The sequence below is a fragment of the Pseudomonas sp. GL-RE-29 genome (genome assembly GCF_019947275.1).
GTDB lineage: Bacteria > Pseudomonadota > Gammaproteobacteria > Pseudomonadales > Pseudomonadaceae > Aquipseudomonas > Aquipseudomonas fluorescens_A.
The window spans coordinates 1-54,178 of record NZ_JAGYGD010000033.1 but is presented as its reverse complement, the minus strand read 5'-3'; the positions used below and the strand labels follow the sequence as shown (position 1 = coordinate 54,178).

At 59.3% G+C, this 54,178-nt stretch carries 64 protein-coding genes (1 of these 64 cut by a window edge); 47 read left to right on the top strand and 17 right to left on the bottom strand.

Annotated features, from left to right (window positions below; genetic code table 11):
* The 29 genes from rplC to bfr form a co-directional block, all read left to right on the top strand.
* Positions 1-595: the 3' portion of a 50S ribosomal protein L3 gene (gene rplC / locus KGB21_RS23385; RefSeq protein WP_003186059.1), read on the top strand. Its footprint begins 41 nt before the window's first position; 595 of the gene's 636 nt are visible here — the last part of the coding sequence; its start codon lies beyond the left edge, outside the window; it ends in the stop codon at positions 593-595.
* Positions 596-607: 12 nt separating this feature from the next.
* Positions 608-1,210, top strand: coding sequence for a 50S ribosomal protein L4 (rplD, locus tag KGB21_RS23380; protein ID WP_003228735.1), 603 nt, complete (start codon positions 608-610; stop codon positions 1,208-1,210).
* Positions 1,207-1,506, top strand: a complete 300-nt coding sequence (gene rplW, locus KGB21_RS23375) for a 50S ribosomal protein L23 (protein WP_002555488.1) — start codon at positions 1,207-1,209, stop codon at positions 1,504-1,506. Before rplD ends, rplW begins: the two co-directional genes overlap by 4 nt.
* Before the next feature lie 14 nt (positions 1,507-1,520).
* Entirely contained in the window at positions 1,521-2,345 is an 825-nt protein-coding gene (gene rplB, locus KGB21_RS23370; RefSeq protein WP_008018194.1) for a 50S ribosomal protein L2, read from the top strand.
* 16 nt (positions 2,346-2,361) lie between these two features.
* Entirely contained in the window at positions 2,362-2,637 is a 276-nt protein-coding gene (rpsS, locus tag KGB21_RS23365) for a 30S ribosomal protein S19 (RefSeq protein ID WP_002555486.1), read from the top strand.
* Positions 2,638-2,648: 11 nt separating this feature from the next.
* Positions 2,649-2,981, top strand: a complete 333-nt coding sequence (gene rplV / locus KGB21_RS23360; RefSeq protein ID WP_003103908.1) for a 50S ribosomal protein L22 — start codon at positions 2,649-2,651, stop codon at positions 2,979-2,981.
* Positions 2,982-2,994: 13 nt separating this feature from the next.
* On the top strand, positions 2,995-3,681 hold the full coding sequence (rpsC, locus tag KGB21_RS23355) for a 30S ribosomal protein S3 (RefSeq protein ID WP_003176422.1): 687 nt from the start codon (positions 2,995-2,997) through the stop codon (positions 3,679-3,681).
* 12 nt (positions 3,682-3,693) lie between these two features.
* A complete protein-coding gene (gene rplP / locus KGB21_RS23350) occupies positions 3,694-4,107 on the top strand; it encodes a 50S ribosomal protein L16 (RefSeq protein WP_003228729.1) in 414 nt (137 codons plus the stop codon).
* A complete protein-coding gene (rpmC, locus tag KGB21_RS23345; RefSeq protein WP_002555481.1) occupies positions 4,107-4,298 on the top strand; it encodes a 50S ribosomal protein L29 in 192 nt (63 codons plus the stop codon). Before rplP ends, rpmC begins: the two co-directional genes overlap by 1 nt.
* Before the next feature lie 2 nt (positions 4,299-4,300).
* On the top strand, positions 4,301-4,567 hold the full coding sequence (rpsQ, locus tag KGB21_RS23340; RefSeq protein WP_003176419.1) for a 30S ribosomal protein S17: 267 nt from the start codon (positions 4,301-4,303) through the stop codon (positions 4,565-4,567).
* A gap of 23 nt (positions 4,568-4,590) precedes the next feature.
* Positions 4,591-4,959 carry a 50S ribosomal protein L14 gene (gene rplN, locus KGB21_RS23335; protein WP_002555479.1) on the top strand — a complete coding sequence of 123 codons (369 nt, stop codon included), beginning with the start codon at positions 4,591-4,593 and terminating at the stop codon, positions 4,957-4,959.
* Between the two features lie 11 nt (positions 4,960-4,970).
* Positions 4,971-5,285, top strand: a complete 315-nt coding sequence (gene rplX / locus KGB21_RS23330; RefSeq protein ID WP_003176416.1) for a 50S ribosomal protein L24 — start codon at positions 4,971-4,973, stop codon at positions 5,283-5,285.
* 22 nt (positions 5,286-5,307) lie between these two features.
* The gene (gene rplE / locus KGB21_RS23325) at positions 5,308-5,847 is read left to right on the top strand and encodes a 50S ribosomal protein L5 (protein WP_003210069.1); all 540 of its coding nucleotides are present in this window, start codon (positions 5,308-5,310) and stop codon (positions 5,845-5,847) included.
* A 13-nt stretch (positions 5,848-5,860) separates the two neighbouring features.
* Positions 5,861-6,166: a 30S ribosomal protein S14 gene (gene rpsN, locus KGB21_RS23320; protein WP_003176414.1), complete on the top strand. Its 306-nt coding sequence runs from the start codon at positions 5,861-5,863 to the stop codon at positions 6,164-6,166.
* A gap of 209 nt (positions 6,167-6,375) precedes the next feature.
* Positions 6,376-6,768, top strand: a complete 393-nt coding sequence (gene rpsH, locus KGB21_RS23315; protein WP_003228724.1) for a 30S ribosomal protein S8 — start codon at positions 6,376-6,378, stop codon at positions 6,766-6,768.
* A 12-nt stretch (positions 6,769-6,780) separates the two neighbouring features.
* Positions 6,781-7,314: a 50S ribosomal protein L6 gene (gene rplF, locus KGB21_RS23310; protein ID WP_003176412.1), complete on the top strand. Its 534-nt coding sequence runs from the start codon at positions 6,781-6,783 to the stop codon at positions 7,312-7,314.
* A gap of 10 nt (positions 7,315-7,324) precedes the next feature.
* Positions 7,325-7,675 carry a 50S ribosomal protein L18 gene (gene rplR / locus KGB21_RS23305; RefSeq protein WP_003186037.1) on the top strand — a complete coding sequence of 117 codons (351 nt, stop codon included), beginning with the start codon at positions 7,325-7,327 and terminating at the stop codon, positions 7,673-7,675.
* Positions 7,676-7,678: 3 nt separating this feature from the next.
* Positions 7,679-8,179: a 30S ribosomal protein S5 gene (rpsE, locus tag KGB21_RS23300; RefSeq protein ID WP_003186035.1), complete on the top strand. Its 501-nt coding sequence runs from the start codon at positions 7,679-7,681 to the stop codon at positions 8,177-8,179.
* A gap of 2 nt (positions 8,180-8,181) precedes the next feature.
* The gene (rpmD, locus tag KGB21_RS23295; protein WP_003176408.1) at positions 8,182-8,358 is read left to right on the top strand and encodes a 50S ribosomal protein L30; all 177 of its coding nucleotides are present in this window, start codon (positions 8,182-8,184) and stop codon (positions 8,356-8,358) included.
* A gap of 3 nt (positions 8,359-8,361) precedes the next feature.
* Positions 8,362-8,799 (top strand): 50S ribosomal protein L15, encoded by a 438-nt coding sequence (rplO, locus tag KGB21_RS23290; protein ID WP_003228720.1) that lies wholly within the window; start codon positions 8,362-8,364, stop codon positions 8,797-8,799.
* Entirely contained in the window at positions 8,800-10,128 is a 1,329-nt protein-coding gene (gene secY / locus KGB21_RS23285; protein WP_008065724.1) for a preprotein translocase subunit SecY, read from the top strand. It begins immediately after the preceding gene.
* Between the two features lie 24 nt (positions 10,129-10,152).
* Positions 10,153-10,269: a 50S ribosomal protein L36 gene (gene rpmJ, locus KGB21_RS23280; RefSeq protein ID WP_002555468.1), complete on the top strand. Its 117-nt coding sequence runs from the start codon at positions 10,153-10,155 to the stop codon at positions 10,267-10,269.
* Between the two features lie 130 nt (positions 10,270-10,399).
* The gene (gene rpsM / locus KGB21_RS23275; protein ID WP_009045849.1) at positions 10,400-10,756 is read left to right on the top strand and encodes a 30S ribosomal protein S13; all 357 of its coding nucleotides are present in this window, start codon (positions 10,400-10,402) and stop codon (positions 10,754-10,756) included.
* 30 nt (positions 10,757-10,786) lie between these two features.
* The gene (gene rpsK, locus KGB21_RS23270) at positions 10,787-11,176 is read left to right on the top strand and encodes a 30S ribosomal protein S11 (protein ID WP_002555466.1); all 390 of its coding nucleotides are present in this window, start codon (positions 10,787-10,789) and stop codon (positions 11,174-11,176) included.
* Positions 11,177-11,194: 18 nt separating this feature from the next.
* Positions 11,195-11,815 carry a 30S ribosomal protein S4 gene (gene rpsD, locus KGB21_RS23265; protein ID WP_003176404.1) on the top strand — a complete coding sequence of 207 codons (621 nt, stop codon included), beginning with the start codon at positions 11,195-11,197 and terminating at the stop codon, positions 11,813-11,815.
* 22 nt (positions 11,816-11,837) lie between these two features.
* Positions 11,838-12,839, top strand: a complete 1,002-nt coding sequence (locus tag KGB21_RS23260) for a DNA-directed RNA polymerase subunit alpha (protein ID WP_007924176.1) — start codon at positions 11,838-11,840, stop codon at positions 12,837-12,839.
* 42 nt (positions 12,840-12,881) lie between these two features.
* The gene (gene rplQ / locus KGB21_RS23255; protein ID WP_007970429.1) at positions 12,882-13,268 is read left to right on the top strand and encodes a 50S ribosomal protein L17; all 387 of its coding nucleotides are present in this window, start codon (positions 12,882-12,884) and stop codon (positions 13,266-13,268) included.
* Positions 13,269-13,465: 197 nt separating this feature from the next.
* Entirely contained in the window at positions 13,466-14,920 is a 1,455-nt protein-coding gene (locus KGB21_RS23250) for a catalase (protein ID WP_223506874.1), read from the top strand.
* 149 nt (positions 14,921-15,069) lie between these two features.
* Positions 15,070-15,534, top strand: coding sequence for a bacterioferritin (gene bfr / locus KGB21_RS23245; RefSeq protein WP_034148071.1), 465 nt, complete (start codon positions 15,070-15,072; stop codon positions 15,532-15,534).
* 128 nt (positions 15,535-15,662) lie between these two features.
* On the opposite strand, the gene uvrA is transcribed toward bfr, so the two are convergent.
* Positions 15,663-18,497 carry an excinuclease ABC subunit UvrA gene (uvrA, locus tag KGB21_RS23240; RefSeq protein WP_223506873.1) on the bottom strand — a complete coding sequence of 945 codons (2,835 nt, stop codon included), beginning with the start codon at positions 18,495-18,497 and terminating at the stop codon, positions 15,663-15,665.
* Between the two features lie 191 nt (positions 18,498-18,688).
* On the opposite strand from uvrA, the gene KGB21_RS23235 reads away from it, so the two are divergent.
* Together KGB21_RS23235 and KGB21_RS23230 are read left to right on the top strand one after the other, a co-directional pair.
* Positions 18,689-20,086, top strand: coding sequence for an MFS transporter (locus KGB21_RS23235; RefSeq protein ID WP_034148069.1), 1,398 nt, complete (start codon positions 18,689-18,691; stop codon positions 20,084-20,086).
* Positions 20,087-20,095: 9 nt separating this feature from the next.
* Complete coding sequence (locus tag KGB21_RS23230) at positions 20,096-20,608, top strand: single-stranded DNA-binding protein (protein WP_034148068.1); 513 nt, start codon at positions 20,096-20,098, stop codon at positions 20,606-20,608.
* 75 nt (positions 20,609-20,683) lie between these two features.
* On the opposite strand, the gene KGB21_RS23225 is transcribed toward KGB21_RS23230, so the two are convergent.
* Both KGB21_RS23225 and KGB21_RS23220 read right to left on the bottom strand, forming a co-directional pair.
* Positions 20,684-21,508, bottom strand: coding sequence for an alpha/beta fold hydrolase (locus KGB21_RS23225; protein WP_223506872.1), 825 nt, complete (start codon positions 21,506-21,508; stop codon positions 20,684-20,686).
* 37 nt (positions 21,509-21,545) lie between these two features.
* Complete coding sequence (locus KGB21_RS23220; protein WP_223506871.1) at positions 21,546-22,094, bottom strand: cysteine hydrolase family protein; 549 nt, start codon at positions 22,092-22,094, stop codon at positions 21,546-21,548.
* A gap of 101 nt (positions 22,095-22,195) precedes the next feature.
* Between KGB21_RS23220 and KGB21_RS23215 the strand changes: the two genes are divergently transcribed.
* The 3 genes from KGB21_RS23215 to KGB21_RS23205 all read left to right on the top strand — a co-directional run bounded on the left by KGB21_RS23215 (position 22,196) and on the right by KGB21_RS23205 (position 25,333).
* On the top strand, positions 22,196-23,188 hold the full coding sequence (locus tag KGB21_RS23215; protein WP_223506870.1) for a GlxA family transcriptional regulator: 993 nt from the start codon (positions 22,196-22,198) through the stop codon (positions 23,186-23,188).
* Positions 23,189-23,475: 287 nt separating this feature from the next.
* Positions 23,476-24,585 (top strand): DUF3182 family protein, encoded by a 1,110-nt coding sequence (locus KGB21_RS23210; protein WP_223506869.1) that lies wholly within the window; start codon positions 23,476-23,478, stop codon positions 24,583-24,585.
* Entirely contained in the window at positions 24,575-25,333 is a 759-nt protein-coding gene (locus KGB21_RS23205; RefSeq protein ID WP_034148064.1) for an alpha/beta hydrolase family protein, read from the top strand. Before KGB21_RS23210 ends, KGB21_RS23205 begins: the two co-directional genes overlap by 11 nt.
* Positions 25,334-25,471: 138 nt before the next feature.
* Here the strand turns inward: KGB21_RS23205 and KGB21_RS23200 are convergent, their stop codons facing one another.
* The 5 genes from KGB21_RS23200 to KGB21_RS23180 all read right to left on the bottom strand — a co-directional run bounded on the left by KGB21_RS23200 (position 25,472) and on the right by KGB21_RS23180 (position 30,835).
* Positions 25,472-26,458: a lysylphosphatidylglycerol synthase domain-containing protein gene (locus tag KGB21_RS23200; protein ID WP_223506868.1), complete on the bottom strand. Its 987-nt coding sequence runs from the start codon at positions 26,456-26,458 to the stop codon at positions 25,472-25,474.
* Positions 26,445-27,737 (bottom strand): cardiolipin synthase ClsB, encoded by a 1,293-nt coding sequence (gene clsB, locus KGB21_RS23195; protein WP_034148062.1) that lies wholly within the window; start codon positions 27,735-27,737, stop codon positions 26,445-26,447. Before clsB ends, KGB21_RS23200 begins: the two co-directional genes overlap by 14 nt.
* Positions 27,734-28,531, bottom strand: coding sequence for an endonuclease/exonuclease/phosphatase family protein (locus tag KGB21_RS23190; protein ID WP_223506867.1), 798 nt, complete (start codon positions 28,529-28,531; stop codon positions 27,734-27,736). The genes clsB and KGB21_RS23190 overlap by 4 nt, the downstream gene beginning before the upstream one ends.
* Positions 28,528-29,454 (bottom strand): DUF72 domain-containing protein, encoded by a 927-nt coding sequence (locus KGB21_RS23185; RefSeq protein ID WP_034148060.1) that lies wholly within the window; start codon positions 29,452-29,454, stop codon positions 28,528-28,530. Before KGB21_RS23185 ends, KGB21_RS23190 begins: the two co-directional genes overlap by 4 nt.
* Positions 29,455-29,632: 178 nt before the next feature.
* Positions 29,633-30,835 carry an MFS transporter gene (locus KGB21_RS23180; RefSeq protein WP_034148059.1) on the bottom strand — a complete coding sequence of 401 codons (1,203 nt, stop codon included), beginning with the start codon at positions 30,833-30,835 and terminating at the stop codon, positions 29,633-29,635.
* Between the two features lie 345 nt (positions 30,836-31,180).
* On the opposite strand from KGB21_RS23180, the gene KGB21_RS23175 reads away from it, so the two are divergent.
* Positions 31,181-33,313, top strand: coding sequence for a mechanosensitive ion channel family protein (locus KGB21_RS23175; protein ID WP_223506866.1), 2,133 nt, complete (start codon positions 31,181-31,183; stop codon positions 33,311-33,313).
* A 114-nt stretch (positions 33,314-33,427) separates the two neighbouring features.
* Here the strand turns inward: KGB21_RS23175 and KGB21_RS23170 are convergent, their stop codons facing one another.
* Positions 33,428-37,732: a DEAD/DEAH box helicase gene (locus KGB21_RS23170; protein ID WP_223506865.1), complete on the bottom strand. Its 4,305-nt coding sequence runs from the start codon at positions 37,730-37,732 to the stop codon at positions 33,428-33,430.
* A gap of 309 nt (positions 37,733-38,041) precedes the next feature.
* Here KGB21_RS23170 and KGB21_RS23165 point away from each other — a divergent pair, with 309 nt between their 5' ends.
* A complete protein-coding gene (locus KGB21_RS23165; protein WP_034148056.1) occupies positions 38,042-38,926 on the top strand; it encodes a sugar nucleotide-binding protein in 885 nt (294 codons plus the stop codon).
* Positions 38,919-39,848 carry an NAD-dependent epimerase/dehydratase family protein gene (locus KGB21_RS23160; RefSeq protein WP_223506864.1) on the top strand — a complete coding sequence of 310 codons (930 nt, stop codon included), beginning with the start codon at positions 38,919-38,921 and terminating at the stop codon, positions 39,846-39,848. The genes KGB21_RS23165 and KGB21_RS23160 overlap by 8 nt, the downstream gene beginning before the upstream one ends.
* Before the next feature lie 245 nt (positions 39,849-40,093).
* Here the strand turns inward: KGB21_RS23160 and KGB21_RS23155 are convergent, their stop codons facing one another.
* The 5 genes from KGB21_RS23155 to KGB21_RS23135 all read right to left on the bottom strand — a co-directional run bounded on the left by KGB21_RS23155 (position 40,094) and on the right by KGB21_RS23135 (position 44,241).
* Complete coding sequence (locus KGB21_RS23155) at positions 40,094-40,792, bottom strand: OmpW/AlkL family protein (protein WP_223506863.1); 699 nt, start codon at positions 40,790-40,792, stop codon at positions 40,094-40,096.
* A 219-nt stretch (positions 40,793-41,011) separates the two neighbouring features.
* The gene (locus KGB21_RS23150; protein WP_223506862.1) at positions 41,012-41,530 is read right to left on the bottom strand and encodes a DUF3299 domain-containing protein; all 519 of its coding nucleotides are present in this window, start codon (positions 41,528-41,530) and stop codon (positions 41,012-41,014) included.
* Positions 41,531-41,541: 11 nt separating this feature from the next.
* A complete protein-coding gene (locus KGB21_RS23145) occupies positions 41,542-42,807 on the bottom strand; it encodes an ABC transporter permease (RefSeq protein WP_223506861.1) in 1,266 nt (421 codons plus the stop codon).
* 1 nt (position 42,808) lies between these two features.
* Positions 42,809-43,519: an ABC transporter ATP-binding protein gene (locus KGB21_RS23140; RefSeq protein ID WP_223506860.1), complete on the bottom strand. Its 711-nt coding sequence runs from the start codon at positions 43,517-43,519 to the stop codon at positions 42,809-42,811.
* 131 nt (positions 43,520-43,650) lie between these two features.
* Positions 43,651-44,241, bottom strand: coding sequence for a DUF2796 domain-containing protein (locus KGB21_RS23135; protein ID WP_223506859.1), 591 nt, complete (start codon positions 44,239-44,241; stop codon positions 43,651-43,653).
* Positions 44,242-44,375: 134 nt separating this feature from the next.
* Here KGB21_RS23135 and KGB21_RS23130 point away from each other — a divergent pair, with 134 nt between their 5' ends.
* Positions 44,376-44,720: a hypothetical protein gene (locus KGB21_RS23130; RefSeq protein WP_223506858.1), complete on the top strand. Its 345-nt coding sequence runs from the start codon at positions 44,376-44,378 to the stop codon at positions 44,718-44,720.
* An 88-nt stretch (positions 44,721-44,808) separates the two neighbouring features.
* Here KGB21_RS23130 and trxA read toward each other — a convergent pair whose 3' ends face one another.
* The 3 genes from trxA to KGB21_RS23115 all read right to left on the bottom strand — a co-directional run bounded on the left by trxA (position 44,809) and on the right by KGB21_RS23115 (position 46,919).
* Positions 44,809-45,681: a thioredoxin gene (gene trxA / locus KGB21_RS23125; RefSeq protein WP_223506857.1), complete on the bottom strand. Its 873-nt coding sequence runs from the start codon at positions 45,679-45,681 to the stop codon at positions 44,809-44,811.
* A gap of 123 nt (positions 45,682-45,804) precedes the next feature.
* A complete protein-coding gene (locus KGB21_RS23120) occupies positions 45,805-46,458 on the bottom strand; it encodes a class I SAM-dependent methyltransferase (protein ID WP_223506856.1) in 654 nt (217 codons plus the stop codon).
* Positions 46,455-46,919 (bottom strand): YbaY family lipoprotein, encoded by a 465-nt coding sequence (locus KGB21_RS23115; RefSeq protein WP_034148048.1) that lies wholly within the window; start codon positions 46,917-46,919, stop codon positions 46,455-46,457. Before KGB21_RS23115 ends, KGB21_RS23120 begins: the two co-directional genes overlap by 4 nt.
* A gap of 118 nt (positions 46,920-47,037) precedes the next feature.
* Between KGB21_RS23115 and nrdR the strand changes: the two genes are divergently transcribed.
* The 9 genes from nrdR to KGB21_RS23070 all read left to right on the top strand — a co-directional run bounded on the left by nrdR (position 47,038) and on the right by KGB21_RS23070 (position 53,940).
* Positions 47,038-47,502, top strand: coding sequence for a transcriptional regulator NrdR (gene nrdR, locus KGB21_RS23110; protein WP_003228656.1), 465 nt, complete (start codon positions 47,038-47,040; stop codon positions 47,500-47,502).
* Positions 47,499-48,632, top strand: a complete 1,134-nt coding sequence (gene ribD / locus KGB21_RS23105) for a bifunctional diaminohydroxyphosphoribosylaminopyrimidine deaminase/5-amino-6-(5-phosphoribosylamino)uracil reductase RibD (protein WP_223506855.1) — start codon at positions 47,499-47,501, stop codon at positions 48,630-48,632. Before nrdR ends, ribD begins: the two co-directional genes overlap by 4 nt.
* 47 nt (positions 48,633-48,679) lie before the next feature.
* A complete protein-coding gene (locus KGB21_RS23100) occupies positions 48,680-49,342 on the top strand; it encodes a riboflavin synthase (RefSeq protein ID WP_223506854.1) in 663 nt (220 codons plus the stop codon).
* Between the two features lie 30 nt (positions 49,343-49,372).
* On the top strand, positions 49,373-50,464 hold the full coding sequence (gene ribBA, locus KGB21_RS23095) for a bifunctional 3,4-dihydroxy-2-butanone-4-phosphate synthase/GTP cyclohydrolase II (RefSeq protein ID WP_034148046.1): 1,092 nt from the start codon (positions 49,373-49,375) through the stop codon (positions 50,462-50,464).
* Positions 50,465-50,706: 242 nt separating this feature from the next.
* Complete coding sequence (gene ribE, locus KGB21_RS23090) at positions 50,707-51,183, top strand: 6,7-dimethyl-8-ribityllumazine synthase (protein WP_003228649.1); 477 nt, start codon at positions 50,707-50,709, stop codon at positions 51,181-51,183.
* Positions 51,180-51,680: a transcription antitermination factor NusB gene (gene nusB, locus KGB21_RS23085; RefSeq protein ID WP_003185935.1), complete on the top strand. Its 501-nt coding sequence runs from the start codon at positions 51,180-51,182 to the stop codon at positions 51,678-51,680. The genes ribE and nusB overlap by 4 nt, the downstream gene beginning before the upstream one ends.
* A gap of 18 nt (positions 51,681-51,698) precedes the next feature.
* Entirely contained in the window at positions 51,699-52,664 is a 966-nt protein-coding gene (thiL, locus tag KGB21_RS23080; protein WP_223506853.1) for a thiamine-phosphate kinase, read from the top strand.
* Positions 52,661-53,164 (top strand): phosphatidylglycerophosphatase A, encoded by a 504-nt coding sequence (locus KGB21_RS23075; protein ID WP_034148044.1) that lies wholly within the window; start codon positions 52,661-52,663, stop codon positions 53,162-53,164. Before thiL ends, KGB21_RS23075 begins: the two co-directional genes overlap by 4 nt.
* Before the next feature lie 38 nt (positions 53,165-53,202).
* A complete protein-coding gene (locus KGB21_RS23070; protein WP_034148043.1) occupies positions 53,203-53,940 on the top strand; it encodes a substrate-binding periplasmic protein in 738 nt (245 codons plus the stop codon).
* Positions 53,941-54,178: the final 238 nt, after the last annotated feature.

Sequence of the window (54,178 nt, the reverse complement as noted above, 5' to 3'; positions counted from 1 at the left end):
TATTTTCACCGAAGAAGGTGTCTCCATTCCGGTCACGGTCATTGAGATCGAGCCGAATCGCGTCACCCAGTTCAAAACTGAAGAGACCGATGGCTATCGTGCAGTGCAAGTCACTGTCGGCGAGCGTCGTGCTTCGCGTGTAACAGCAGCTCAAGCTGGCCACTTCGCTAAAGCGAACGTTGCCGCTGGTCGTACCGTAATGGAATTCCGCCTTGAAGAAGGCGAGTACCAGGCCGGCGATCTGATCAACGCTGAAATCTTCGCCGCTGGTCAACTGGTTGATGTAACCGGTCAGTCCAAGGGTAAAGGCTTCCAGGGTACGATCAAGCGTTGGAATTTCCGCGGGCAAGATAACACCCACGGTAACTCCGTATCCCACCGCGTTCCAGGCTCTATCGGCCAGTGCCAGACTCCTGGTCGTGTATTCAAGGGCAAAAAAATGTCCGGTCATATGGGCGCTGAGCGCGTGACCGTGCAGTCCCTCGAAGTAGTGCGCGTGGACGCTGAACGCAATCTGTTGTTGGTCAAGGGCGCTGTTCCTGGCGCTACTGGCGGCAACTTGGTTGTACGTCCAGCAGCCAAGGCTCGCGGTTAAGGGGAAGCTGACATGCAATTAAATGTAAATGACGCTCAAGCGATCGAAGTTTCCGAGCTGACATTTGGCGGCGAATTCAACGAGACGCTGGTTCACCAAGCAGTCGTGGCCTACATGGCCGGCGGTCGCCAGGGTTCCAAGCAGCAAAAGACCCGTTCCGACGTTCGTGGTGGCGGTAAGCGCCCATGGCGTCAGAAAGGTACTGGCCGTGCTCGTGCCGGTACTATCCGTAGCCCAATCTGGCGTGGCGGCGGTACCACTTTCGCAGCTCGTCCTCAGGATCACTCCCAGAAGCTGAACAAGAAGATGTATCGCGCAGCAATGCGTTCCATCCTTGCTGAGCTGGTGCGTACTGATCGTCTGGTCGTGGTTCAGGATTTCGCCGTTGAGACGCCGAAAACCAAAGACCTGCTGGGCAAACTGAACAACATGAGCCTGACCGACGTTTTGATCGTGTCGGACGCTGTTGATCAGAACCTGTACCTGGCTGCTCGTAACCTGCCACACGTAGATGTACGTGACGTGCAAGGTTCCGATCCAGTTAGTCTGATCGCATACGACAAGGTGTTGATCACCGTGTCGGCCGTGAAGAAATTCGAGGAGCTGCTGGGATGAACCAGGAACGCGTATTTAAAGTTCTGCTTGGCCCGCACGTTTCCGAGAAGGCTACGGTTCTGGCAGACAAGAAAGGCCAGTTCGTTTTCAAGGTTGCTACTGACGCAACCAAGCTGGAAATCAAGAAGGCCGTCGAAAGCCTGTTCAGCGTGAAAGTAGAGCGTGTTACTACCCTGAATGTTCTGGGTAAGAGCAAGCGCACTGCTCGCGGTCTGGGCAAGCGTAATGACTGGAAGAAGGCAGTTATCTCCCTTCAGCCAGGCCAAGATCTCGATTTCAGCAGCAGTGCTGAGTAAGGAAGGGGTGCATCATGGCAATCGTTAAATGCAAACCGACTTCCCCTGGCCGCCGTTTTGTGGTCAAGGTGGTCAACCAGGAGCTGCATAAAGGCGCTCCTCACGCACCGCTGCTCGAGAAGAAGTCGAAGACTGGTGGTCGTAACAACAATGGCCGTATTACCACTCGTCACATCGGTGGTGGTCATAAGCAGCATTACCGTATGGTCGATTTCCGTCGCAACGACAAAGATGGCATCGTCGCCACTGTCGAGCGTATCGAATACGATCCAAACCGTACTGCTCACATCGCACTGCTCTGCTACGCAGACGGCGAGCGCCGCTACATCATCGCCCCTAAAGGCGTGAGTGCTGGCGACACGCTGATCGCAGGTGCCCTGGCTCCAATCAAGCCAGGCAACGCTCTGCAACTGCGCAACATTCCAGTCGGTTCTACCGTACACGGCATCGAATTGAAGCCAGGTAAAGGCGCTCAGATCGCTCGTTCCGCTGGTGCTTCGGCTCAGCTGATCGCTCGTGAAGGTGTCTACGTGACCCTGCGTCTGCGTTCTGGTGAGATGCGTAAAGTGCTGGCTGAGTGCCGCGCGACCTTGGGCGAAGTCTCGAACTCCGAGCACAGCCTGCGTTCGCTGGGTAAAGCTGGTGCCAAACGCTGGCGTGGCGTTCGCCCAACCGTTCGTGGTGTTGCCATGAACCCGGTTGACCACCCACATGGTGGTGGTGAAGGTCGTACCTCTGGTGGTCGTCATCCGGTATCGCCATGGGGCTTCCCGACTAAGGGCGCGAAGACTCGTGGTAATAAGCGTACCGACAAAATGATCGTCCGTCGTCGCAAGTAAATAGAGGGATACGACAGTGCCACGTTCTCTGAAAAAAGGTCCTTTTATCGATCTTCACCTACTGAAGAAGATCGAAGTGGCGGCGGAAAAGAACGATCGCAAACCAGTTAAAACCTGGTCGCGTCGTTCGATGATCCTGCCACAAATGGTCGGTCTGACCATCGCAGTACACAACGGTCGTCAACACGTCCCAGTTCTCGTTAACGAAGACATGGTCGGCCACAAACTGGGCGAGTTCGCCGGTACCCGCACTTATCGTGGGCACGTGGCAGACAAGAAAGCCAAGCGTTAAGGGGTTAGGAAATGGAAGTAGCCGCTAAGTTGTCGGGCGCTCGAATCTCCGCCCAGAAAGCCCGCTTGGTCGCCGACCAGATCCGCGGGAAGAAGGTGGGCGAAGCGCTCAACCTGTTGGCTTTCAGCAGTAAGAAAGCCGCCGAGATCATGAAGAAAGTGCTGGAGTCGGCCGTAGCCAACGCCGAGCATAACGAAGGCGCAGACGTTGATGACCTGAAGGTCAGCACCGTTTTCGTCAACGAAGGGCGTTCGCTGAAGCGCATCATGCCACGTGCCAAAGGCCGTGCTGATCGCATCGTCAAGCGGTCTTGCCATATCACTGTCAAGGTTGCTGACAAGTAACGGAGTCGAAGAGATGGGTCAGAAAGTACATCCCATTGGCATTCGCCTGGGAATCGTCAAGGAGCACACCTCCGTCTGGTACGCAGACGGTCGGACTTATGCGGACTACTTGTTCGCTGATCTGAAGGTGCGTGAGTATCTCCAAGACAAACTAAAAAGCGCGTCCGTAAGCCGTATCGATATCCATCGTCCGGCCCAAACTGCACGTATCACCATCCACACCGCTCGTCCAGGTATCGTTATCGGGAAGAAAGGTGAAGATGTTGAGAAACTGCGTCAGGACCTGACCAAGCAAATGGGTGTGCCTGTGCACATCAATATCGAAGAGATCCGCAAGCCGGAGCTCGACGGTATGCTGGTTGCGCAGAGCGTAGCTCAGCAGCTGGAGCGTCGCGTAATGTTCCGTCGCGCTATGAAGCGCGCTGTACAGAACGCCATGCGCATTGGTGCCAAAGGCATCAAAATCCAAGTGAGCGGTCGTCTCGGCGGTGCTGAAATCGCACGTACTGAATGGTATCGCGAAGGTCGTGTGCCACTGCACACCCTGCGTGCCGACATCGACTATGCCAACTACGAAGCTCACACCACCTACGGTGTGATCGGTGTAAAGGTTTGGATCTTCAAAGGCGAAGTAATTGGTGGTCGCCAAGAAGAACTGAAACCACAAGCACCAGCGCCTCGTAAAAAAGCTGCTAAGTAAGGGGTACGCCAAATGTTGCAACCAAAGCGTACGAAGTTCCGCAAGCAAATGACTGGTCACAACCGTGGCCTGGCATTGCGCGGTAGCAAAGTCAGCTTCGGCGAGTTCGCGCTGAAGTCTGTTGCTCGTGGTCGTCTCACCGCTCGTCAGATCGAGTCAGCGCGTCGTGCTCTGACCCGTCACGTAAAACGTGGCGGCAAGATCTGGATCCGTGTATTCCCGGACAAGCCGATCTCCAAAAAGCCTCTCGAGGTTCGGATGGGTAAAGGTAAGGGTAACGTGGAATACTGGGTTGCCCAGATTCAGCCAGGCAAAGTCCTGTATGAAATCGAGGGTGTTTCTGAAGAGCTGGCGCGTGAGGCTTTCGCCCTGGCTGCTGCAAAGCTGCCGCTCGCCACCTCCTTTGTTAAACGGACGGTGATGTGATGAAAGCGAATGAACTTCGTGAAAAATCCGCACAGCAGCTGAACGAGCAACTGCTCGGCCTGCTGCGCGACCAGTTCAATCTGCGTATGCAGAAAGCAACTGGCCAGTTGGGGCAGTCTCATCTGCTCTCGCAAGTTAAGCGTGACATCGCTCGCGTGAAGACTGTGCTCAACCAGCAGGCAGGTAAGTAATCATGGCTGAAGCCGAAAAAACTGTCCGTACGCTGACTGGCCGTGTTGTCAGCGACAAGATGGACAAAACCATCACCGTTCTGATCGAGCGTCGCGTTAAGCACCCGATCTACGGTAAATACGTTAAGCGTTCGACTAAGCTGCACGCGCACGACGAAACCAATCAGTGCCACATCGGCGACAAAGTCACTATTCGTGAAACTCGTCCTTTGGCCAAGACCAAGTCTTGGGCGCTGGTTGATGTTCTCGAACGCGCTGTGGAAGTCTAAGGACTAGGGGTCGGAGAAATTATATGATTCAGACTCAATCCATGCTCGATGTGGCCGATAACAGCGGCGCTCGCCGTGTTATGTGCATCAAGGTGCTGGGTGGCTCCCATCGTCGTTACGCTGGTATCGGTGACATCATCAAAGTTACCGTCAAGGAAGCAATTCCTCGCGGTAAAGTGAAAAAAGGCCAAGTGATGACTGCTGTTGTGGTCCGCACTCGTCACGGTGTACGCCGTGCTGATGGCTCCATTATCCGCTTTGATGGCAACGCTGCTGTTCTTCTGAACAACAAGCAAGAGCCGATCGGCACCCGTATCTTTGGGCCAGTGACCCGTGAACTTCGTACTGAGAAGTTCATGAAGATCGTCTCGCTCGCCCCAGAAGTGCTGTAAGGAGATCCGACATGCAAAAGATTCGTCGTGACGACGAGATCATCGTGATCGCCGGCAAAGACAAAGGTAAGCGCGGTAAGGTGCTTAAGGTTCTCGCTAACAACCGTCTGGTTATTGGTGGTCTGAACCTGGTCAAGCGTCATACCAAGCCTAACCCGATGTCGGGCGTGCAGGGCGGTATCGTCGAGAAAGAAGCTCCGCTGGATGCTTCTAACGTCGCCATTTTCAACGGCGAAACCAACAAGGCTGACCGCGTTGGTTTCAAAGTAGAAGACGGCAAGAAAATTCGTGTCTTCAAGTCGACCCAAAAAGCGGTTGATGCTTGAACACTGCTAGGTAGATGAGACCATGGCACGACTAAAAGAGATTTACCGGAAGGAAATTGCTCCGAAACTTAAGGAAGAACTTAAGCTTTCGAACGTGATGGAAGTTCCGCGCGTTACCAAAATCACCCTGAACATGGGTCTGGGCGAAGCGATCGGCGACAAAAAAGTCATCGAGCACGCTGTTGCTGACCTGGAAAAGATCACCGGCCAGAAAGTCGTTGTGACCTACGCTCGCAAATCCATCGCTGGCTTTAAAGTCCGTGAAGGTTGGCCGATCGGCGTCAAAGTGACCCTGCGCCGTGAGCGTATGTACGAGTTCCTGGATCGTCTGCTGTCGATCTCCCTGCCTCGGGTTCGCGACTTCCGCGGCCTGAATGCCAAGTCCTTCGATGGTCGTGGTAACTACAGCATGGGCGTAAAAGAGCAGATCATCTTCCCGGAAATCGACTACGACAAGATCGATGCTCTCCGCGGTCTGGACATCACCCTGACCACCACTGCCAAGAACGATGATGAAGGCCGCGCTCTGCTGCGTGCGTTCAAATTCCCGTTCCGCAACTGATTGGAGTAGGACCATGGCCAAGATGAGCATGAAAAACCGCGAGCTGAAGCGTCAGCTCACGGTTGCCAAGTACGCCAAGAAGCGTGCAGCACTGAAAGCAATCATCGTTGATCTGAACGCAAGTCCAGAAGCACGTTGGGAAGCTACAGTTGCCCTGCAGAAGCAGCCACGTGACGCAAGCGCTTCGCGCATGCGTAACCGCTGCCGCCTGACTGGTCGTCCACACGGCGTTTACCGCAAGTTCGGCCTCGGCCGTAACAAGCTGCGTGAAGCGGCAATGCGTGGTGACGTACCAGGTCTGGTTAAAGCCAGCTGGTAAGTACTTTCAAAGTCTCGGTGTTCAGGTTCGCAAGATCCTGACCGCCGGTGGCCTTGAATCTGAATCAAGCCCCTTTTGGGGCTTGATTCATTTCCGGGGTGTGTCTAGAATACCCGGCTCGCCTGAGCCCGTGTTTTCTTTGCTCGGAGATTCTCGGCGACACGTAGTAGCCGCAAGGCTAATTTTTCTGTATTAGGAGCGTCTAGCCCATGAGTATGCAGGACCCGTTAGCGGACATGCTAACTCGAATCCGTAATGCCCAGATGGCTGAAAAGTCCGTCGTAAGCATGCCATCTTCTACTTTGAAGGTAGCTGTTGCCAAAGTCCTGAAGGACGAAGGTTACATTGCGGGTTATCAGATCAGCAGCGAAACCAAACCACTGCTGTCTATCGAGCTGAAATATTTCGAAGGCCGTCCGGTTATCGAAGAAGTGAAGCGCGTTAGCCGTCCAGGCCTGCGTCAGTACAAGTCCGTCGAAGATCTGCCGAAAGTTCGTGGCGGTCTCGGTGTGTCTATCGTCTCCACCAACAAGGGTGTGATGACTGATCGTGCTGCGCGCGCTGCCGGTGTCGGCGGCGAAGTTCTTTGCACTGTGTTCTAAGGGGGGATAAGCATGTCTCGCGTCGCTAAGAACCCCGTTAAGCTGCCAGCCGGTGTCGAAGTAAAATTCGCAGGCCAACAGCTTTCGGTGAAGGGTGCCAAGGGCACTCTCGAACTGAACATCCATTCGTCCGTTGAGATCGTTGAAGAAGCTGGTGAGCTGCGTTTCGCTGCTCGCAATGGCGATCAACAGACTCGCGCAATGGCTGGTACCACTCGTGCGTTGGTAAACAACATGGTCCAAGGCGTAAGCCAAGGCTTCGAGCGCAAGCTCCAGCTGGTCGGTGTTGGTTACAAAGCGCAAGCAAAAGGCACAGTGCTGAACCTGGCTCTTGGCTTCTCGCACCCAGTGGATTACGAACTGCCGGAAGGCATCACCGCTGAGACTCCTAGCCAGACCGATATCCTTATCAAGGGCATCGACAAGCAGCTGGTAGGTCAAGTGGCCGCCGAGATCCGCGACTTCCGTCCACCAGAGCCGTACAAAGGCAAAGGTGTGCGCTACGCGGACGAAGTCGTCCGTCGTAAAGAAGCCAAGAAGAAGTAGGGCATAGCAAATGACCGACAAAAAAGTTACTCGACTGCGTCGCGCTCGCAAAGCACGCCTGAAAATGCACGAACTCGAAGTCGTGCGTCTCTGCGTGTTCCGCTCTTCGCAGCACATCTACGCCCAGGTCATTTCGGCCGACGGCAACAAAGTCCTGGCAAGTGCCTCGACTTTGGATAAAGAACTGCGTGATGGCGCCACTGGCAACATCGACGCGGCCACTAAGGTTGGCCAGCTGGTCGCTACGCGTGCTAAGGCCGCTGGCGTCTCGCAGGTGGCTTTCGACCGCTCTGGCTTCAAGTACCACGGCCGCGTTAAAGCGCTGGCTGATGCTGCTCGTGAAGCTGGGCTGGAGTTCTAAGTTATGTCAAATAACGACCAAAAGCGCGACGAAGGCTACATCGAGAAGCTGGTTCAAGTTAACCGCGTAGCCAAAACCGTTAAAGGCGGCCGTATCTTCACTTTCACCGCGTTGACCGTGGTTGGTGATGGTAAAGGCCGTGTTGGCTTCGGCCGTGGCAAGTCGCGTGAAGTGCCTGCTGCGATCCAGAAGGCAATGGAAGCTGCTCGCCGCAACATGATCCAGGTTGATCTGAACGGCACCACTCTGCAGTACGCAATGAAGTCCGCTCACGGCGCTTCGAAGGTGTACATGCAGCCTGCTTCTGAAGGTACCGGTATCATCGCTGGCGGCGCAATGCGTGCCGTTCTCGAAGTTGCTGGCGTTCAGAACGTTCTGGCCAAGTGCTACGGCTCGACTAACCCTGTAAACGTGGTTCACGCCACTTTCAAGGGTTTGAAAGCAATGCAGTCTCCTGAATCCATTGCCGCCAAGCGTGGCAAAAGCGTCAAGGAGATCTTCTGATCATGGCTACCGTTAAAGTAACGCTGATCAAAAGCATGACCGGCCGCATCCCTAACCACAAATTGTGCGTTAAGGGTCTGGGTCTGCGTCGCATCGGTCACACTGTAGAAGTCCAGGATACTCCCGAGAATCGCGGGATGATCAACAAGGCTTACTACATGCTGCGTGTCGAGGGTTAATCGATGAAACTCAATGATCTGAGTCCAGCGCCGGGTTCCCGTCGCGAAAAGCATCGTCCGGGCCGTGGTATCGGTAGTGGTTTGGGTAAGACTGGTGGCCGTGGTCACAAAGGTCAGACCTCCCGCTCCGGTGGCACCATTGCTCCAGGCTTTGAAGGCGGTCAACAGCCGCTGCATCGTCGCCTGCCGAAGTTCGGTTTCGTTTCCCTGAAAGCCATGGACCGCGCAGAAGTGCGTCTGTCCGAGCTGGCTAAAGTGGAAGGCGACATCGTCACCGTGCAGTCCCTGAAAGATGCCAACGTGATCAACGTCAACGTTCAGCGTGTGAAAATCATGCTGTCCGGCGAAGTTACTCGCGCTGTAACCATCGGAAAGGGAATCGGCGCCACCAAAGGTGCGCGTGCGGCTATCGAAGCAGCTGGCGGCAAGTTCGAGGAATAAATGGCTAAGCAAGGTGCTCTCTCTGCGCTCGGCAAAGGCGGTATGTCTGAACTCTGGGCTCGTCTGCGTTTTCTGTTCCTGGCGATTATCGTCTACCGAATAGGCGCACACATCCCGGTTCCAGGTATCAACCCGGACCGACTCGCGGACCTGTTTCGACAGAATGAGGGGACCATTCTTAGCTTGTTCAACATGTTTTCCGGCGGCGCGCTGGAACGGATGAGCATCTTTGCACTGGGGATCATGCCGTACATTTCGGCATCGATCATCATGCAATTGATGACCGCCGTCAGCCCGCAGCTGGAGCAGTTGAAGAAGGAAGGTGAAGCTGGCCGTCGCAAGATCAGCCAGTACACCCGCTACCTCACTGTCGTCCTTGCACTTGTCCAGGCCATTGGCATGTCCATTGGTCTGGCGGGGCAGGGCGTTTCGTTCACTGGTGACTTTAGCTTCCATTTCGTCGCGGTAACCACTTTTGTGGCTGGTGCGATGTTCATGATGTGGCTGGGTGAGCAGATTACTGAGCGTGGTGTTGGCAACGGTATCTCGATGTTGATTTTTTCGGGTATCGTCGCCGGTCTTCCGAGAGCGATTGGGCAGTCTTTCGAGTCTGCCCGTCAGGGTGATATCAACATCTTCGCCCTGGTTGCCATCGGTTTGCTGGCAGTAGCGATCATCGGTTTCGTGGTGTTCATTGAGCGTGGTCAGCGTCGTATCGCTGTTCACTACGCCAAGCGTCAGCAGGGCCGTAAGGTCTTCGCTGCGCAGACTAGCCACTTGCCGCTGAAAGTGAACATGGCCGGTGTTATTCCGGCCATTTTCGCGAGCAGCATTTTGCTGTTCCCGGCTTCGCTGGGTGCCTGGTTCGGTCAGTCTGAAGGTATGGGCTGGTTGCAGGACATCTCGCAGTCGATCGCTCCTGGTCAGCCGTTGAATATTCTGCTGTTTAGTGCAGGGATTATTTTCTTCTGCTTCTTCTATACGGCGTTGATGTTCAATCCGAAAGACGTAGCGGAAAACCTGAAGAAGTCCGGTGCCTTTATTCCGGGCATTCGTCCAGGTGAGCAGTCTGCGCGCTACATTGATGGCGTTCTGACCCGCTTGACCCTGTTCGGTGCTCTTTACATGACGGCCGTGTGCCTGTTGCCCCAGTTCCTGGTGGTTGCAGCCAACGTTCCGTTCTACCTTGGCGGGACCTCGTTGCTGATCGTCGTCGTGGTTGTGATGGACTTCATGTCCCAAGTACAATCGCACCTCGTTTCGCACCAGTACGAATCCCTGATGAAGAAAGCCAACCTGAAGGGTTACGGCAGCGGCATGCTGCGCTGACCCATAAGGTTCGAGGAGTTGGTGATGAAAGTTCGTGCATCGGTGAAAAAGCTGTGCCGTAACTGCAAGATTATTCGCCGCGAAGGTGTTGTTCGAGTAATTTGCAGCGCGGAACCGCGTCACAAACAGCGCCAAGGCTGAGTGTGATTGTGCTTCAAGCCCGGTAGCTAGTGCGCTACCGGGTTGATTATTTGTTATTACAGCGATATTATCTCGCGCCCTATTTCTTGGCTTCCGGGGCGTAGGTAGCTGTCAATTGGAGTCCCACTGAATGGCCCGTATTGCAGGCGTTAACATTCCAGATAACAAGCATACTGTTATCTCGCTGACCTACATCTATGGTGTTGGTCGCACTACTGCACAGAAAATTTGTGCAGAGACTGGGGTAAACCCAGCAGCAAAGATCAAAGATCTGAGCGACGAGCAAATTGAACAGCTGCGTGGCGAAGTGGCGAAGTTCACCACTGAAGGTGACCTGCGTCGCGAAATCAACATGAAAATCAAGCGCTTGATGGACCTCGGTTGCTATCGCGGTCTGCGTCATCGTCGTGGTCTGCCAGTACGCGGTCAGCGTACCAAGACCAACGCGCGTACCCGTAAAGGTCCGCGTAAGCCGATCCGCAAGTAATCGCCCCAGCGAATCGACAGGAATTTAATCATGGCAAAACCTGCTGCTCGTCCTCGTAAAAAAGTTAAAAAGACAGTGGTTGATGGCATCGCCCACATCCATGCATCTTTTAACAACACCATCGTGACCATTACCGACCGTCAAGGTAACGCTCTTTCCTGGGCTACCTCCGGTGGTTCGGGTTTCCGCGGTTCCCGCAAGTCCACCCCGTTCGCTGCTCAAGTAGCTGCTGAACGTGCTGGTCAAGCTGCGCTGGAATACGGCCTGAAAAACCTCGACGTAAACGTCAAAGGTCCAGGTCCAGGTCGTGAATCCGCAGTCCGCGCTTTGAACGGCTGTGGCTACAAGATCGCCAGCATCACCGACGTGACGCCAATCCCGCACAACGGGTGCCGTCCGCCGAAGAAGCGCCGCGTGTAATCCAGGAGATTGTAAAGAATGGCTCGTTACATTGGTCCAAAATGCAAACTCGCTCGTCGCGAAGGCACCGATCTCTTCCTGAAGAGCGGCGTGCGCGCGATCGAATCGAAGTGCAACATTGAAGCAGCACCTGGTATCCACGGCCAACGCCGCGGTCGCCAGTCCGATTACGGCACCCAACTGCGTGAAAAGCAGAAGGTCCGTCGTATCTACGGCGTTCTCGAGCGTCAATTCAGCGGCTACTACAAAGAAGCTGCTGGCAAGAAAGGTGCAACCGGTGAAAACCTGCTGCAACTGCTCGAATGCCGTCTGGACAACGTTGTATACCGTATGGGCTTTGGTTCGACTCGTGCCGAATCCCGTCAGCTGGTATCGCACAAGTCGATCAGCGTAAACGGTCAAACCGTTAACGTTCCGTCCTACCAGGTTCGTGCTGGTGACGTGGTTGCTGTTCGCGAGAAAGCAAAAAACCAACTTCGCATTGTCCAAGCTCTCGATCTGTGTGCCCAACGTGGCCGCGTAGAATGGGTAGAAGTAGACACTGAGAAGAAGTCGGGCGTTTTCAAGAACGTTCCAGCTCGCAGTGATCTGTCCGCCGACATCAACGAAAGCCTGATTGTCGAGCTCTACTCCAAGTAAGGGCTAGAAAATAGGTGCATCCATGCAGATTTCGGTAAATGAGTTCCTGACACCCCGCCACATTGATGTGCAGGTTGTCAGTCCAACCCGCGCCAAGATCACTCTCGAGCCTCTCGAGCGTGGTTTTGGCCACACCCTGGGCAACGCGCTGCGCCGCATCCTGTTGTCCTCAATGCCTGGCTGTGCAGTAGTCGAGGCCGAGATTGACGGTGTGCTCCACGAGTACAGCGCCATCGAAGGTGTACAGGAAGACGTAATTGAAATCCTGTTGAACCTTAAAGGTCTGGCTATCAAGCTGCACGGCCGTGACGAAGTTACGCTGACCTTGTCGAAGAAGGGTTCGGGGGTGGTTACCGCTGCCGATATTCAGCTGGATCATGATGTCGAGATCGTTAATCCCGATCACGTAATCGCTAACCTGGCGTCTAACGGCGCCCTGAACATGAAGCTCGTAGTAGCTCGTGGTCGTGGTTATGAACCAGCCGACTCGCGTCAGAGCGATGAAGACGAAAGCCGCAGCATCGGTCGCTTGCAGCTTGACTCTTCGTTCAGCCCGGTTCGCCGTATCGCATACGTGGTGGAAAACGCCCGTGTCGAGCAGCGTACCAACCTGGACAAGCTGGTTATTGATCTGGAAACCAACGGTACTCTGGATCCTGAAGAGGCTATCCGCCGCGCTGCAACCATCCTGCAACAGCAGTTGGCTGCGTTCGTCGACCTCAAAGGTGACAGCGAACCAGTGGTAATCGAGCAAGAAGACGAGATCGATCCGATCCTGCTTCGCCCGGTTGACGATCTGGAACTGACTGTACGTTCGGCTAACTGCCTTAAGGCGGAAAACATCTACTACATCGGTGACCTGATTCAGCGTACCGAAGTAGAGCTGTTGAAGACTCCGAACCTGGGCAAGAAATCCTTGACTGAAATCAAGGACGTTCTGGCCTCCCGCGGTCTGTCCCTCGGCATGCGCCTCGACAACTGGCCGCCTGCAAGTCTTAAGAAGGACGACAAGGCGACTGCCTGATCGTCGTAATCACCGAACGTAGTGTTTGGTAAGGAATGAACCATGCGTCATCGTAAAAGTGGTCGTCACCTGAGCCGCACCAGCTCGCACCGCAAGGCCATGTTCCAAAACATGGCGGTGTCGCTGTTCGAGCACGAGCTGATCAAAACTACTCTGCCAAAAGCTAAAGAGCTGCGCCGCGTTGCCGAGCCGCTGATCACTTTGGCCAAGACAGATAGCGTTGCTAACCGCCGTCTGGCTTTCGACCGTACTCGTTCGAAAGCTATCGTTGGTAAGCTCTTCAACGACCTGGGCAAGCGTTACGCTACCCGTGAGGGTGGCTACCTGCGCATCCTCAAGTGCGGTTTCCGCGCTGGCGACAACGCGCCTATGGCGTACGTCGAGTTGGTTGATCGTGCTACTGCTGGCGAAGCTGTATCTGCCGAGTAAGACGTCAGTCTGAAACAAAGAACCGGGCCTAGTGCCCGGTTTTTTGTGTTCGCTATAAAAGTGCGGCAGTCTTCATGCTATTAGGTATTTTCTATCGATTCTCATCAGTTAATGAATTAGATGATGTCATCTTGATCATCAATACTTCCTTTCAGCCGATTAGCCGGCAGTTCAAGACTGACAAAGGAAGAGATCGCATGAGCCAAAATAAAACGCTTACCACTGCCAGTGGCGCTCCTGTCGCCGACAACCAGAATTCCCGCTCCGCCGGCCCTCGAGGCCCGCTGCTACTCGACGATTTTCATCTGATCGAGAAGCTCGCCCACTTCAATCGCGAAAACATCCCGGAACGCCGTGTACATGCCAAAGGCTCGGGCGCCTACGGGACGTTCACCGTGACGCGTGATATCACCCAGTACACCAGCGCCAAGCTGTTCGAGGCTGTAGGTAAACAGACTCCGACGTTTCTGCGTTTCTCCACCGTAGGTGGTGAGCGTGGTTCTGCCGACACTGAGCGTGACCCGCGCGGGTTTGCCTTGAAGTACTACACCGAAGAAGGCAACTGGGACATTGTCGGCAATAACACGCCTGTGTTCTTCATTCGTGATCCGCTGAAATTCCCGGACTTTATCCACACGCAAAAACGTCTGCCGCAGAGCAACCTCAAAAGCGCTCAGGCGATGTGGGACTTCTGGTCGCATTCTCCTGAAGCGCTGCACCAGGTCACTATTCTGTTCTCCGACCGCGGCATTCCTGATGGCTACCGTCACATGCATGGCTTCGGCAGTCACACCTACAGCCTGATCAACGCCAACGGTGACCGTCATTGGGTCAAGTGGCACTACAAGACCCAGCAAGGGATCAAGAACCTGGCACCGGCAGATGCTTCGCGTCTGGCTGGCACGGATCCGGATTACGCTCAGCGCGATCTGTTTGAGGCTATCGAGCGCGGTGACTTCCCGAAATGGAGCGTGTGCATTCAAGTCATGACCGAGGCCCAGGCCGCCGCCCATTATGAAAACCCGTTTGATGTCACCAAAACCTGGTCGCAGAAGGAGTTTCCACTGATCGAAGTCGGTGTGCTGGAACTCAATCGCAACCCGCTCAACTACTTCGCTGAAGTTGAGCAAGCCGCTTTCGGTCCTAGCAACATGGTGCCCGGTGTAGGCCTGTCCCCGGATCGCATGCTGCAAGGACGTGTTTTCGCTTACGCCGACGCGCACCGCTACCGTGTTGGTACCAATCACCAGCAACTGGCGGTGAACGCGCCCCGCAGTCCGGTTAACACTTACCAGCGCGATGGCTCGATGGCTTTTGGCAGCAATGGCGGTGCAGCACCGAACTATGAGCCGAACAGCTACGTGGAGTCGCCTAAACAGGCGCCTCGTTATGCCGAGCCTGCGTTGGCTTTGAGCGGCGCTGCCGATCGCTATGATCATCGTGAGGATACCGACTACTACAGTCACGCCGGTGCGCTGTTCCGGTTGATGAGTGGTGATCAGAAAAACCTGCTGGTCAGCAATATCGCCGGCGCAATGGCAGGCGTATCAAGCGATGTGGTCGACCGTCAGTTGCAGCATTTTTACAAGGCGGACCCGGCGTATGGAGAAGCAATCGCAACGCTGCTTAACGTACAGCTTAACGAAGTCTAAATGAGAAGCAGAACCGCCCTTGTTTGGGCGGTTTTTGCGTTATTTAAACCACTTTTCTCAGAATATCTTCGCTTTTATCGCGCAAACGGAGTGACCAATCCGTCGTCGTGGTTCAAACTACAGACTTTCAAGCAGGGAGATGTAGGGCGATGCAAGGCCACCCAGACGTTATCGATTACCTCAACACGTTGCTGACCGGCGAACTGGCTGCACGTGATCAATATTTCGTCCATTCGCGGATGTATGAGGACTGGGGTTTCACCAAGCTCTACGAACGTATCAACCATGAGATGGAAGAGGAAGCCGGGCACGCCGATGCGCTGATGCGCCGGATTTTGATGCTCGAAGGTACGCCGCGCATGCGTCCGGACGACCTTGATGTCGGCACCACCGTTCCTGAGATGCTCGAAGCGGATCTTCGCCTTGAGTACAAAGTCCGTGCCGCGCTGTGCAAGGGCATCGCGCTCTGTGAGCAGCACAAGGACTACGTCAGCCGCGAGATGCTGCGTATCCAGCTCAACGACACTGAAGAAGATCACACCTACTGGCTGGAAAAGCAGTTGGGTCTGATCAAGTTGATCGGTCTGGAGAACTACCTGCAATCTCACGCTTGATTCCGGCGTCGATGAGATAGATATCGCCAGCAAGCCGGCTCCTACGGGGTTTCCCACGATTTCGTGAAGATCCACAAAAAAGCCCCTGTCACTGATCAAGTGACAGGGGGTTTTTTTGTGGCCCGGATTCAGGCCCTGTCGCGTTCCAGTAGCGGCTTGAGGTAGTAGCCGGTGTGAGATTGCTTCATCTCGGCGACTTCTTCAGGCGTGCCGACGGCAATGATTTGCCCGCCTTTGGAACCGCCTTCCGGCCCGAGGTCCACCAGCCAGTCGGCAGTCTTGATTACATCAAGGTTGTGCTCGATTACCACCACCGTGTTGCCGTGGTCGCGCAGTCGATGCAGGACGTCGAGTAGTTGCTGGATATCCGCGAAGTGCAGGCCCGTGGTCGGCTCATCGAGGATGTACAGGGTTTTGCCGGTATCGCGCTTGGACAGCTCGCGGGACAGTTTCACCCGTTGAGCCTCACCACCGGACAAGGTGGTCGCGGATTGTCCCAGTTTGATGTACGACAGGCCGACGTCCATCAGCGTTTGTAGCTTGCGCGCCAGCGCCGGCACCGCGTCGAAGAACTCACGTGCTTCCTCGATGGTCATTTCGAGGGTTTCGTGGATGTTCTTGCCCTTGTATTTGATCTCCAGGGTTTCGCGGTTGTAGCGCTTGCTCTTGCACACGTCGCACGGCACGTAGATGTCCGGCAGGAAGTGCATTTCCACCTTGATCAGACCGTCGCCCTGGCAGGCTTCACAGCGTCCGCCCTTGACGTTGAAGGAGAACCGCCCCGGCCCATAACCTCGGGAGCGGGATTCCGGCACGCCGGCGAACAACTCGCGAATCGGCGTGAACAGCCCGGTGTAGGTCGCCGGATTGGAGCGTGGCGTTCGGCCGATCGGGCTCTGGTCGATATCGACGACCTTATCCAGATGTTCCAGGCCCTTGATACTGTCGTGAGCGGCAGCCTCAAGCGTCGTCGCACCGTTCAGCGCGGTGGCGCTCAGAGGAAACAGCGTGTTGTTGATCAGCGTCGATTTGCCCGAACCGGACACGCCGGTCACACAGGTCAGCAGGCCAATCGGGATATCCAGATCGACATTGCGCAAGTTGTTGCCACGAGCGCCTTTGAGCGACAGCGACATCTTCTTATTGCGTGGTGTGCGTTTGGCCGGCACTTCGATCTTCACCCGGCCCGACAGATACTTGCCGGTCAACGAATCAGGGTGAGCCATGACCTCTGCCGGCGTACCTTCGGCAACGATGTGCCCACCGTGAACCCCCGCACCCGGGCCGATATCCACCACATAGTCAGCCAGGCGAATCGCGTCTTCGTCGTGCTCGACCACGATCACCGTGTTACCGATATCGCGCAGGTGCTTGAGGGTGCCGAGCAAGCGGTCGTTATCGCGTTGGTGCAGGCCAATCGACGGTTCGTCGAGGATGTACAGAACACCGACCAGACCCGCGCCAATCTGACTGGCCAGGCGAATACGTTGAGCCTCACCACCGGACAAGGTGTCCGCGCTACGATCCAGTGATAGATAGTCGAGGCCAACGTTGACCAGAAATTGCAGGCGCTCGCGGATTTCCTTGAGGATCTTGTCGGCAATCTCGCCACGGCGGCCGGTCAGCTTCAGTCCACCGAAGTAATCGCACGCATCGCCGATGGGCAGGTTGGTCACCGCCGGCAGCGTTTTCTCGCCGACCCACACGTGGCGTGCTTCGCGACGGAGGCGTGTGCCGCGGCAGTCAGGGCAAGCCTGGGTGCTTAGGAACTTGGCCAGCTCTTCGCGCACCGAGGCAGACTCGGTTTCGCGGTAGCGGCGTTCCAGGTTCGGCACGATGCCTTCGAACGGGTGCGAGCGTTTGACGATATCGCCGCGATCGTTCAGGTACTTGAAGTCGACGTTTTGCGAGCCGCTGCCGTGCAGGATTTGCTTCTGCTGATCGGCCGGCAGATCGTTGAACGGTACTTCCAGGCTGAACTTGAAGTGGGACGCCAGTGAGCCAAGCATCTGGAAGTAATAGACGTTGCGCCGGTCCCAGCCGCGAATCGCGCCTTCGGCCAGCGTCAGCTCGCCGTTGACCAGCCGCTTGATGTCGAAAAACTGCTTCACGCCCAGGCCATCGCAAGTCGGGCAAGCGCCGGCCGGGTTGTTGAAGGAAAACAGTTTGGGTTCGAGCTCGCTGATGGCGTGGCCGCAAATCGGGCAGGCGAAGCGCGCGGAGAAGATCATCTCTTCGCCCGGCTCGTCGTCCATTGGCGCTACGAGGGCAATGCCATCCGCCAGCTTCAGCGCGGTCTCGAAGGATTCGGCCAGGCGCTGTTGCAGGTCGGCGCGAACCTTGAAACGGTCGACCACGACATCAATGGTGTGTTTTTTCTGCTTGTCGAGCTTGGGCGCTTCGTCCAGCTCATACAGCTTGCCGTTGATCCGGGCACGGACGAAGCCTTGGGCGCGCAGCTCTTCGAAGACTGAAAGATGTTCGCCTTTACGCTCGCGGATCACTGGGGCGAGCAACATCAGTTTGCTGCCCTCCGGTTGCGCCAGGACAAGGTCGACCATCTGGCTGACAGTCTGCGCTTCCAGCGGAATATCGTGATCCGGGCAGCGCGGAATGCCCACGCGTGCATAAAGCAGACGCAGGTAATCGTAGATTTCGGTGATGGTGCCGACGGTCGAGCGCGGGTTGTGCGAGGTCGATTTCTGTTCGATGGAGATCGCCGGCGACAGGCCTTCGATGGTATCGACGTCAGGCTTTTCCATCATCGACAGAAACTGGCGGGCATAGGCCGACAGCGATTCGACGTAGCGGCGCTGACCTTCGGCATACAAGGTGTCGAAAGCCAGGGACGACTTGCCGGAGCCGGACAGGCCGGTGATGACGATCAGCTTGTCCCGTGGCAGGGTCAGGTCGATATTCTTCAGGTTGTGGGTTCGAGCCCCACGAATCAGGATCTTGTCCAAAGTGGCCTCGCTTGGCGGGCGTCGAAAACGTAGGAGTATACGGCCAAATACTGGATGGATGCACACTATCGAATGATGTCATTGCAGGCTTACATGAAAGCTCTGTCATCTACACGCGGCAAAGCGTCGCGATATACCCTGCCAATCGATGGGACTGGTAGAATCGCCGCCGGTTCACATGAGGTTTTTCCATGCACGATCCCCACAGCGAACGCATGAGTGGCAGCGAGACCCGCGCGGCGAGCGGTCTGGCCCTGGTGTTCGCCTTCCGTATGCTTGGCATGTTCATGGTGTTGCCGGTATTGGCGACCTACGGCATGGACCTGGCAGGCGCGACCCCGGCCCTGATCGGGCTGGCGATTGGCGCTTATGGCCTGACCCAGGCGATTTTCCAGATTCCATTCGGCTTCATTTCCGATCGCATCGGTCGCCGTCCGGTGATTTACCTGGGGCTGATCGTCTTCGCCCTCGGCAGCGTGTTGGCAGCCAACGCCGATTCGATCTGGGGCGTGATCGCCGGACGCATCCTGCAGGGCGCCGGGGCGATCTCCGCAGCGGTCATGGCGTTGCTGTCGGACCTGACCCGTGAACAGCATCGGACCAAGGCCATGGCCATGATCGGCATGACGATTGGTCTGTCGTTCGCTGTCGCCATGGTTGTAGGACCGTTGCTGACCCGCGCCTTCGGCCTGTCCGGGCTGTTTCTCGCTACGGGCGGCATGGCGCTGTTCGGCATCGTGATCGTGATGTTCATGGTGCCGCGCTCCACCGGGCCGCTTCAGCATCGCGAATCCGGCGTGGCGCGCCAGGCGTTGATTCCGACCCTCAAGCACCCGGACCTGCTGCGCCTGGACTTGGGCATTTTTGTCTTGCACGCGATGCTGATGTCGAGCTTCGTTGCCTTGCCGCTGGCGTTGGTGGAGAAGGCCGGGCTGCCAAAGGAACAGCATTGGTGGGTTTATCTGACCGCTCTGCTGATTTCCTTCTTCGCCATGATTCCGTTCATTATCTATGGCGAGAAGCGACGCAAAATGAAACGAGTTTTGCTCGGCGCCGTCGTGACGCTGATGCTCACTGAGCTATTCTTCTGGCAGTTCGGCGATAGCTTGCGGGCTCTGGTGATTGGTACGGTGGTGTTCTTCACCGCGTTCAATCTGCTGGAAGCTTCGTTGCCTTCGCTGATCAGCAAGGTTTCACCGGCGGGCGGCAAAGGCACGGCGATGGGAGTTTATTCCACCAGTCAGTTCCTCGGATCGGCACTGGGCGGTATCCTCGGCGGCTGGTTGTTCCAGCATGGCGGTTTGTCGGTTGTGTTCCTCGGTTGCGCCGGGCTGGCTGCACTTTGGCTGGTTTTTGCTGTTACCATGCGTGAACCTCCCTACGTGACAAGCCTGCGCTTGCCGTTGTCGCCCGAGGCGATCCGCGAAGCGGGTCTGGTCGAGCGCCTGAAGGCTGTCGTAGGGGTAACAGATGCAGTGATCGTCGCGGATGAAGCGGCGATTTACATCAAATTGGACACCGAACTATTGGATCGCACCACCCTTGAGAGCCTGGTGAACAACCCGGCCGGGGCAGCGTGCGTAGCCTAGGAGAACGTAATGGCCCGTGGGGTTAACAAAGTCATATTGGTCGGCACTTGCGGCCAGGATCCTGAAGTTCGTTACCTGCCGAATGGCAACGCCGTGACCAACCTGAGTCTGGCGACCAGCGAACAGTGGACCGACAAGCAAACCGGTCAGAAAGTCGAAAAGACCGAATGGCACCGTGTGTCGATGTTCGGCAAAGTCGCAGAAATCGCTGGCGAGTACCTGCGCAAAGGTTCGCAGGTCTACATCGAAGGCAAACTGCAGACCCGCGAGTGGGAAAAAGACGGTATCAAGCGTTACACCACTGAAATCGTGGTCGACATGCAAGGCACCATGCAACTGCTAGGCGGCCGTCCTCAGGGCGACCAACAAGGCCAGGGCGGCGGTAACTACCAGCAATCCGCTCCGCGTCCGCAGGCTCAACGCCCAGCACCGCAACAGCAGCCACAGCGTCCAGCGCCTCAACAGGCCGCGCCGCAACCGGCTCCGGATTTCGACAGCTTTGATGACGATATTCCGTTCTAAGCAACTGCTTCCCCGAACGGCATAAAAAAGGCCCGTAGCGCTCAAACGCTACGGGCCTTTGTGTTTAAGGTTCGATCAGCTTTTGGCAAACGCCAACATATCCGCATTCACCTGATCCTTGTGCGTATCCGTCAGCCCATGCGGTGCACCGGGATAGACAATTAACTCGGCATGCTCGATCAATCGTTTGCTCTCCAGCCCAGCCGCTTGAATCGGCACGATCTGGTCGTCATCGCCGTGGATGATCAGGGTCGGCACGTCAAACTTCTTCAGGTCATCACGGAAATCCGTTTCCGAGAACGCCTTGATACTGTCCAGGGTGTTTTTGTGACCGCCCATCATGCCTTGCATCCAGAACGAGTCGATCAACCCTTGCGACGCTTTGGCACCCGGTCGGTTGAAGCCGAAGAACGGCCCGCCGGCGATGTCTTTGTACAGCTGCGAGCGGTCGGCGATGGAGCCGGCGCGGATGCCGTCGAAGACTTCGATCGGCAGGCCTTTGGGGTTGGTGTCGGTCTTCAGCATCAACGGCGGTACGGCGGAGATCAGCCCGGCTTTCGCCAGGCGACCGGTGCCGTGGCGACCGATGTAGCGGGCGACTTCGCCGCCGCCGGTGGAGAAACCGAAGAGGATCACGTCCTTGAGGTCCAGGTGTTCGATCAACTGCGCCAGGTCATCAGCGTAGTGATCCATGTCGTTGCCGTCCCACGGCTGGCTGGACCGGCCATGGCCCCGACGATCGTGTGCGATGGCGCGGAAACCGTTGTTGGCGAAATGCAGCATCTGCGATTCCCAACTGTCGGCGCTCAAGGGCCAGCCGTGGCTGAACACCACCGGTTGTCCGCTGCCCCAATCCTTGTAGTAGAGGGTGTTGCCTTCGCGAGTCGTCAGAGTAGCCATGTCGATCATCTCCAATGAAGTAGCGTGAATGAGGCGCTTACCGGGCGAGGAATTCGTCGGTGGATATCACGTTGGCGTAGGCAAAGCCCAAGGCCGCCATGAAGGCCGCGTGGACATGAGCCGCCGGAACGGTCACGCCATTGAATTCCAGGTCACGGGAGGCACAGGCATCGTGGATCACCGTGACGCTGTAGCCGAGGTCGTGGCCGGCGCGGGTGATGCCATCGACGCACATGTGGCTCATGCTGCCGACGACCACCAGTTCCTTGATGCCTTGCTCGTCGAGAATGGACTGTAGTTCGGTTTCGCGGAATGAGTTGACGAAGTGCTTGAGCACTACAGGTTCGTCGGCTTGGTTGAGGACTTTGGGATGAAGTTTTGCGCCTTCGGAATTCGGGGTGAAAAACGGTGCGTCTTCGGAGGTGAATTCGTGGCGGATGTGCACCACCGAATCACCAGCGTCACGAAAGGCTTTGAGCAGACGGACGGCGTTGTCCGCGGCGGCATCGGCGCCGACCAGCGGCCACTTGCCTTGTGGGAAGTAGTCTTTTTGGATATCGACTACGATGAGTGCTTGCTTGGCCATGACTGTTTCCTCGGAGTGCGGGTTGGTGTGGAATGAAGTATTGGCCCTGGCAAACCATCCGTGGATTGGCCGCACCGACAATAGAAGGGGGAAAACTGACAATGGACGCACAAAGGGCAATCGCCGAGCTGGGTGTGTTGATCTATCCCGGCGCGCAGATGGCGGCGGTGCATGGGTTGACGGACCTGTTCGGGGTGGCCAACCGGATCGCCGCCGAGCATCAGGTAGCGCGCTTGCCGTTGTTGCGGGTCAGCCATTGGCAGGTCGATGGCGAGCAGACTCCGGCGCGGGTCTACGACAGCCATCCTGGTACGGACGGCGCAATGGTGGCCGTGTTGATTCCGCCGTCGATTGCCGGCTTCTCCGAAGGCCAGGCACCGCAACCACTGCTGCGCTGGCTCCGGCAACAACACGCCAGCGGCGCGACCCTCGGTGGTGTCTGCGTGGGTTCGCTGCTGTTGGCCGAAAGTGGTTTGCTCGACGGTCGCAGCGCCACCACGCACTGGACCTCCGCGAAGACCTTCGCCGAGCGTTACCCGGCGATCAAGCTCAAGGCCGATACGCCCATCGTCGACGACGGCGACTTGATCACCACCGCTGGTTTGATGGCGTGGTCCGAGTTGGGATTGCGCCTGGTGGATCGACTGCTGGGACCGAGCATCGCCACCGGCACGGCGCGTTTTCTGGTGGTTGAACACAGCGACAGCGCCAGCGAATGCGGCAGCAATTTCGCACCGATTCTCAGCCATGGCGACGCCTCGATTCTCAAGGTTCAACACTGGCTGCAAGGCACCGGAGCCACTGACGTTTCGCTGCCGGCCATGGCCGAGCGGGCAGGGCTGGAAGAGCGCACGTTCCTGCGTCGGTTCCGCGCGGCGACCGGTCTCAAGCCGACTGAGTACTGCCAGCATCTGCGGGTCGGCAAGGCCCGGGAAATGCTCGAGTTCACCAACGGCACCATCGATCACATTGCCTGGACCGTGGGTTATCAGGATCCGGGTGCGTTTCGTTCGACGTTCAAGAAGATCACCGGGCTGGCGCCGAGTGATTATCGGGCGCGGTTTGGGGTGATGCCGAGTGTTGCAGCGCGATAGATTCCCTGTAGGAGCGAGCCTGCTCGCGATGGCGGCGTATCAGGCGAAAAAAATGGCGAATGTGCTGACCTGATCGCGAGCAGGCTAGCGCCTACAGGGGGCGTGGATGGACATGAACCGTGCAAAATGCCGGACTGTTGATGGTCGTCGTGCAGAATAAAACAGGCGCCGTGCCACTACCGTTTTCGCAAGCGGCTGATTTGAAAACCTTTTTTCTGAAGAAGCGGTTGGCCTGAACCCTGCACCCCATCAGCTACATTCATTCAGCGACCATTGAAGGGGGACGCATGACCCCAACAAGCCGCAAAAAACTGGTAGTCGCCCATTCGGTGCGTCCCGGTGCGCCGCAGCACGAAGTCGAAACCAATCGCGCGCTGGCCCGCTGGCTGGCGCAAATTCTCGGGCTTAAATTCGGCGGCAACTTCGATCCGCAGTTGCATGGCGGTCGAGATATTTATCTGTTGCCGACCCAGACACTGGTAGGCGCCGCTGCTGCCCGTGAGTTGGGCATCAAAGGGCCGGAGGATTTATGGGGCGGTTATGTCGAACACGACTTCATCTGCACCAAAGCCATCACCCACGGTTTATTGAACAGGCATGCCCACGCACCACAAGGCTGGTCGCCGTTGTTTTCCGCGCGAGTGCGCTCTGTGGTGCTCGATGGACTCAGTGTTTTCTCCTTCGACGACGCGCGAGCAGCAGCGGAGCATCTGCTCTACAGCGGTCCGATCCGCATGAAGCCGATCCATGCCTGCGCCGGGCGCGGACAAGAAGTGATCAACAGCCTCGATCAGTTCGATGAAATCCTCGCCCGACCCGAAGCGAGAGCGCTGTTCAATGAAGGCGTGGTGCTGGAGCAGGACCTGGACCAGGTGATTACCCACAGCGTCGGCCAGAGTTTTATCGGCGATAAAGTGCTGAGTTACTGCGGTGATCAATACTTGACCAAAGACGCTCACGACGAAGAGGTCTATGGTGGTTCCAACCTGCTGGTGGTGCAGGGCGGTTACGACGATTTGCTGACGCTGGACTTGCCTGACGATGTGCGACTGGCAATCAAGCAAGCCCAGGTGTTCGATGGCGCTGCGGATGAAGCCTATCCCGGTTTCTATGCTTCACGGCGCAATTACGACATCGCCCAGGGCGTCGCCAGCGACGGCCAGCAACGCAGCGGTGTGCTCGAACAATCCTGGCGCATGGGCGGGGCCAGCAGCGCGGAAGTGGCGGCCTTGCAGAGCTTCGTCAACGATCCGCAGATGCGCGCGATTCGCGTGTCTTCGGTGGAAACCTACATCGATCAGCCGCTGCCCGCGGACGCCATTGAGGTGTACCGTGGTCCTGCAGAGAACAGTGATTTCCTACTCAAGTACGTAACGGTCAATTCCTATGACGGCTAGAAGCGAAAGCATTCAAATCGACATCGACGACGAACAGATGAGCGGCACTTTTCTCAGTCCCAAATCGAAAGTCCCCGGCGTGTTGTTCGTACACGGCTGGGGCGGCAGCCAGGAGCGCGATCTGGAGCGTGCAAAAGGCATCGCCGGGTTAGGTTGTGTGTGCCTGACCTTCGACCTGCGCGGGCACACCAGCGGCACCGGAATCCCGTTGGCCCGCGTGACCCGTGAAGACAATTTGCGCGATTTGCTGGCGGCCTATGACCGTTTACTCTCGCACCCCGCACTGGATACCTCGGCCATTGCTGTGGTCGGTACCAGTTACGGCGGTTACCTGGCTTCGATCCTCACGTCGCTGCGGCCCGTGCGCTGGCTGGCGCTGCGGGTGCCGGCGCTGTATCGCGACGATCAATGGCACACGCCCAAGCGTGACCTGGACAAACTCGATCTGCGCGATTACCGCAGTACATTGGTGCGCGCCGACAACAATCGGGCGCTGCATGCCTGTTCGCAATTTACCGGGGATGTGTTGCTGGTGGAGTCGGAAACCGATGACTACGTCCCGCACGCGACCATCATGAGTTACCGCGCGGCGTGTCAGCAGACCCACTCGCTGACCCACCGCATCATCGACGGCGCCGACCATGCGCTGAGCAATCCCGTTTCACAGCAGGCCTACACCTCGACCCTGGTGGGCTGGATCACTGAAATGGTGGTGGGGGAGCGGTTGAGCATTATTCAGTCCAAGTGATTTTTTGCTGTTCTTTAAGCCGTCATCGCGGGCAAGCCCGCTCCCACAGTGAGTGCTGGTGTTCACAATATTTGCGTTCACCGCCAAACCCTGTGGGAGCGGGCTTGCCCGCGATGGCGTCCGAAAGAACACCACCCATCACTTGGGTTTCTTCGAGATCCGCAACGACTTTGCCTTGGCCTCCACCAGCAAATACATCACCAGCGTGATCAACAGCGGTAGCAGGAAATAGATCGCCCGATAAGCCAGCAACCCCGCCACCAGACTGCCCCGCGATGCTTCGTGTTGCAACAACGCCACGAACACCGCTTCCAGCACACCGAGCCCCGCCGGAATGTGGGTGATGACCCCGGCGATGGCGCTGATCAGCAACACACCGAGCACCAACGGATAGTCGAGTTTGCTCGGCAACAGCGTGAAAATCACTGCCGCCATCAACGACCAGTTCAGCGCCCCGAGGGCCAGTTGCAGGATCGCCATGCGCAGTGACGGCAGGTTGATTTCCACCCCGCGAATCGACCATTCCCGACGCTTGGAAAACTGGCACGCCGCCAGGTAGCCCGCACTCACCAACAACAGCAACACACCCACCGCTTGCAGCGCACCGCTGCTGAGTTTCCAGCCCGGTGGCATGCGCACCAGCCCGCTACTGAATATCGCGCCGGCAATCACCATGTAGCCAAACCAGTTGGTCGCCAGGCTGAGGCCGAGGATTTTCGCAATGTTGGCTTTGCTCACCCCGAGCCGCGAATACAGGCGATAGCGCATGGCAATGCCGCCGACCCACGCGCTCAAGTTGAGGTTGAAGGCGTAGCTGATGATGCCCACCGGCAGAATCTGTTTCCACGTCAGGTCCTGGCGGATGTAGGTGCGGCCAATCAGGTCGAAACAGGCGTACACCAGAAAACTCAACAGGGTCAGCCCGGCCGCGATGATCAAGGTGCGTACCTTGAAATCGGCCAGGGTGTCGAACACTTCGTTCCATTCGATGCGCTGGGCAAACATCGTCAACAGCACGATCAGCGCCAGGAAAAACAACATCGTCAGCGGTCGTTTCCAGCGGCTCCAGCGCGACTTTGCCGGGTGCTCGGCGTGGGGCGCCGCGTGTGCTTCAGTGCGGCTCATGTTGATCGCTCCCGGTCGGTGGGGTGAACGCTTTCAGACGTGGTTTATGTGCGGGCAACCACCCGGCCCAGGCCGGAAAATGCCGCAGGAAGTGGAACACCAGAAAACCCACGGTCATGTGCCAGACTCGCCCGCGCGGGGCCTTGTCCACCGACATGGATTTGCAGTGGTTGTCACTGAGGTCTTCGAGGCGATCGAACAGGACGCGGTTGAACCCACGGTCGCGGATCAACACGTTGGCCTCCAGGTTCATCGACAGGCTCAACGGGTCGAGGTTGCTGGAGCCGACGGTGCTCCAGTCTTCGTCCACCAGCGCGACTTTGCCGTGCAGTGGCCGGTCGCAGTATTCGAAGATTTTCACCCCGGACTTGAGCAGATAATCGTAGGTCATGCGCGCTGCCAGTTTGGCCACCAGCATGTCCGGTTGGCCCTGGAGAATCAGGCGCACTTCAACGCCACGGCGCGAAGCGTTGCGGATTTCCCGCAGCAACCGATAGCCGGGAAAGAAGTAGGCGTTGGCGATGACCACGCGCCGCTGCGCCGTGCGCAACGCCAGGCGGTAAACCTCTTCGATGTCGGTAGAGTGCTCGGCGTTGTCGCGGTATACCAGCCGCACCTGGCCATCGTGATCAGTCACGGCCAGTTCTGAGCGCCGTTGCCGACGGCGTTGCCACCAATATTTGGCTCGCGCCGGACGACCGCATTGCAGCAGGGCAAAGTGATGAATGTCGGCCACCGCCGGGCCTTGCACTTCAACCGAATAATCCTGCTTGGCCTCGGGGCCGAAGTCGGCCAAATGGTCGGCGGAAAAATTGATCCCGCCAATGAAGGCTACCGTCCCGTCTACGACCACGATTTTGCGGTGCAGGCGGCGGAACCAGTTGGTGCGAATGCCCAGGCGCTTCGGCGCCGGGTCGAACATTTGCAGGTGCACGCCGGCACCGCTCAGGGCCGTGAGATAGGCGGTGGTCAGCTCTCCGCAGCCAAACCCGTCGAAACTGGCGGTGACCCGAACACCCCGTTGAGCGGCCTCGATGAGCACCTCCTTCAATTCATCGCCGACCTTGTCCTCAAAGACAATGAAGGTTTCCAGGAGGATTTCGGTTTTGGCCTGGCGCATGGCCTCGAACACCCGGGGGAAATAGGCCTCGCCGTTTTCCAGCAGTTCGACCCGATTGTTGCCTTGCCAGCCGTACTCGACGTCGACCACTGCCGGCTCGCTGATGGGCGGCGCGGCAATCGTTTCCACCGTGGTTTTTTCCATCGTCGGGATGCTCATAGTTCGATCTCCACCGACAACGGTGCGTGATCCGAAAGGTGGGACCAGGGCCGCGTCGTCAGCACTTGCGGACTACTGGCCTTGAGGTTTCGCACGTAGATGCGGTCCAGGCGCAGCGCCGGCAAACGTGCGGGGAAACTGCGCGCCGGTTTGCCGTGGTGTTCGGCGAATACCTCACGCAATCCGCAGGGCTTGAGCAGGGCATCCGCGCGCTGGCGCCAGTCATTGAAGTCACCGGCAATCACCACCGGGGCATCTCTGGGCAATTCTTCCAGGCGACGCGTCAGCAGTTTGAGTTGTTCGGTGCGGTGGGTTTCGCGCAGGCCCAGATGGACGCAAATGGCATGCACCTCCGGACCATCGCCCGGCAGGCGCAACACGCAATGCAGGATGCCGCGGTTCTCGTGGCCGCTGATGGACACGTCGAGGTTGTCGTGGCGCACGATCTGGAATTTCGACAGCAGAGCATTGCCGTGATCGCCCGCCGGATAAACCGCGTTGCGCCCATAGGCGAACTGCGGCCACAGCGTGTCGGCGAGGAACTCGTATTGCGGCATTGCCGGCCAATTGTCGTAGCGCTTTGGATGCTGTTCGTGGGTGCCGTGCACTTCCTGCAAAAACACCACATCGGCAGACACGCTGCGCACCGCTTCGCGCAGTTCCGGCAGGATGAACCGTCGGTTCAGGGCCGTGAAGCCTTTGTGCGTGTTGACGGTCAGGATCGTGAAACGATGCACCGTGGTGTCGATGGTCGCTTGCTCGTCGGTGGTGCCAACCGGCTCGGAAATGCTCATGGCAGCACTCCTTCGGCAACCGGTTCACCGGGTGAGGTGAGCAGGTTTTTGTCGAGGTCGAAGCTTTCCAGCAAACGCCGCGCATCGAAGGGTGCGCGGACCTTGATGTCGTTATCGAAATAGCAAAACACGTCTCGCGACTTGCGCGCCCGGGGTTTCAGTCGAGGTGCAATCAGATGCGGATCACCCGGTTGGCGCCCGTGGTGCCAGGCTTCTATGCGGTCGGCCCAGCGTTTGAGTGCTTGCGGGGTGTAGCCGCTGGCGTAGAGCTCTTCGGCGCCGTGCAGGCGCAGATAGACGAAGTCGCTGGTGATGTCTTCGCGATATGGCCATTTTCCAGCGGTGTCGGCGATGACCAACGCTGTGTTGTAGCGTTTGAGCAGGCGCACAAAGGCCGGGTCAATGAAGCTTTCGTGACGGATTTCCACAGCGTGGCGCAAGGGCTTTTTCCCGTTCGCTTTCAGGCTGGCGTGGCCGTTCACGTGAGCATCGTGTTGGCGGGCGAGGGCGGCGGCTTGTGCGGTGTCGTGGGGCAATTGTTCGAGGAAGGTTTCGAACAGCTCGGCGTCGAATTTGAAGTTGGGCGGAAACTGCCAAAGGATCGGGCCGAGTTTCTCCTTGAGTTCCAGTACTCCGGACGCAAAGAAATTCGCCAGGGGTTTGTGGATGTCACGCAGGCGCTTGATGTGGGTGATGAAGCGTGGGGCTTTGACGCTGAATACGAAGTGCTCCGGGGTTTCGGCGTACCACTGCGCGTAGCGTTCAGGCCGTTGCAGGGCGTAAAACGATCCATTGATCTCGATGCTGTTGACTGCCCGTGAGGCGAATTGCAATTCGCGCTTCTGGGCCAGGCCCTTCGGGTAGAAATCCCCCCGCCAGGGCGTGTAGCGCCAACCTGAAATACCGATGTGAATCGCCGCCATGTCGCCTCCCGTCTGACTGCCCCCTGATCTTTTGATGACTGCGGGGCGGTGGCGAAAGTTTCGGCGAGGCTACGGACGGTCAAAGCGAAACACCTGTAGGAGCTGCCGAAGGCTGCGATCTTTTGATCTTGAAGAACAAAATCAAAAGATCGCAGCCTGCGGCAGCTCCTACAGGGGATCAGTGGCCGGCGACGATGCGGGTTGAGCCTTGGGAATAGACCGGGCCGAGGCGATCCAGACGTCCGCTCCACGCGGTCAATGCCAACGCCACCAACACCACCAAACCACCGATCCACGCGGTATGGATCAATCCCATGTGGGCGACGATCAAGCCACCACCCCACGCGCCGCCAGCAATACCGAGATTGAACGCGGCGATGTTCAGGCCGGACGCCACGTCCACCGCATGGGGCGTGTGATGTTCAGCCTGGCGCACCACATACACTTGCAGCCCCGGCACGTTGCCGAACGCCACGGCGCCCCAGACCAGCACGGTGGCCAGTGCCAGCCATGGGTTGCCGGCGGTGAAGGTCAGGACAAACAGAACGGCGGCGAGCAGGGCGAAGATGATTTTCAAGGCGCTGATCGGGCCGCGTTTGTCCGCCAGTTTGCCGCCCCAGATGTTGCCGACAGCCACCGAGACGCCGTAGACCAACAGCACCAGGCTGACGGTGCTGGCGCTGAAGCCGGAGATGTCCTGAAGGATCGGCGCCAGGAACGTGAACGCGATGAACGATCCACCGTAACCGACCGCCGTCATGGCGTAGACCAGCAACAGGCGTGGCTGCTTGAGCACTTGCAACTGCTGCAACAACGAAGCGGGTTTGCTGTGGGCGATGTTTTTCGGCACGTAGAGCAGGCTGCCGATAAAGGCAATGACACCCAATGCCGACACGGCGAGGAAGGTTTCACGCCAGCCGAAATGTTGGCCGATAAAAGTACCCAACGGCACGCCGGTAACCAGTGCCACGGTCAGGCCGGTGAACATGATGGCGATGGCGCTGGCGGCTTTTTCCTTGGACACTAGACTGGTGGCGATCGTCGAGCCGATCGAGAAGAACACCCCATGGGCCAGCCCGGTGACGATTCGCGCAATGATCAGCGATTCATAACCTGGCGCTTTCCAGGCCAACAGATTGCCGAGGGTAAACAGCACCATCAGCGACAACAACAGCAATTTGCGCGGGACTTTGCCAGTCAGGGCGGTCAGCACCGGAGCGCCGACGGCGACGCCCAGCGCGTACAGGCTGACCAACAGGCCGGCGGACGGCAGACTGACCCCGAGGTCGGCGCCGATGGTCGGTAACAGGCCAACGATGACGAATTCGGTCGTCCCGATGGCAAAAGCGCTGAGGGTCAGCGCGAGCAAGGCAATGGGCATGGCTGCAACTCCGGTGGGTTGATTCGATGGAGCGCAGTGTCAGGGTTTGGGTTGTGCGGAAAAATACAGGGATGAGCATTTGATATTTGCGTGTAGATCAAATATTGCAGGTGACACGGGAGCACTGTGGCGAGGGAGCTTGCTCCCGCTCGGCTGCGAAGCAGTCGCAAAACCAAAGTATGCGGTGTGTCTGAAGCAACCGGTTTGGGGGCGCTTCGCACCCCAGCGGGAGCAAGCTCCCTCGCCACGGAAGCGTCAAACACCCGATCATCTGTGGGCCAACAGCGAACTTGCCCGGCATTTCCCGATCAGTTCCTTACAGTCTTGTCCAAAGGAGCGGGTACGTTGATCAAGCTCAAGACCGCGATGCTATTGGGGGCGCTGCTGTTTTTCGGCAGCGAGGAACTGGAAGCAGCAGTAATACCAGGCGTGCCGGCAGCCACCACCGCTGCGACACCGCCAGCCCATCCGCAACCGTTGGTGCAGGGCGGGTTGCTAGGCGCCATCAGTTCGAGCATCGATGGAATCCAGAACAAGCTCAATCTCAACAAGGACCTGCTCGACGCCTGGCGTTTGCGCGCTGACCGTGCCGCCGATGAGGTGGATCAACTGGTCAATCGTCCATCGGCCCGTTCGAGCTGGGCCGTGGCCGGGGATTTTCTGCTGCTGACGGCGGTGTGGGTCGGTGTTTTCGGGCTGCTTTGGCTGTTCGGCAAGTTCTTGACCGAACGTCTGTGCCGCCATCGACTGCTGCTCAGTCGAGAGCGTGGGCAGGCGTTGCTGGGTTATGTGTTGCCCTACAGCATTCCGGCGGTGATTAGCTTGCCGCTGACGATTTATGTCAGCCAGTTTTTGCCTGTTTCGGCCGGCCGCGCACTGGCACTGTGTTTGGCTTATGCCTCCAGCAGTGGTGTGTTCGCCGCGTCATTGGTGATGTCCCTGGCGGTGCTGTTCAACGTTGGGCACAAGCGCCGGGCGGTACAGATCATTCGCCATGACAGCCCACGGCCGCTGTTCGCGATCGGTTTCCTCGTGGCCCTGAGCGATGCGTTGACCAGCCCGCAGATCGCCCATCAATTGGGTAACAACCTCACCAGCAGCATCGCGGTGTTTACCGGTCTGGCGGCCTCGATTTCCTTTGGTTTGCTGGTGATCCGCATGCGCCGCCCGGTCGCCCATGTGATCCGGATTCTGCCGCTGGCCCAACGTCGATCGCAGCCAGCGTTGCGCGAAACGCTGCGGATTTTTTCCGGGCTCTGGTATTGGCCGATTCTGTTGATGGTGCTGGTCTCGATCATCAACCTGATCGGCATCGGCGATGACAATCAGCAAGTGCTGCGCAGCGCGCTGTTTACTACGGTGTTGCTGATTGCGACGGTGTTTCTCAGCACCACGCTGCACCATTTGTTCAAGACCCGCAGCGAGACCGACGTACGCCGCAATGGCGCCTACAAAGAACGCTTTCTGAGCCTTTCCCACGCGTTACTGCGCATCGCCATGGCTATCGTGTTCATCGATATCCTCGGGCGAATCTGGGGCGTGTCGCTGTTCGAATTCGCGGTGAGCAATGCGGTGGGTCGGGCGATCAGTGATTCCCTGAGCCACATCGGGCTGATCTTCCTGGTGACCTGGATGGTCTGGGTCGTGCTCGACACGGCGATCCAGGAAGCCCTGAAACCTCCGGCCAGCAAACGCGGAGCACGCCAGCCGAGTACGCGGGTGAAAACCATCCTGCCGTTGCTGCGCAACGCGGTCAAAATCATCCTGGTGGTGATCTGCGCCATCACCACCATGGCCAATCTGGGCATCAATGTTGCGCCGTTCCTGGCCGGTGCCGGGGTCATCGGTCTGGCGATTGGTTTCGGTTCCCAGCAACTGGTCCAGGACGTGATTACCGGGTTGTTCATCATCATCGAAGACACTCTGTCCATCGGCGATTGGGTGGTGCTCGACTCCGGGCACGCCGGTACCGTCGAAGGCCTGACCATCCGCACCTTGCGCCTGCGCGACGGCAAAGGGTTCGTGCACTCGGTGCCCTTTGGCCAGATCAAGGCTGTCACCAACCAATCGCGGCAATTTGCCTATGCGTTCTTCTCGGTGCAGTTCACTTACGACACCGATGTCGACAAGGCCATCGAACTGATTCGCGAGGCCGGGCATTCCATCAGTGACGACCCGTTCCTCAAGTACAACCTGCAAGGGCCGCTGGATGTGTTCGGCGTCGACAAAATGGACCTCAACGGCGTGGTGCTGACGGCGCAGTTTCGTACCGTGTCCGGTGGGCAATATGCGGTGAGCCGGGCGTTCAACCAGCGTTTGAAAAAGCTTGTGGATAACAGCCCGTGGGTGCATTTCGCGCAGACTTATCCACAGCAGGTTTTGATGCCGAGGCAACATCCGGCTGAGCCGTTGCAGGATGGGGCGGCTGAGCCGGAGCATTCGGCGGTGTTATTGCCGGAGGGGTCGCGGCCTCAGTAAATGTGTCGGTTGTGATGGCCTCATCGCCGGCAAGCCAGCTCCCACAGGGTTTTGTGAACAACAGAAATCTCTGTGGAAGCTGGCTTGCCAGCGACGAGGGCAGCCCAGCCAACATCAATGCCGGATCAATTTACTGTGCACTTCAGCCATCGCCTGCTGATCCAGTTCCAGCCAAAAATACGGCTGACCCGCAATCTGCCCAGCCGCCGGCAAACCATCGCGATACACCAGCCGATTACTCGCCAGCGCCGGCACTTTCACGCCGGGTAACAGCGTGCCGGCGAGGTTCAGCGGATCGACCCCGCACACCGCGATCAAGCTCCCGTCATGGGGTCGACGCCGTACCTCGCGTAGCAGTGGAATCGCCTCGGGCAACGCGAACTGCTCGCCCGCCAAACCACTGACAAACCGCCCGCCGCGAATTTCTCCCCGGGCTTCCAACCGATGGAAGGTACGCAGCAATTCCCGCCAGCTCGGCAGCCAGTCCGCCTCGCGCTCCAGCAAGCGCCAGAACACTACGCCGTAGCGGCGCAGCAGCGTCATGGCGATGTGTTCCAGGGTCTCGGCAGGCGTGGGCGCCGGACGTTGGTTATCCACAACCGGCGCGCCAACACCACGTCGCAACAGCGCCCAGCGCCCGGCATCGTCCATGCCGCCGACAAACGCGCCGCGCCCACGTCGGCTACTGCGCTGCTGGCGCTTGCTGGCCGGCGTGATCAGCGCCCGCAGGCCGGCGAAGCTGTCGGCATTCACCAGCCCGGCGCCCACCAATTCCTGCAAGGCGATTTCCAGTTCCGCGCGCAGCAGATGCGCCTCGTGAATCAACTCATCGAAAAACAGCGCGCCGTGTTGGCTGAGCGCGGCGTGGACCTTTTGTGTTTTCGGCGACAGTTCGCTGACTGGCGTCTGTTCGGTCAAGTCGCTCCAGAGCCCGACCCGATTGCGCGGCAACAACAGAATCGGCGTGCTGCGCAGGGCCGTGCCGGTGCTTTTGTTGCGCGCAGTGAGCCGAGTCCAGACCAGTTTGCCGCTGCGGCACAGCTCGTCCAGCCAGGTCGGCGAATAATCCTTGAGACGCGCTGGCAGGACGTCGCTGTCCCAGGCCGACGCGGCGGCGGGGTAGCCTTCGAACTGCGCGATGATCGCCAGCAACACCGCGTTGCCCTGGCCGCGGGTGGCGCTGGACAAGTGCTGCCAGTCGAACAGAAAACGCATGAAATCCTGCAACGCCACCGGCTCGATTTCCCGGCGCAGGCGCTTGACTGTGTAGCGGTGAATCCGCGCCAGCAGATGCCGTTCGCACCATTCATCTTCATGGCTGCCCGGCGTGAAGCGGCCGCGCAATACATAACCTTCGCGCTCCAGATGCGCCAGTGCGTGGGTGACTTGTGTCGTCGGCAATAGCAGCGGTTCGGCAATCGCCGGCAGTGGCAGGGGACCAAACGCGCTGAGCCGGGCGCGAATTACTTCGAGTACGGCGTCGTCTGCTTGCCAAGCTTCATCGAATCCCGGCAACGCCTCCAGCGGCGGCGAAAAAATGGCCTGTGGATAAATCGCCCGCAGGCAGGTCAGTCGTTCCCGCGCCAGCCAAAGTGAGTGATTGATGCGACAGGCACGGCCGCTGTCGGCCAGGGCATTTAACCAATCGAGCCAACCGGCGTTGGCGCTGGCTTCGGCCTCGGTGATGCAGGCCAGGCTCATCAACGCCTCGTGCATTTCGTCGACGCTACCTGGTGCCGGCCATGCTTCTTCGCCCACGGCGGCAATCGCCTCGGCGTCCAGTGCTCCGAGGTCGTCGGTGGACTGTGGATCGCTCCAGCGCCGGTTGATAACGGCTTGGGTCCGGCGCTCTTCCAGCGGCGCGTCGTCAAGAAAGGTGTAGGGCCGGGCGCTGAGAATTTCCGCCGCCAGTGGCGAAGGCGCGGGCAGGTCGCGGCTGATCAACCGCACCTCACCACGCTCCATGCGCCGCAACAAGGTCAGCCAGCCTTCGCTGTCCATCGCTTCGTGCAGGCAATCGTCGAGGGTTTGCTCCACCAGCGGGTGGTCGGGAACTTCCCGTTCGCCTACGAGGTTTTCCACGCAGGCAATCTGATCGGGAAACACACTGGCGATCAGGTCCTCGCTTTTCATCCGTTGGATCTGCGGCGCAACTTTGCGCCCGCCGGTATAACGCGGCAACGCCAGGGCCACGCCGGCATTCCAGCGCCAGCGCACACCGAACAGCGGCGCATCGAGCACGGCCTGGATCAGCGTGTGCTCGGCGCTGTTGCTGTGCAGGTAACGCCAGACGTCATCCAGTTCAAAACTGTGGCTGGTGGACAGCGACAGGACGATGGCGTCCTCGCTGGCGGCGGCCTGCAATTCGAAGTTGAAGGTGCGGCAAAAACGCTTGCGCAGAGCCAGGCCCCAGGCGCGGTTGATGCGGCTGCCGAACGGGCTGTGGATGATCAGTTGCGTACCACCGGACTCGTCGAAAAACCGCTCCATCAGCAGCGTGTCTTGTGAGGGCAGGGCGCCGAGGGTCTGGCGCGCACGGGCGAGGTATTCGACCAGTTGTTCGGCGCTGGCCAGGTTCAAACCGAGGGTGTCGGTCAGCCAGTCGAGACTGGGCTGCAAGTTGCCCGGCGTGGCACCGAGCAGTTCATCAAGCTGCGCTTGCAAGCGGGCCACGGCAAATGACAGTTCGGCACTGCGCCCCGGCGCTTCGCCGAGCCAGAATGGAATGGTCGGTGGCTGACCGTGGGCATCTTCGACTCGAACCTTGCCGGTTTCGACCCGCAGGATCCGATACGAAGTATTGCCCAACTGGAACACGTCGCCAGCGATGCTTTCCACGGCAAAGTCTTCGTTGACGCTGCCGATGTTCAACGCTTGCGGCTCCAGCAGCACGCTGTAATCGGCGTTGTCCGGAATGGTCCCGCCGCTGGTCACGGCGGTCAATTTGGCACCCCGACGACCGCGTAGGGTACGGCTGACGGCGTCGCGGTGCAGGTACGCGCTGCGGACACCCTGGCGCCCGTTGTAGCCTTCGGCGAGCATTTGCAGCAGCGCTTGATAGTGCTTTTCGTCGAGCGCGGCGTAGGGCGAAGCCTGGCGGAACAGTGCGAGCAACGCGTCCTCCGACCACTCCCGGCAACTGACTTCAGCGATGATCTGTTGCGCCAGCACGTCCAGCGGCGCTTCGGGAATCAGCAGCGTGTCGAGTTCGCCCCGACGCACGCAGTCGAGCAGGGCAGCGCATTCGATCAGATCGTCGCGGGTGGTGGCGAACAAGCGGCCCTTGGGCGTGCCACCGACCTGGTGCCCGGAGCGACCGACTCGTTGCAGAAACCCAGCAATAGAGCGCGGTGAGGCAATCTGGCAAACCAAATCGACATCGCCAATATCGATGCCCAGTTCCAGCGACGCCGTGGCGATCAGCACTTGCAGTTCGCCGCGCTTGAGTCGCTGCTCGGCGTCCAGGCGAATCTCCTTGGCCAGACTGCCGTGGTGCGCGCCCACGGCGTCCTTGCCGAGGCGTTCGCTCAAGTGTCGGCTCAAGCGTTCGGCGAGGCGTCGGGTGTTGACGAAAATCAGCGTGGTGCGGTGTTCGCGGGCGAGGGCGGCGAGGCGGTTGTAGACCAGTTCCCAGACATCGTTGGCCATCACCGCCGACAGCGGCACGGGCGGCACTTCGATGCCCAGGTCTCGCGGGCGGGCGTGGCCGATGTCGATGATCTCGCAGGGGCGATCACGACCGACCAGAAATCGAGAGACCGCTTCGATGGGTTTTTGCGTGGCCGACAGACCGATGCGCACCAGCGGCTCAGTACACAGCGCCTGCAGGCGTTCGAGGCTCAGGGCCAGGTGACTGCCGCGTTTGCTGGCGGCGATGGCGTGGATTTCATCGACGATCACCGTGCGCGTGGTCTTGAGCATTTGCCGTCCGGAGTCGGAGCCGAGCAGCACGTAGAGCGATTCCGGGGTGGTGACCAGAATATGCGGCGCTGTTTTGCGCATCGCCGAGCGGTCTTTTTGCGGCGTGTCGCCGGTGCGCACGGCGGTGGTGATCTGCAAGGGCGGCAGGCCCATGGCGTGCAATTGCTCGGTGATGCCGGCCAATGGATTTTGCAGGTTGATGCGGATGTCGTTGGACAGCGCCTTGAGCGGCGAGACGTAGACCACCAGGGTCTCGTCAGGTAAACCTTCAGGGTGCTCCAGGCCTCGATGGACCAAGTCGTCAATCACGGCGAGGAACGCGGTAAGCGTCTTGCCGGATCCGGTGGGCGCGGCGATCAGGGTCGAACGGCGCTGGCGGATCAACGGCCACGCCCGGGCCTGGGCGGCGGTCACCGTCGCGAAGGTCTTGCTGAACCAGGCGCTGACGGCGGGGTGGAAGCCGCTCAGGGCACTGTCTGCGGGGATGGGCAGGTTCATGTGCTGATTTATGCGGGTGGGGCGGGGAAGTTGCAAGTACCGCTCGGTTGTCACAGCCCCTGTGGCGAGGGAGCTTGCTCCCGCTGGGCTGCGAAGCGGCCCCAAATTGTTGGCGACTGCTTCGCAGTCGAACGGGAGCAAGCTCCCTCGCCACTGGGGCTGCATTGAAATCCCGCACATCTACACTTTACGGATGACGGTTGCGCACTAAACCCGCAAAATGCAACGATTCCGGCATCTATCGACGACAGCGCCCGCAAGCGTTGTCGACAAAGCCATTGTTTCAATCAGATTGGGCCTGCTGACTCTATGCGAATGCGCCTTATGTTACTGGGCGGCGGAAATGCCCTTGGGCAGGCGCTGATTCGCCTCGGTGCGGAGGAAGACATCGGTTTCCTCGCCCCCCGCCCACCCCAAGACGGCTGGGATGCCGCGAGCCTGACGCAACTGCTCGACGACACCCGCCCGGACGCGTTGATCAACCTCGCCTACTACTTCGACTGGTTCCAGGCCGAGGCGGTCAGCGAACAGCGTCTGGCCGGGCAGGAGCGGGCGATCGAGCGCCTGGCCGAACTGTGCCAGCACCACAACATCGTTCTGCTGCAACCGTCGAGTTATCGCGTGTTCGACGGTTCCCGCGCGACCGCCTACAGCGAAAAAGACGAGCCAGTGCCGTTGGGCCTGCGCGGTCAGGCCTTGTGGCGGATCGAACAGAGCGTACGCGCCACGTGTCCGCAACACGTACTGCTGCGTTTCGGCTGGCTGCTCGATGACAGCCCCGACGGCACCCTTGGGCGCTTCCTCGGCCGGGCGGAAAATCCGGAAGAGCTGCTGATGGCCGACGATCGTCGCGGCAATCCGACCCCGGTGGATGACGCCGCCCGGGTGATTATTTCGGTACTCAAGCAACTCGACTGCGCCGCGCCGTTGTGGGGCACCTATCACTACGCCGGGCATGAGGCGACGACGCCGCTGGCGTTGGGTCAGGCGATCCTCACCGAAGCGCGCGCCCTGCATCCGCTGGCCATCGAAGCCCCGACCGCCCAGGCCCATGCCGCGCGGCCGGACGCCGCCGAAGAACCGCAACACGCGGTGCTGGCCTGCAAGAAAATTCTGCACACCTTCGGGATCAAGCCACGCGCCTGGCGTGCGGCGCTTCCCGGCTTACTGGACAGGTTCTATCGTCATGGCTGACCGCCCCGTTTTAATCACTGGCGGTGCCGGTTTCATTGGTTCGCACCTGACCGACGCGTTGCTTGCCAAGGGCCATTCGGTGCGGATTCTCGATGACCTGTCGACCGGCAAGCGCAGCAATCTGCCGCTGGACAATCCCAAGGTCGAACTGATCGTCGGCGACGTTGCCGATGCCGCGTTGGTTGCCCAAGCGATGCTCGGTTGCAGCGCCGTGGCGCACCTGGCGGCAGTGGCCTCGGTGCAGGCTTCGGTGGACGACCCGGTGAAGACCCATCAAAGCAATTTCATTGGCTCGCTGAATGTCTGCGAAGCCATGCGCCAGACCGGCGTAAAGCGCGTGCTGTTCGCCTCAAGCGCGGCGGTCTATGGCAACAATGGCGAAGGCGAGTCGATCAACGAAGACACGCCCAAGGCACCGTTGACGCCTTACGCGTCGGACAAACTGGCCAGCGAGCAGTACTTCGATTTCTATCGGCGCCAGCATGCACTGGAACCGGTGATTTTCCGCTTCTTCAACATCTTCGGCCCGCGCCAGGATCCGTCCTCGCCTTATTCCGGGGTGATCAGCATTTTCAGCGAACGCGCGCAGAAAGGCCTGCCGATCACCGTGTTTGGTGACGGTGAACAGACGCGGGATTTTGTCTACGTCGAGGATCTGGTCGACTTGCTGGTGCAGGCCATCGAGAAAACTCAGGTGGAAGAGGGCGCGGTCAACGTCGGCTGGAACCAGGCGACCAACCTCAAGCAAATGCTGGCAGCCCTTGAAGTCGTGGTCGGCAAACTGCCGCCCGTGAGCTACGGCCCGGCGCGCTCCGGTGACATCCGTCATTCACGGGCGGACAACCGGCGCTTGCTGGAACGCTTCGACCGTCCGCAGCAGACGCCGATGAGTGTCGGGCTGGCGCGGTTGTTGGGCCGCTGAGGCAAGCAGCCGAAAAAAAGGCGCCCCTTGAAGGCGCCTTTTTCATGGGCATTACATACAAAATCTGTGGCGAGGGAGCTTGCTCCCGCTCGGCTGCGCAGCAGCCGCATATCCGGCAAATACGGTTTTTCTGAATCACCGCTGTCGCCAATCCTGGGGCCGCTACGCAGCCCAGCGGGACGGTGCGGCGATCCGACAAGCTCCCTCGCCACAAATGCCCGCAGTCACCACCACGTGATTGCTCGTTAGAACTTGTAACCCAACCCCACCATGTAGATGAACGGGTCGACATCCACATTGACCCGGGCGCGGGTGCCCGGTGCTACGGCGTCGTTTTCTACGGTCGCGCGGGTGTCAATGTCGATGTAGCGCACCTGGGCGTTGAGCATGATGTGGTCGGTGATCATGTAGTCCGCACCAACCTGGAACGCCATGCCCCAGGAGTTTTCTGCCTTGAAGTTGCTCCAGCCTTTGGCCTGGGCTTCGCTGCCGACATGCTCGTCGTAGATGTACGTGTAGTTGATACCGGCGCCGACGTACGGCTGAAAGTCGGATTTGGAATCCAGCGGGTAGTACACAACGCTGAGGGTCGGTGGCAGGTGTTTCAGCGTACCGAGTTTGCCATTGGCGGCGCTCAGGGCGGTGCCTTTGAGTTTCACGTCATGCTCGAACGGCGTGGCCGCGAGCAACTCGATCCCCCAGTTGTTGGTGATCATGTAGGCCACGTTCAGACCCAATTGCGTGTCACTGCTCATGGTCGCCTTGCCACCCAGGTCGGCGCCGCTCAGCGGGCCTTGATCGACCTTGACGCTGGAGCTGTCGGCCTTCGGGTTGACGGTAATCGCGCCGGCACGAAGGATGATGTCACCGGCCTCGTGGGCGTGGGCGAGCGGGGCTGCGAGCGCGAGGGAAAACAGCGCGGCACCGAGCAAGGACTTGTTCATGGGGGCTCCAAAGGACGTTAAAAATTTTTGATGTCCAATGGTAAGGCTGCTAACGATTCGGTCTGTTGATCCAGCTCAATGAAAGTGGGATGGGGGTAGTTTTGTGGTGTTTTTGATGGCCTCATCGCGAGCAGGCTCGCTCCCACAGGGAAATGCATTCCAAATGTGTGCGAGCCTGCTCGCGATGACGGTGTTACTCACTGCGCAAATCTGCCGGGTTCACTCCGGCAGTTCATACGCATAAATCTTGTCCGCCTCCATCTGATACCCGGCGTCCGCGAGTTCGCTGGTGGACGGTTTGACCTGCATCGCGCCTTCGATCCAGTACGGCTGATACAACTCGTCGAGCTTCACGCCGACTTCGCTTTTGACGTGCACGATCTGGTTCGACGGAGGTGGCGGCACATGGATGCAGGCGCCGAAATACGGCACCAGCAGAAACTCCGTGGTGCGACCTTCCTCGCTCACTTCCAGCGGCACGATGTACCCCGGCAGACGAATGTTCTTGCCGTCGAGCGCCTTGACCACCGGCGCGTTGGGCATGTCCTGCCGGGCCGCAGGCGCCGACTCGGCGGACAGGGCGTCACTCATTTTCGACATGTCGTGCAACGGTGTCATGTTCGGCACTTCCGCCGGGGCATCCGGCGGGATCATTTCCGACCAGGTCAGCTCTTTCGGCTCGGCCGCCCACAGGGGCAGGGCGACCAGCATCAACAGCGCAAGCAGAGCGCGGGGCATTTTCAACGTCCTCATAAACGGATCGACAGGCCATCGGCCAGGGATTGGCGATACGCGCGCCAGGCCGGCACGCTGCCCATCAGCAGCGCGGCGATCAGGATGCCACCGAGCAGCGTCCATTCATATTCGCTGGGCCAGGCCAGCGGTAAAAACAGGCCGTAATTGGCTTGCACATAACCCTGGGCGACGGCGATGCCCACGTAAAGCAGGGCAACTCCGGCGACCACGCCGGACAGTGCCAGGGCGAACGCCTCCAGCACCAGCAGCGTCGCAACATGCCACGGCCGCGCGCCGACCGAACGCAGAATTGCCATCTCGCGCCGACGTTCGTTGAGGCTGGTGAGGATCGCCGTGAGCATGCCAATCAACCCGGTCAACACCACAAACAACGACACCACGAACAAGGCTTTTTCCGCCGTGCTCATCAAACTCCACAACTCTTGCAGCGCCACGCCCGGCAGGATCGCCAACATCGGTTCACCACGGAATTCGTTGATTTCGCGCTGCAAGGCAAAGGTCGAAATCTTGCTGTTGAGGCCGAGCATGAACGCGGTAATCGCTTGCGGCGTCAGATCCATGTTGCGCGCCTGATCGGCGCTGACTCGGCCCTCGCCACGGGCCGGAACGCCGTTGTGCCAGTCGATGTGAATCGCTTCCATGCCGCCGAGGCTGATGTGTAACGTGCGGTCTACCGGCGTGCCGGTGCGTTTGAGAATGCCGACCACGGTGAACGGTTTGTCGTCGTGCTTGACCAGGCTGATCGCCGCCACGCCGTGGGCCAGCACCAGTTTTTCGCCGAGCTTGTAGTGCAGCGCCTCGGCCACTTCTGCACCGAGTACCACTTCAAACGGATCGGTGGCGAAGGCGCGGCCATCGGCCAGTTCCAGGTGTTGCTGGCGGCCGTATTGGTAATGCTCGAAGTAGGCTTCGGTGGTACCCATCACGCGATAACCGCGATGGGAATCGCCGAGGGACATCGGGATCGCCCACTTCACTTTCGGGTTGTTGGCGAAGTGTTCGAAGCTGTCCCAGCGGATGTTGTTGGTGGCGTTGCCGATGCGGAACACCGAGTACAGCAGCAGGTTCACCGAACCGGAACGGGCGCCGACGATCAGGTCGGTGCCGCTGATGGTGCTGGCAAAACTGGCCTTGGCCTCGGTGCGCACCCGCTCCACCGCCAACAGCAGGCAGACCGAAAGGGCGATGGCGAATGCGGTGAGGATCGCGGTGAAGCGGCGGTTAGCCAGGCTGGCCATGGCTAGACGAAACAAATACATCTCAGACCTCGGACGGGGTGGCGGCGCGATTGAGTTCGGCCAGCGACAGGTGGCGGTCGAACAGCGGCGCAAGGCTCTGGTCATGGCTGACAAACAACAGGCTCGACCCGGCGTCGCGGCATTCGGCGAACAGCAGGCGAATGAAGTTTTCGCGGGCGTCGTAATCCAGGGCCGAAGTCGGTTCGTCGGCGATCACCAGTTCCGGTTGGCCGATCAATGCGCGCGCGGCGGCGACGCGTTGTTGCTGGCCGATGGACAGCGAGTCGGCGCGGCGACTGAGGATGCTTTCATCTTTCAGGCCTAAATGCGCGAGGAGCGTGGCGGCGGCCTGATCGATGCTGCCGTGGCGCTGGATCGCCCGTTTCGCCCGCAACTTGGAGAAGTGGCATGGCAACTCGACGTTTTCGCGCACCGAGAGAAACGGCAGCAAATTGAACTGCTGGAAAATGTAGCCGGTGTGGTCGACGCGAAAGTGATCGCGGGCACCGGCGGAGAGTTCGGTCAGTTCCTGGCCGAGCAGACGGATGCTGCCGCGATTGGGCTTCTGCACGCCGCCGAGAAGGCCGAGCAGGGTGGTCTTGCCGCTGCCGCTGGGGCCTTTGAGGAACAGGGTTTCCCCCGGTTCCAGGCGAAACGCCGGAATGTCCAGCAACGGCGGGTGACCGGGCCAACTGAACCCCAGGTCGGACAATTCGATGAGTGCTTGGGTCATAGCGCCGATTTCATAAATGTTGATGACCTGCGTAGGAGCCGGTTTGCTGGCGATGGCTACGACGCGGCCTGTAAATTGAACCGCGTTATCGTTCATCGCCAGCAAGCCGGTTCCTACGGGATAGGGTGATTTCAGAATTTGAGGGCAGCAGCCTTCGATGTCACTTCAACCCCTTGCTGCCCGCTCGGGCCGATCAGTTGTAGCTGAATTTTTTGGGTGGCCGGGAAAGTGTTGAAAATATTCGCCAGATTCAGGGTTTTCAGCGCACCCGGCGTGGCGCAGGTGAAGTGGTAGTGGGCGTGGATTTCGCTGTGGTCGTGGTGATGCTCGTCCTTGGCGTCTTCGTCATGATCGTCATCGGCATCCGGTTTGCCGCCGAACAGCGGGCTTTCCAGTTCCTGGCTCGCCACCACGCAACCGGCGGCTGTTGGCAGGTTGAACAGCGCCAGCGGTTTTTCGAGTTGAGCGCGAACGGCGGCGACTTTGGCTTTGTCGGCATCGCTGGTGGCGGCATGTTCGAAGCCCACCAGGTTCATTGCCGGGCTTTCCAGTTCCAGCTCTAAAGTCTGACCGTCCAGCGCCGCGTTCAGGCGACCCACGCCATGTTCGTGAGCGCTGAGGCTGCCGTGCTCATGGTCGTGATCATGATCATGCTCGTCAGCCGCGTGTGCGACGGCCAGCGGCAACAAGGCAAATGGCAAAGCGAGCAGCAGACGGCGCATGAGGAATCTCCGGAAGTAAAATGAAAAGATTGTTATGTAATCTTATAACGTAAGTGCGGAGAGTTTGACCGTCTGCTTGGCGTTGCACAAGTCCCATGGGAGCATGCAAGTCAGAAATGTGCAGGAGCAGACCTATGTTGCGAATTCGCGGAAGCATCGGCGACTGGCCGGTGGATTTGACCTTGGAAATGGATGACGCCGACTGGGCGCGGCTCGGCGCGCAGTTGCAGGTGGAAAAAACCGAAGTCAGTGCGACGCCGGCACCGAAAACGCTGAATCAGGATGATGCGCCGTGGCAGATCGCCAGGGATTTGCTGCGCAAGGCGGGGCAGTTGAGCGGGCCGGACTTGCTCGAACAACTGGAAGGGTTGACCGGCAGCGCGGCGGCGGGAAAACGCCTGTTGGTGCGTTTGCGCCATAGCCCGGATGTGAAGGTGGAAAGCGGCGCAGATACGCCGCTTTACCGCTGGATCGAATAAACCGCAAAAGATCGCAGCCTGCGGCAGCTCCTACAGGAGGAACGCATACCCCTGTAGGAGCTGCCGCAGGCTGCGATCTTTTGCTCTTTTAATAAAGCGCAGCAAACAACTTGCGACGGTACGTGGTCACCAACGGGTGATCGTTACCCAGCAATTCGAAGACCTGCAGCAAAGTCTTGTGCGGCAAGCCTTCGCTGTAGCTGCGGTTGCGGACGAACAACTTGAGCAGGCCATCCAGCGCGGCGTCGTACTGCTGACGGGCCAGTTGCTGAACCGCCAGTTGATAGACCGCTTCGTCGTCCTGCGGATTTTTTGCCAGACGCGCTTTCAGGTCAGCGGCGTCCGGCAAGTCCTTGGCCTGGCCAAGAAACTTGATCTGCGCCTTGGCACCGGCCAATGCAGCCTTGTGCTCATCGGTCTTGACCGCGTCGAGCACGGCTTGCGCTTCGCCCAGTTCGCCACGCTCGGTGAGGCAGCGCGCATAGAGAATCAGCGCCTTGGCGTTGGTGTTGTCTTCGCCCAGCAGCACTTTGAGGATGGCTTCGGCGTCGGCAAAACGACTGTCATCGAATAACGCCTGGGCCTGTTCGAACGGATCGGCGGCGGCCGGTGGTGGCATTTGCACGTGTGGCTCAAGCAGCGCCCGCACGGCCGATTCCGGTTGTGCACCGGCAAAACCGTCGACCGGCTGACCATCCTTGAACAGCACCACGGTCGGCAGGCTGCGAATGCCGAAACGAGCGACGATGTCTTGCTCGATGTCGCAGTTGACCTTGGCCAGCAGCAATTCGCCCTGATAGCTCTCGGCGATGGTCTGCAGCATCGGCATCAGCACTTTGCACGGCGCACACCATTCGGCCCAGAAATCCACCAGCACCGGTTTGTGGAAAGAGTTCTCGATCACCGACTGGTCGAAATCGGCAGTCGTGGCGTCGAAGATGTACGGCGTTTCCTGACTCATGGGCAATCTCGTAAAAGCGTGGATAGATGCACTATAAGGCGTGGCGCAAAAGATCGCAGCCTTCGGCAGCTCCTACAGGTTAAACCGTGTTCCCCTGTAGGCGCTGCCGCAGGCTGCGATCTTTTAACGGATTGCGTGGTAGAGGCTCACATGCCGAAACTCTTCCGGCTCGGCCAGATCCGGCAAGGTCATCGCTTCGAGCATTTCAATGCGCCGATACAGCGGATGGCGAAAATCCCTCACCCGCGAATCGGCCACCAAGGCTTCCTTGCCACGACTCAAGAATTCATCGAGTAACGGCAGGTTCGCCCGGTCGTACAAGACATCGGCCACCAGGATCAGATCAAAGCGATCGGCTTCGGCGAAAAAGTCGCTCGAGTAGGTGAACTGCACGTCATTGAGTTCAGCATTCGCCCGACACGCGGCAATCGCCAGCGGGTCGAGGTCGCAGGCCACCACTTCCAGTGCGCCAGCCTTGGCCGCGGCAATTCCCGCGACGCCGGAACCGGCACCGAAATCCAGCACCCGTTTGCCTTTGACCCACTCCGGGAACTCGGCGAGATAACGCGCCACCGCCAAACCGCTGGCCCAACAGAAACTCCAGTACGGCGGCTCATGCAGGATGCGCCGAGTTTCTTCCGGGCTGAAAGCGCGGTCCATGTTGTCGCCGTCAATCAGCCACAACTTCAGATCGGTTCCCGGCAGCTCACACGCTACCAGCCGTGCATCGCCCAGCAGTTCACCCAAGGCCTGTTGCAGGTCGAGCGGTGCACTCATGGGGCTTTGACGAATTGCAGCTGGCCCAACGCCTGAGTGGTCGCTTGGGAAATCACTTGCGACGGCAAATGCAGGATCAACTGACCGGACTGGCTGGCGCGACCACGCAGTTCAACGCGGGCACCGGCCGGAAAGGATTCCGGGTTGAAGCGCAGGTGGAACGGCAGAATCTGATTGGTGCCGATCAGGCTGGAACTTGCGAGCAATTGTTGCGGGCGGTCTTTTTCATCGATCACCAGCAATGCCAGCTCGACTTCAGCACCAGCCGGCACGCCTTGCAAGGTGCCGCTCAATTCACGCTGATACGCCGGCAGCGGCCCGAGGTTGGCCGATTCCCTGGCTTTCTTCTGCGCCTGTTCCGGCGCGGGGCCTGGGGTCGGCGGCTGAGGCTTGGGTGCGTCGCTGCTGCAGGCCACCAGCAGGCTGAAAACACTGAGCAAAACGAGCGGTCTTAGGGACATTTGCGGCTCCGGCAAGACGTGATCCATATATAGCCAGTCTGTATACCGCAAACCCTATGGCTTGTCTTGCCACGGGGATGCGCTACCATGGCCCTCCCTTTTTTTGTTGCCTGCCACCATGCACTGTCCCTTCTGCGGTGCCAACGACACCAAGGTCATCGACTCGCGTCTGGTCGCCGAGGGCGAACAGGTGCGCCGCCGGCGTGAATGCCTGGCCTGCGGCGAGCGTTTCACGACGTTCGAGACGGCTGAACTGGTGTTGCCGCGCCTGATCAAAACCGACGGCAGTCGCCAGCCGTTCGACGAAGAAAAACTCCGCGCCGGCATGCAGCGTGCGCTGGAAAAGCGCCCGGTGAGTGTCGAGCGTCTAGAATCGTCGCTGGTGCACATCAAACACAAACTGCGCGCCACCGGCGAGCGCGAGGTCAAATCCCTCGTGGTCGGCGAACTGGTGATGGCCGAGCTACAAAAACTCGATGAAGTCGCCTATATCCGCTTCGCTTCGGTGTATCGCCGCTTCCAGGACCTCAACGAGTTCCGCGAAGAGATCGATCGCCTGGCCCGTGAACCGGTGAAAGAATGACCACGTCCACCGAGCAATCCATCCTCGACGCCCATTACATGGCCCGCGCGCTGGAACTGGCGCGCAAAGGTCATTACACGACGCACCCCAACCCTAGGGTCGGTTGCGTCATCGTGCGTGACGGGCAGATCGTCGGCGAAGGCTGGCACGAGCGGACCGGTGAGCCCCATGCCGAAGTCCATGCCTTGCGCGCCGCCGGTGAATTGGCCCGGGGCGCGACGGCTTACGTCACTCTCGAACCTTGCAGCCACCACGGCCGTACGCCGCCATGCGCCGATGCGCTGGTGAATGCCGGTGTGGCACGGGTTGTCGCGGCGATGCAGGACCCGAACCCGGAAGTCGCCGGTCGTGGTCTGCAACGCCTGGAGCAGGCCGGTATCGCCACCGAAAGCGGCGTGCTGGAAGGCGAGGCGCGCAAGCTCAATCAAGGCTTCCTCAAACGCATGGAACACGGTTTGCCGTTCGTGCGGGTCAAGTTGGCCATGAGCCTCGACGGTCGCACGGCGATGGAAAGCGGCGAGAGCCAATGGATCACCGGCCCGGCGGCGCGTTCGGCGGTTCAACGCCTGCGCGCCCAGGCCAGCGTGGTGTTGACCGGCGCCGACACGGTGCTGGCGGACAACGCCCGCCTGACCGTGCGCGCCGATGAACTCGGCCTGGACGCCGAACAAACCGCCCTGGCCATGAGCCGGCCGCCGCTGCGCGTGCTGGTCGACGGTCGCCTGCGGGTGCCGCTGGATGCGCCGTTTTTCAAGGCCGGCCCGGCGCTGGTTGCTACCTGCGTGGCGGTCGAAGAGCAATATGCCAACGGCCCGGAATGCCTGATCGTGCCCGGCTACGACGGTCAGGTCGACCTGCATCAGCTGCTGATCGAACTTGCCGCTCGTGGGGTCAACGAAGTGCTGGTCGAGGCCGGTCCGCGTCTGGCCGGTGCGTTTGCCCAGCTCGGGTTAGTGGACGAGTTCCAGATTTTCATCGCCGGCAAGTTCTTGGGCTCTTCGGCGCGGCCGCTGCTGGACTGGCCGCTCGCGCAAATGAAGGATGCGCCGGAACTCAAAATCACCGAAATTCGTGCGGTTGGCGATGACTGGCGAGTCATCGCCATTCCTGTGCCAGTAGCGAGCGTATAATTCCCGGCCATCGCTACAGCGCTGGCTTTGTTCTCGAGGAGAACCTCATGTTTACCGGCATCATCGAATCCATCGGCAATATTCGTGCATTGACCCCAAAGGGCGGTGATGTACGGGTTCACGTCGAAACCGGCAAGCTCGACCTGAGCGACGTCAAACTGGGCGACAGCATCGCGGTCAACGGCGTGTGCCTGACCGCCGTTGAACTGCCGGGCAACGGCTTTGCGGCGGACGTCAGCCGCGAAACCCTCGACTGCACCGCCATGAACGACCTGAAAAGCGGCAGCCCGGTCAATCTGGAAAAAGCGCTGACCCCGACCACTCGCCTCGGCGGGCATCTGGTCAGCGGTCACGTCGATGGCGTGGGCGAAGTGGTTGCCCGCACCGAGAACGCCCGTGCCGTGGAATTCCGCATCCGCGCGCCGAAAGAACTGGCCAAGTACATCGCCCATAAAGGCTCGATCACCGTCGACGGCACCAGCCTGACCGTGAACGCAGTCGATGGCGCCGAGTTTTTGCTGACGATCATTCCGCACACCCTGAGCGAAACCATCATGGCGTCGTATCAGCCGGGTCGCCGGGTGAACCTGGAAGTGGACTTGCTGGCCCGTTATCTGGAGCGCTTGCTGTTGGGCGACAAGGCCGCAGAGCCGACTTCCAGTAACATTACCGAAAGCTTTTTGGCCGCCAACGGCTACCTCAAATCCTGAGCTCTAATTTCGAAAGAAGGGGGGTGCCTTGTGGCGCTCAATAGCATCGAAGAACTGGTTGAAGACATCCGCCAAGGCAAGATGGTCATCCTCATGGATGACGAAGACCGCGAGAACGAAGGCGACCTGATCATGGCCGCCGAATGCTGCAAGCCCGAGCACATCAACTTCATGGCCAAGCACGCCCGTGGCCTGATCTGCATGCCGATGAGCCGCGAGCGCTGCGAACTGCTCAAGCTGCCGTTGATGGCGCCGCGCAACGGTTCCGGTTTCGGCACCAAGTTCACCGTATCGATCGAAGCGGCCACCGGCGTGACCACCGGCATCTCCGCCGCGGATCGCGCACGCACCGTACAAGCGGCCGCCGCCCGTGATGCCAAGGCTGAAGACATCGTCAGCCCTGGCCACATCTTCCCGCTGATGGCCCAGGCTGGCGGTACGCTGGCCCGCGCCGGCCACACTGAAGCCGCGTGCGATCTGGCGCGCATGGCCGGTTTCGAGCCAAGCGGCGTGATCTGCGAAGTGATGAACGACGACGGCACCATGTCCCGTCGCGCCGAACTGGAAGCTTTCGCTGCCGAACACGACATCAAGATCGGCACCATCGCCGACCTGATTCACTACCGGATGATCCACGAACGTACCGTTCAGCGGATTGCCGAGCAGCCACTGGACAGCGAACTGGGCCAATTCAACCTGGTGACCTATCGTGATTCCGTGGAAGGCGACGTGCACATGGCACTGACCCTGGGCAACGTCTGCGCTGAAGAGCCGACCCTGGTTCGCGTGCATAACATGGACCCGCTGCGCGACCTGCTGATGGTCAAGCAACCGGGCCGCTGGAGCCTGCGCGCCGCCATGGCTGCGGTCGCCGAGGCCGGTAGTGGCGTGGTGTTGTTGCTCGGTCACCCGCTGGATGGCGACGTGTTGTTGGCGCACATCCGCGAAACCGCCGACCACGCGGTCGTGAAAAAACCGACCACCTACAGCATTGTCGGTGCCGGTTCACAGATCCTGCGTGACCTCGGTGTGCGCAAAATGCGCCTGATGTCGGCACCGATGAAATTTAATGCGATATCCGGTTTCGATCTGGAAGTTGTAGAATACGTGCCCTCCGAATAATGCACCGGGTTTTGGCATCGTTGTTCACTTAAGGCTTGTTTGATTTACTGTGGCGAGGGAGCTTGCTCCCGCTTGGGTGCGCAGCGCCCACAAGAGGCCGCTACGCAGCCAGCGGGAGCAAGCTCCCTCGCCACGAGATTTATAAGTGAACACCGATGTGGGATCCGGCGCTGTATTCGCGGTTCAAATATCACTGAGGGATGCGTACGAGACGCGTCCCGGCTCTTTAAGAGATCTAACGAATGACCCTGAAGACCATCGAAGGTACCTTCATCGCCCCTAAAGGCCGCTACGCTTTGGTAGTGGGCCGTTTCAACAGCTTCGTCGTTGAAAGCCTGGTCAGCGGTGCAGTTGATGCCCTGGTTCGCCATGGCGTGAGCGAAAGCGACATCACCATCATCCGTGCGCCTGGCGCCTTCGAAATCCCGCTGGTTGCGCAGAAAGTCGCTCAGAAAGGCGAGTTCGCAGCAATCATCGCCCTGGGCGCAGTCATTCGTGGCGGTACTCCGCACTTCGAATACGTGGCGGGCGAATGCACCAAGGGCCTGGCCCAGGTGTCCATGGAGTTCGGCGTTCCGGTCGCTTTCGGCGTCCTGACCGTTGATTCCATCGAGCAAGCCATCGAACGTTCCGGCACCAAGGCCGGTAACAAAGGTGCCGAAGCTGCCCTGTCCGCTCTGGAAATGGTCAGCCTGCTGGCGCAGTTGGAGGCCAAGTGATTAGCGACGAAAGCGATCGTTTCAACCCGCGCGATCCAAAGCCTGCGGACGCCGGCAAGCCATCGAAAAGCGTCAAGCGTCGCGAAGCTCGTCAGCTCGCGACCCAAGCGCTGTACCAATGGCACATGGCCAAGCAATCGCTGAACGAGATCGAAGCGCAGTTCCGGGTCGATAACGATTTCAGCGATGTCGATGGCGCGTACTTCCGCGAGATCCTGCACGGGGTTCCGCAGTTCAAGACCGAAATCGACACCGCACTCACGCCTTGCCTCGATTTGACCATCGAAGAGCTGGACCCGGTTGAACTGGCGGTTTTGCGCCTGTCCACCTGGGAACTGCTCAAGCGCGTCGACGTGCCGTACCGCGTTGTGATCAACGAAGGTATCGAGCTGGCGAAGGTCTTCGGTTCCACCGACGGCCACAAGTTCGTCAACGGTGTACTCGACAAGCTGGCCCCGCGTCTGCGTGAAGCTGAAGTGAAGGCGTTCAAGCGCTGATTGGCGTTTGAATCAGCAATGGGCGAGTTTGAGCTGATCCGCAATTTCTTCGCCGCCGCGCCTTGTGCGCAGGGCGGCGAAGGCGTTGCCCTCGGGATCGGCGATGACTGCGCCTTGCTGGCTGTTCCCCCAGGGGAGCAGTTGGCGATTTCCACCGACACCCTCGTGGCCGGTGTGCACTTCGCAGATCCTTGCGACCCCTTTCTGCTCGGTCAGCGCTCGCTGGCCGTGGCCGTCAGCGACCTGGCCGCCATGGGCGCCACTCCCGTTGCCTTTACCCTTGCCCTGACCTTGCCGACGGTGACCGCCGATTGGCTGGATGCCTACGCCCGTGGTTTGAATCGCATGGCGCAAAGTTGCGGCGTGGCATTGGTGGGTGGCGACACCACTCGCGGGCCGTTGAGCCTGACCGTGACTGTGTTTGGTCGAGTGCCGTCCGGCCAGGCACTGACACGCAGCGGCGCGCAACCAGGCGACTTGCTGTGTGTCGGTGGCGACCTGGGCAATGCTGCCGGCGCGTTACCACTGGTGCTGGGCGAGCGCAGCGCTGATGCGGCCATCGCCGATCCGTTGCTGGCGCATTACTGGTCGCCACAACCGCAACTTGGATTGGGCCAGGCATTGCGCGGCAAGGCGACTTCGGCGCTGGACATCTCCGACGGCTTGCTCGCGGACTGTGGGCACATTGCCCTCGCGTCGCAGGTCGGACTTCAGGTGGACATTGAGCGCTTGCCGTTGTCGAAAGCGCTGGTTGCCTTCCTCGGCCAGTCGGGCGCACAAATTGCGGCCCTGAGTGGTGGCGATGATTACGTGCTGGCCTTCACCTTGCCGTCCGGCGAGTTACCGGCGTTGCTGGCTGAAGGCTGGCCAATCCATGTGGTCGGGCGAGTCGTTAGCGGGCAAGGCGTGACACTGCTGGACGCCGCTGGAAAAGACATCACCCCGCAGAGCCGGGGCTATCAACATTTTCGGGAGACACCGTGACAGATCATCCCAAACAGGTCCCGGCGGAATTCGTACCGCCGTCGGTCTGGCGCAATCCATGGCACTTCCTGGCGTTCGGCTTCGGCTCGGGCACCTTGCCAAAGGCACCGGGCACCTGGGGGTCGTTGGTCGCGCTACCTTTCATCCCGTTGTGGCAGATGTTGCCCGATTGGGGCTATTGGCTGATGCTGGGCATCACCATGCTGTTTGGCTTCTGGCTGTGCGGCAAGGTGGCCGATGATTTGCGCGTGCACGACCACGAAGGCATCGTCTGGGACGAAATGGTCGGGATGTGGATCACCCTGTGGCTGGTGCCGGAAGGTTGGCAGTGGTTGCTCGCGGGTTTCCTGGTGTTCCGCTTCTTCGACATTCTCAAGCCATGGCCGATTCACTGGGTCGACCGGCATGTGCACGGCGGCGTCGGGATCATGCTCGATGACGTACTGGCCGGGGTGTTTGCGTGGTTGGCGATGCAAGGACTGGTGTGGTTTTTCGCCTGACCAGAGAGGTTTTGGGGCGTTAAGTGGGAGAACTAGGGATGGCTCTACGCGGTTTGATGGTGATGGTGTTCGCGTTGTGTTGCTCGCTTGCCTGCGCGGGGGAGGCCGCGCCGACGCCGTCGGTGATTCACCTGGCCAGCGAGGACTGGGAAGACTACACCGCTGCCGACGGTCATGGGCTGGGCTGGGACGTGCTGCGGCAAGTCTTCGAGCCGGCGGGCGTCAAACTGGATATCCGCACCGAGCCTTACGTGCGCTCCATGGGCCTGGCCGAGCGTGGTGAAGTGGATGCCTGTGTCGGTTCCTATCGTGACGAGTCGGATGAGCTGCTTTACCCGCGCTGGAACTTCGACACCGATCACATTTATGCCCTGGGCCTGACCACCAGTCCGGTGCCGACCCGGGAAACCCTGGGTAATTTTCGTCTGGCCTGGGTCCGCGGCTACGACTACCAGCATTACCTGCCCAACGTTCGCCGCTATAACGAAGTGCTACGGCGTACCGGCATCGTCTCGATGCTGACTCAAAATCGTGCCGATTTTTACATCGATGCACTGACTGAAGTCGATTACGTCGTCAGACGGGCGAAGGATCCATCGCAGTTGCGCCGCACCCATATCGCCGAATTGCCGCTGTATCTGTGCTTTGCCAAGACCCCGCAGGCCCGCACGCTGATGGCGTTGTTCGACCAGCGCATGGAACAACTGGTGAAAAGTGGCGAGTTGAAGCCGATCTTCGAGCGCTGGAAACAACCCTATCCATTTGAAGAGCATTAACACGGATTTTACGGTCGTCGGCGATTACCCCCTGTAGGAGCGAGCCTGCTCGCGATAGCGGACGTCCAGTTGACGAATATTTGTCTGACACACCGCTATCGCGAGCAGGCTCGCTTGTATGTTTAGACTTGAAGGGGTGGGCGGGACTAAAAGCTCGATTCCGACTCTAGCCAGTACGGACCGTGGGAGACTTCTCGTCCCGCCCTTTCTACCCGAAGCGCCGATAAGGAATTCATCG

What these genes read in the sequence shown, in the direction of transcription:
- KGB21_RS23135 (WP_223506859.1), bottom strand. Translation starts at nt 44,241, where the DNA reads ATGCGCCGTCTGCTGCTCGCTTTGCCATTTGCCTTGTTGCCGCTGGCC.
- KGB21_RS23115 (WP_034148048.1), bottom strand. Translation starts at nt 46,919, where the DNA reads ATGTCCCTAAGACCGCTCGTTTTGCTCAGTGTTTTCAGCCTGCTGGTG.
- rplW (WP_002555488.1), top strand. Translation starts at nt 1,207, where the DNA reads ATGAACCAGGAACGCGTATTTAAAGTTCTGCTTGGCCCGCACGTTTCC.
- KGB21_RS23210 (WP_223506869.1), top strand. Translation starts at nt 23,476, where the DNA reads ATGACCCCAACAAGCCGCAAAAAACTGGTAGTCGCCCATTCGGTGCGT.
- rplB (WP_008018194.1), top strand. Translation starts at nt 1,521, where the DNA reads ATGGCAATCGTTAAATGCAAACCGACTTCCCCTGGCCGCCGTTTTGTG.
- KGB21_RS23165 (WP_034148056.1), top strand. Translation starts at nt 38,042, where the DNA reads ATGCGAATGCGCCTTATGTTACTGGGCGGCGGAAATGCCCTTGGGCAG.
- rpmJ (WP_002555468.1), top strand. Translation starts at nt 10,153, where the DNA reads ATGAAAGTTCGTGCATCGGTGAAAAAGCTGTGCCGTAACTGCAAGATT.
- rpsE (WP_003186035.1), top strand. Translation starts at nt 7,679, where the DNA reads ATGTCAAATAACGACCAAAAGCGCGACGAAGGCTACATCGAGAAGCTG.
- KGB21_RS23250 (WP_223506874.1), top strand. Translation starts at nt 13,466, where the DNA reads ATGAGCCAAAATAAAACGCTTACCACTGCCAGTGGCGCTCCTGTCGCC.
- rplO (WP_003228720.1), top strand. Translation starts at nt 8,362, where the DNA reads ATGAAACTCAATGATCTGAGTCCAGCGCCGGGTTCCCGTCGCGAAAAG.
- KGB21_RS23150 (WP_223506862.1), bottom strand. Translation starts at nt 41,530, where the DNA reads ATGCCCCGCGCTCTGCTTGCGCTGTTGATGCTGGTCGCCCTGCCCCTG.
- KGB21_RS23200 (WP_223506868.1), bottom strand. Translation starts at nt 26,458, where the DNA reads ATGAGCCGCACTGAAGCACACGCGGCGCCCCACGCCGAGCACCCGGCA.
- KGB21_RS23230 (WP_034148068.1), top strand. Translation starts at nt 20,096, where the DNA reads ATGGCCCGTGGGGTTAACAAAGTCATATTGGTCGGCACTTGCGGCCAG.
- secY (WP_008065724.1), top strand. Translation starts at nt 8,800, where the DNA reads ATGGCTAAGCAAGGTGCTCTCTCTGCGCTCGGCAAAGGCGGTATGTCT.
- KGB21_RS23170 (WP_223506865.1), bottom strand. Translation starts at nt 37,732, where the DNA reads ATGAACCTGCCCATCCCCGCAGACAGTGCCCTGAGCGGCTTCCACCCC.
- rpsH (WP_003228724.1), top strand. Translation starts at nt 6,376, where the DNA reads ATGAGTATGCAGGACCCGTTAGCGGACATGCTAACTCGAATCCGTAAT.
- rpsN (WP_003176414.1), top strand. Translation starts at nt 5,861, where the DNA reads ATGGCCAAGATGAGCATGAAAAACCGCGAGCTGAAGCGTCAGCTCACG.
- KGB21_RS23160 (WP_223506864.1), top strand. Translation starts at nt 38,919, where the DNA reads ATGGCTGACCGCCCCGTTTTAATCACTGGCGGTGCCGGTTTCATTGGT.
- rpmC (WP_002555481.1), top strand. Translation starts at nt 4,107, where the DNA reads ATGAAAGCGAATGAACTTCGTGAAAAATCCGCACAGCAGCTGAACGAG.
- rplP (WP_003228729.1), top strand. Translation starts at nt 3,694, where the DNA reads ATGTTGCAACCAAAGCGTACGAAGTTCCGCAAGCAAATGACTGGTCAC.
- rplV (WP_003103908.1), top strand. Translation starts at nt 2,649, where the DNA reads ATGGAAGTAGCCGCTAAGTTGTCGGGCGCTCGAATCTCCGCCCAGAAA.
- rplD (WP_003228735.1), top strand. Translation starts at nt 608, where the DNA reads ATGCAATTAAATGTAAATGACGCTCAAGCGATCGAAGTTTCCGAGCTG.
- rplN (WP_002555479.1), top strand. Translation starts at nt 4,591, where the DNA reads ATGATTCAGACTCAATCCATGCTCGATGTGGCCGATAACAGCGGCGCT.
- KGB21_RS23145 (WP_223506861.1), bottom strand. Translation starts at nt 42,807, where the DNA reads ATGTATTTGTTTCGTCTAGCCATGGCCAGCCTGGCTAACCGCCGCTTC.
- KGB21_RS23235 (WP_034148069.1), top strand. Translation starts at nt 18,689, where the DNA reads ATGCACGATCCCCACAGCGAACGCATGAGTGGCAGCGAGACCCGCGCG.
- KGB21_RS23225 (WP_223506872.1), bottom strand. Translation starts at nt 21,508, where the DNA reads ATGGCTACTCTGACGACTCGCGAAGGCAACACCCTCTACTACAAGGAT.
- KGB21_RS23120 (WP_223506856.1), bottom strand. Translation starts at nt 46,458, where the DNA reads ATGAGTGCACCGCTCGACCTGCAACAGGCCTTGGGTGAACTGCTGGGC.
- rplQ (WP_007970429.1), top strand. Translation starts at nt 12,882, where the DNA reads ATGCGTCATCGTAAAAGTGGTCGTCACCTGAGCCGCACCAGCTCGCAC.
- KGB21_RS23155 (WP_223506863.1), bottom strand. Translation starts at nt 40,792, where the DNA reads ATGAACAAGTCCTTGCTCGGTGCCGCGCTGTTTTCCCTCGCGCTCGCA.
- rpsQ (WP_003176419.1), top strand. Translation starts at nt 4,301, where the DNA reads ATGGCTGAAGCCGAAAAAACTGTCCGTACGCTGACTGGCCGTGTTGTC.
- bfr (WP_034148071.1), top strand. Translation starts at nt 15,070, where the DNA reads ATGCAAGGCCACCCAGACGTTATCGATTACCTCAACACGTTGCTGACC.
- trxA (WP_223506857.1), bottom strand. Translation starts at nt 45,681, where the DNA reads ATGAGTCAGGAAACGCCGTACATCTTCGACGCCACGACTGCCGATTTC.
- rpsD (WP_003176404.1), top strand. Translation starts at nt 11,195, where the DNA reads ATGGCTCGTTACATTGGTCCAAAATGCAAACTCGCTCGTCGCGAAGGC.
- KGB21_RS23070 (WP_034148043.1), top strand. Translation starts at nt 53,203, where the DNA reads ATGGCTCTACGCGGTTTGATGGTGATGGTGTTCGCGTTGTGTTGCTCG.
- thiL (WP_223506853.1), top strand. Translation starts at nt 51,699, where the DNA reads ATGGGCGAGTTTGAGCTGATCCGCAATTTCTTCGCCGCCGCGCCTTGT.
- rpsC (WP_003176422.1), top strand. Translation starts at nt 2,995, where the DNA reads ATGGGTCAGAAAGTACATCCCATTGGCATTCGCCTGGGAATCGTCAAG.
- KGB21_RS23260 (WP_007924176.1), top strand. Translation starts at nt 11,838, where the DNA reads ATGCAGATTTCGGTAAATGAGTTCCTGACACCCCGCCACATTGATGTG.
- KGB21_RS23185 (WP_034148060.1), bottom strand. Translation starts at nt 29,454, where the DNA reads ATGGCGGCGATTCACATCGGTATTTCAGGTTGGCGCTACACGCCCTGG.
- KGB21_RS23220 (WP_223506871.1), bottom strand. Translation starts at nt 22,094, where the DNA reads ATGGCCAAGCAAGCACTCATCGTAGTCGATATCCAAAAAGACTACTTC.
- KGB21_RS23100 (WP_223506854.1), top strand. Translation starts at nt 48,680, where the DNA reads ATGTTTACCGGCATCATCGAATCCATCGGCAATATTCGTGCATTGACC.
- rplX (WP_003176416.1), top strand. Translation starts at nt 4,971, where the DNA reads ATGCAAAAGATTCGTCGTGACGACGAGATCATCGTGATCGCCGGCAAA.
- KGB21_RS23205 (WP_034148064.1), top strand. Translation starts at nt 24,575, where the DNA reads ATGACGGCTAGAAGCGAAAGCATTCAAATCGACATCGACGACGAACAG.
- ribD (WP_223506855.1), top strand. Translation starts at nt 47,499, where the DNA reads ATGACCACGTCCACCGAGCAATCCATCCTCGACGCCCATTACATGGCC.
- KGB21_RS23180 (WP_034148059.1), bottom strand. Translation starts at nt 30,835, where the DNA reads ATGCCCATTGCCTTGCTCGCGCTGACCCTCAGCGCTTTTGCCATCGGG.
- KGB21_RS23215 (WP_223506870.1), top strand. Translation starts at nt 22,196, where the DNA reads ATGGACGCACAAAGGGCAATCGCCGAGCTGGGTGTGTTGATCTATCCC.
- rplR (WP_003186037.1), top strand. Translation starts at nt 7,325, where the DNA reads ATGACCGACAAAAAAGTTACTCGACTGCGTCGCGCTCGCAAAGCACGC.
- KGB21_RS23130 (WP_223506858.1), top strand. Translation starts at nt 44,376, where the DNA reads ATGTTGCGAATTCGCGGAAGCATCGGCGACTGGCCGGTGGATTTGACC.
- clsB (WP_034148062.1), bottom strand. Translation starts at nt 27,737, where the DNA reads ATGAGCATCCCGACGATGGAAAAAACCACGGTGGAAACGATTGCCGCG.
- KGB21_RS23190 (WP_223506867.1), bottom strand. Translation starts at nt 28,531, where the DNA reads ATGAGCATTTCCGAGCCGGTTGGCACCACCGACGAGCAAGCGACCATC.
- rpsK (WP_002555466.1), top strand. Translation starts at nt 10,787, where the DNA reads ATGGCAAAACCTGCTGCTCGTCCTCGTAAAAAAGTTAAAAAGACAGTG.
- ribE (WP_003228649.1), top strand. Translation starts at nt 50,707, where the DNA reads ATGACCCTGAAGACCATCGAAGGTACCTTCATCGCCCCTAAAGGCCGC.
- rpmD (WP_003176408.1), top strand. Translation starts at nt 8,182, where the DNA reads ATGGCTACCGTTAAAGTAACGCTGATCAAAAGCATGACCGGCCGCATC.
- rpsM (WP_009045849.1), top strand. Translation starts at nt 10,400, where the DNA reads ATGGCCCGTATTGCAGGCGTTAACATTCCAGATAACAAGCATACTGTT.
- rplF (WP_003176412.1), top strand. Translation starts at nt 6,781, where the DNA reads ATGTCTCGCGTCGCTAAGAACCCCGTTAAGCTGCCAGCCGGTGTCGAA.
- rplE (WP_003210069.1), top strand. Translation starts at nt 5,308, where the DNA reads ATGGCACGACTAAAAGAGATTTACCGGAAGGAAATTGCTCCGAAACTT.
- KGB21_RS23140 (WP_223506860.1), bottom strand. Translation starts at nt 43,519, where the DNA reads ATGACCCAAGCACTCATCGAATTGTCCGACCTGGGGTTCAGTTGGCCC.
- nrdR (WP_003228656.1), top strand. Translation starts at nt 47,038, where the DNA reads ATGCACTGTCCCTTCTGCGGTGCCAACGACACCAAGGTCATCGACTCG.